Raw genomic sequence first — 55,919 nt, 5'->3', positions numbered from 1 at the left:
GTCCTCATCGAGAACCTCGCCGCCGGCGAGGCCGTCACGATCCCCGGCTTCCTGGCCGTGGCCCGCGCCGAGCGCGGTGCCCGCACCGGCATCAACCCCCAGACGGGTGAGAAGCTCGAGATCCCCGCGGGCTACCGCGTCAAGCTCACGGCCGGCAGCGCCCTCAAGCGCGCCGTCCAGAGCTGACCTCAGCACTGCCGACAGAGCCCTCGGTCCTTCGGGACCGGGGGCTCTGTCGCGTTATAGTGGGAACCACTCTCAGGAAGGCGAGGTCCCGGCATGGTGGTGGTCCCGCGGCAGACGCGACAGCGCGCCGAGATCCTGGACCTCCTCGAGGACGTCGACGAGTTCCGCAGCGCCCAGCAGCTGCACGAGATGCTCCGCGCCCGCGGGTCGAGCGTGGGCCTGGCCACCGTCTACCGCGCCGTCCAGAGCCTGTCCGAGCACGGTGACGTGGACGTGCTGCGCACCGAGGACGGCGAGTCGGTCTACCGCCGGTGCGAGCAGCGGAGTCATCACCACCACCTCGTGTGCCGGTCCTGCGGCCGGACGGTCGAGATCGAGGCCGGGCAGGCCGAGGCGTGGGCGGCCCAGGTGGGCGCCGCGCACGGGTTCGACGACGTCGACCACACCATCGAGCTCGTCGGCACCTGCGCCGCCTGCCGGGCGGCCGCCTCGTCCTGACCGTCAGACCCGCTCGCGCCGCGCGATGACTCGCGGGACCACCCACCACGACACGAACAGCAGCACCAGCGACGAGATCCCGATGGCCCGGCCCGCGTCGCGGGACACGACGACGTCGAAGATCAGTGCGGCGCTTCCCGCCATGACGAGGGCGAGCACCACCAGACCGGCGCGGGCGAACCCGGCCCCCGCCGTGACCAGCTCGGGCTTGAGCTTCCGGCCGAACAGGATGCGGTGCAGGCTGACGGGCGCCACGAACAAGGCAGTCGCCAGCACGGCCAGGACCACGAGCACCAGGTAGAGGTCCTTCTGGTAGTCGTCGAGATCCGCGAACCGTTGCTGGAACGGGATCGTCAGCAGGAAGCCCGTGAGGATCTGCGTGCCCGTCTGCGTGACGCGCAGCTCCTGGAGCAGCTCGTTCCAGTTGCGGTCCGCGCGCTCGTTGTCGGTCTCGGTCCGGCCGTCGTCGGGATCGGCGTCGATCTCGGGCAAGGTCAGCCTCCTCGGTGAATCCACGGATCATCCCGCATGGCACGCCGGGCACGCATGTGCAGCGGCCTCGTCCGTCGGGGGAGACTGCTCCCCGTGACCCGACTGCATGATGCCGACCGCCGCGACTTCGCCTCCGACAACTACGCGGGGGTGCACCCCGAGGTGCTCGCCGCGATCGCCGAGGCCAACGGAGGCCACCAGACCGCGTACGGCGAGGACGTCTACACCGCCCGGCTGCAGGAGGTCGTCCAGAACCATTTCGGCAGCGCGGCGTCCGCGTTCCCGGTGTTCAACGGGACGGGCGCCAACGTGCTGTCGCTGCAGTCCGTGCTGCCGCGCTGGGGAGCCGTCGTCTGCGCGGAGACCGCGCACATCCACACCGACGAGAACGGCGCGCCCGAGCGGGTCGGCGGCCTCAAGCTGCTCACGGTCCCGACGCCGGACGGGAAGCTGACGCCCGAGCTCGTCGCCACGCAGGCGTGGGGATTCGGCGACGAGCACCGCGCGCAGCCAGGCGTCGTCTCGATCACCCAGGCCACCGAGCTGGGCACGGTCTACACGCCCGACGAGGTCCGCGCCCTGGCCGACCAGGCGCACGGGCTCGGCCTCAAGCTGCACCTGGACGGCGCCCGGATCTCCAACGCCGCGGCGAGCCTGGGCGTGCCGCTGCGGGCATTCACCACGGACGCCGGCGTCGACCTGCTCTCGCTGGGCGGCACCAAGAACGGGCTCCTGTTCGGCGAGGCGGTCGTGGTGCTGGATCCCGCCGCGGACGGCGGGCTCACCTACCTGCGCAAGATGGACATGCAGCTGGCGTCGAAGATGCGCTTCGTCTCCGCCCAGCTCGTCGCGCTGTTCGAGGGCGACCTGTGGCTGCGGTCCGCGGGGCACGCGAACGCCATGGCGGCGCGGCTGCGCACGGGCATCGAGCACCTGCCCGGCGTCCGGGTGACGCGCCCGACGCAGGCCAACGGCATCTTCGTGATCTTCCCGCCGGGCGTCGCCGACGTGCTCCGCCGCCGCTGGAGGTTCTACGACTGGATCGTGGAGACCGGCGAGGTCCGGCTCATGTGCTCGTTCGACACCACCGAGGCGGACGTCGACGAGCTCGTCGCCGCCGTGAAGGACGCCGTCTCCTGACAGCCGAACGGGGGCCCTCCCGTGGGAGGACCCCCGCTCGGTCGTGCTGCCGCTAGCTCACGCGACGACGGTGCAGGGCGCACCGTTCAGCGTGAAGGCGGTGGGCGCGTTGTTCGTGCCCGTGTGCGAGCCGTTGAACCCGATGTCGGTCGAGGCTCCGGGCGCCAGCGTGGAGTTCCACGACAGGCCCTTCGCGGTGACCGCTGCACCGGACTGCGCCCAGTCGGCGCTCCAGCCCTGCGTGACGGCCTGACCGTTGGCGAAGGAGAAGCCGAGGGTCCAGCCGTTGATCGCGGAGCTGCCGGTGTTCGTCAGCTTGATCGACCCGGTGAAGCCGGTGTTCCAGCTGTTGGCCGTGTACTTGACCGAGCAGCTGCTGGTCGTCGTGGCCGACTTGGTGGTGGCCGAGGCCGCCGCCGAGGCTGCCGACACGTTGCCGGCCGCGTCCTTGGCCTTGACCGTGAACGAGTACGTCGTGGCGGCCGCGAGGCCGGTCACGGTGTAGCTCGGCGAGGTCGAGGAGCCCACCAGCGTGCTGCCGTTGTAGACGTCGTAGCCGGTCACGGCCACGTTGTCGGTCGAGGCGGTCCATGCCAGCGGGACCGTGGACGTCGTCGTCGTGCCGGCCGCGAGCGCGGTCGGGGCCGAGGGCGCCGTGGTGTCCGTCGTGGTGGCCGTCTGCGTGGTGGCCGAGACCGCGGCCGAGGCCGCCGAGACGTTGCCCGCCAGGTCCTTGGCCTTGACCGTGAACGAGTACGCGGTGGCGGCGGACAGGCCCGTCACGGTGTAGCTCGTCGACGTGGTGGTCGCCACGAGCGTGGTGCCGCGGTAGACCTCGTAGCCGGCGACGCCCGTGCCGCCGGTGTTGTCCGTCGACGCGTTCCACGTCAGCGGGACGGTCGTGGTCGTCGTCGAGCCGGCCGCCAGGCCCGTCGGCACCGAGGGTGCCGTCGTGTCGGTGACCGTGCCGGACGCCGTGATGGCCGAGACGGCTGCCGACGATGCCGACACGTTGCCGGCGGCGTCCTTGGCCTTGACCGTGAACGAGTACGCGGTCGCGGCGGACAGGCCGGTCACGGTGTAGCTCGTCGAGGTGGACGTGCCGACCAGCGTGGTGCCGCGGTAGACGTCGTAGCCGGCGACGGCCACGTTGTCCGTCGAGGCCGTCCACGACAGCGGGATGCTCGTCGAGGTCGGCGTGCCCGCGGCCAGGCCCGTCGGCGCCGACGGCGCCGTGGTGTCGGCCGGGGGAGTGGAGCCGCCCGCGATGACCGGGTAGGCGTTGGTGACCAGCGTCTTGAACTGGGTCTCGAACCACTGGCCTGCGAGCGGGGCGCCCGGCGTGGCGCCGGTCAGCTGGTTCTTGAGCTTGGGCGAGACGAAGGTCGGGTCGCACATGCGGTCGAACCGCTTGCCCTGGTCGTTCGCGATGTCCGTCGACGCACCGTCGGACTCACCCGGGGGCTTGATCCAGACGAAGGCGTCGAGGTGCGAGCTGGCGTAGCCGGCCGGCGACGACTGCGGGAGCTCGCCGATGCCGGCGCCCTCCGGGTTGCACCAGGCGCCGCGGTGGACGCGACGGTCGACGCGCGACTGGTCCACGTAGGTGTTGAGGTCGGTGCTCGTCGAGACGGCGGTGGGCCGGTTCGGGCCGCCCCAGCCGTTGCGCGACGTGTCGACGACCATGCCCAGCGTGGACGGGAACCCGGCCGCCGTGAGCAGTCGGTACATGTGGGCGGTGAAGTCGACCTCGTCGAAGTCGTAGTTCCACTCGTAGAAGCCGCTCGAGCGGATCGGGGTGTTGTTGAGGGACGCGGACCCGTCCGTGAGGAACGGCTCGTTGAGCGGGGTCGTGTTGGCGACGTCGCTGATGAAGCCGTCGACCGAGGCGAAGCCGGCGGTCGTGGACTTCGCCACGTCGGCGAACAGTGTCGCGGCGGGACCGGCGTTGCTGTCCCAGCCGAGCCACCCCGAGTGGCCGATGTCGATGTACGTGTAGACGTTGGGGATCGCGTGCAGCTTGTCGAGCGCGTACTTCACGCCGGCCCGGTAGTAGGGCGCCGCCTGCTGGCAGAGCGCCTCGGAGCTGTTGGTCACCAGGTTGGGCAGCGAGTCGGGCTCGATGGTGGCCGAGATCCGGATGTTGGCGTACTTCGGGTCGCTGAGCAGCGCCGCGATGGCGTCGATGTACTCGGTCTTGTAGCGCGCGAGCCCGGCGTCGGTGGCGGGGAGCTCACCGTTGGACGCCAGGGCGTAGCAGTCGCGGCCGGGCAGGTCGTAGATGACCAGGTTGAGGACGAGGGGTGCGGAGCCCTTCTGCGCCACGGCGTTGTCGAGGTGGAACTTCAGTCCCTGACCGTCGGCGTTGCCGGTGATCGCCGTGATCCGGTCCATCCAGACCGCGGTGGGCTGCTTGGCGACGGTGTGCATCTTCGCGGCGAGGGTGGCGTCGCCGGCGCGTGTGGCAGCGCTCTCAACCGACGCCGCCCACGTGGGGTTCACGTACTGCGTGGCGCCGGCGTAGGGGTTGTCGACGTGCGCCTCGGCGGCGCTCGCACTCGTGGTGATGCACAGGGGTGCTGCGACCAGCGCCATCGCTGCCGCTGCGGTAGCGGCCGCGCGAAGACGCTGCCTCACCGCTMTCTTGCCGTGTGTGGACACGTAGTCCTCCGGGAGTCGTTCGGCGTGCCCGGCCGGCCATCCCGCCCGGGCGCAAGTCGCCCGGGGAAGTCCACGGCGACTGGTTCGCTAGACCACCACGAGGATTTTCCGGACGGCACGGGGCGAAACGTTTAGGCCCTTCGCGTTATCAAACTGTGACTCGCATGAGAGCGTTCTCATCTTGACCGCGGGCCGGTGCTGCCCCGCACCGCGAGGCCGCCGATCTGGAGCTCCCGGCGCGCGCGCGGGTCGCCGTCGAGCACCGCCAGCACGGCCTCGCCGGTGGCCGTCCCGAGGTCCCGCTGGGCCGACGGGAGGGTCGTGATGGAGGGGGTCGCGAGGCGGCAGAGGGCCGAGTCGGAGCCGGCGACGATGGACAGGTCCCACGGCACGGCGAGCCCCGTCCGGCGCGCGACGTCGAGCGCGGCGACGGCCATCTGGTCGGAGTCGTAGACGATCGCGGTCGGCACCCGACCTCCCGTGAGGAGTCGTCTGGTCGCCACCGCGGCCTCCTCCGCGGCGCCTCCCGTGGCCTCGTGCGCGAGCACGCCACCGGCCGCGTCGAGGGCCGTGGAGAGCGCGCCGACGCGCGCTCGCGTGCGCAGCAGCGCCTTCGGACCGCTCACCAGCGCCACGTGCCGGTGCCCCAGCTCGAGCAGGTAGCGGCCCACGCGCCGGAACGCCTCGCCGTCGTCCAGGGTCACCGCGGCGAGGTCGACATCGCTCTGACCTGCACCGACGACCACCGCGGGGGCGCGCAGGCGGCGGAGCGCGTCGATCCGCGGGTCCTCGGCGAGGACGTCGGTGACGACCATGACGTCGAACCGGCGCTCCGCCCACCACTCGCCGTAGAGCGCGACGGCGGCCTCGGGTCCGTCGACGATCTGGAGCACGAGCGCGAGGTTGCGGGTGGCGAGCACCTCCTGCAGGGAGACGACGAACTCGAGCACGCCGGTGGCTTGAGCGACGGGCCCCGCGGCGCCGCCCCGGTCGACGACGAGACCGATGGCACGGGGGCCCGCCCGCATCGACCGCGCGGCCGCGCTCGGGCGCCACCCGAACTCGTCGGCGACCCGCAGGACGCGTTCGCGCGTCGCTGCCGAGACCCCCGGCCGACCGTTGAGGGCGTACGAGACGACGGCGATCGAGACGCCGGCCGCGCGGGCCACGTCGGTGATCGTCGGGCGGCGCGCCGGGGCCGGCGAAGGGCTGGGGGAGGACGGCCCGGATGTCGGCGTCGACCGTGACGGGGAAGAGGCGGGCGCTCCGGAGTCATATGCAGGTGTGACCACGATCACCTAGTGTGTCGCCCGATGCGGGTGAAATGCATCATCTCGGCTCCGACGACGTGGGCGAGGGATGTGGGGTCATGGGAACAGTGCGACGCGGGCCGGTCTCTCCGACGGCGCGACGAACGATCGGTGTCCTGTCGCCGGTGGTCGGTGGGTTCTACTTCGGGGCGCTGATCGCCGGGGTCGCGCGGGCCGCGCGGGCCGCCGGGCACCGCGTGGTCGCGGTGCAGACGTACCCGGCGGGGCTCGACCGCGAGCGGTACCCCGACGAGTCCATCCTCGACGCGCCCGTCGCGCTGGGGGCGGTGGACGGCCTCGTCGTCGTCGGCAAGGCGCTGCGCAGCGACCGGCTGGCCTCGGTCCAACAATGGGGGCTGCCGGTGGTGCTGGTGAGCGAGGAGCCGCAGTCCGCCGAGGACGCCGTGGTCCTCCCCGACAACCCCGGCGGGGTGAAGGCCGCCGTCGAGCACCTGCTCGGGCACGGCCACACCGCGATCGGCTTCGTCGGCTGCCTCACGCAGCGCGACATGCGCGAGCGCTTCGCCGCGTACCGCGCGACGCTCGCCGAGCACGGCATCGAGGCCCCCGACGCCTGGATCTTCGAGGCGTCCGACAACCACGAGCAGGGCGGCGCCGACGCGGCCGCACGCATGCTGACCGCCGGTACCCCGACCACGGCGGTCGTCGCCGCCACGGACCGGAACGCGATCGGCTTCCAGCGCGCGCTGCGGGCCGCCGGCCTCGTCCTGCCGCGCGACCAGGCCGTCATCGGGTTCGACCACGCCGACTCGGGCGCCCGGGTGACGCCCCGGCTCTCGACGGTCGACGCGCACTACGACCGGGTGGGCGAGACGGCCGTCTCGCTGCTGCTGTCCCGCATGCGTGGCGAGGAGGTGCCCGGCGGGGAGTACCGGGCGCCGTCCTCTCTTGTCCTGCGCGAGTCCTGCGGCTGCACGGAGGCCACCCGGTCGGCGTCCACCCCGGCGGACGCGACCGGCGGGCGCAGCGGCTACCAGTCGCTCCGGGCGCTCGCCGAGACCGCCTTCGTGGGACCGTCCGGCGTCGGAGGAGCGCGGCGCCCTGGTGCCGCGCCGCGGGAGGCGTGGTGGCACGCCGTGATCGAGCCCATCGAAGCGGCGGCCGAGCGCGGGTCGCTGCCCGGCGCGCCGACCCTGGCGCGTCTCGCCGATCTGACGGTCGCGATGCAGCCGCACCCCGAGGCGCTCGAGCAGCTGGTGACCTGCCTCCGCGAGGTCGAGAACGACGTCGTGGAAGCGCTCTCGCACCCGCAGCACGACACGGCGGTGCGGCGCGCGGTCACCGAGGTGCTGCTGGCGGTGACCAAGGGTTGCACCAGGTCGATGCTGGCGCGCAGCGGGCAGCTCGAACGGACGATCGTCGACCAGTACGAGGTCGACATGGACCTGCTGCGCGGCGACGGAGCCAGCCCGCGGGCGCTCGGCTGGTTGCCGCGCGGCGTGCGGGGGCACGCCTGCCTGGGGCTGTGGCTCGGCGCGGACCGGGGGCCCGGCGACCGCGAGATGGAGATCGTCGGCGTCCACGACACGTCGGGCACCCTGTCGCGCCTGGTGGGCGTGCGCACGACCGCGAGCCAGTTCCCGCCCGCCGCCCTCACGCGCGCCGGGACCGTCGGGTCGAACGAGCTGACGTTCGTCGTGCCGGTGACGTTCGGCGGCAGCGACTGGGGGCTGCTCGCGATCGACGGCACGGTGGAGACCCGCGCCACGAGCGCGCGCGACCGGTTCAACCACTGGGCGGCCCTGCTCGCGGTGGCGCTCGACCAGGAGCGGCTGCTCGCCAACCTGCGCGAGCAGCGCCGGGCCCTGGAGCAGGCCGCCGCGCGGGAGCGGTCGCTGGCGGACACCGTCCGCGCCAGCGAGGAGCGGTACGCGCTCGCGTCGATGGCGGCGCACGACGGCACCTGGGACTGGGACGTGTCGGCCGGCACGGTCTACTACTCGCCGCGCTGGAAGCAGACGCTCGGCTATGCCGACGACGTCATCGGCGACTCGCCGGGGGAGTGGCTCGAGCGCGTGCACCCCGCCGACCGCGACGAGCTCTCGGCGTCGATCGCCTCGCAGCTGGCCGGCGCCGGGTCGCCGCTCGAGCTCGAGCACCGCGTGCGGACGTCGTCGGGCGACTACCGCTGGATGCTCTGCCGCGCCGTGACGGTGCTGGACGACGCCGGCTGTCCCGCCCGGCTGGTCGGCGCCCTGGTCGACGTCACCGAGCGCAAGGAGGCCGAGCTCGCGCTCCAGCGGGACGCGCTGCGCGACCCGGAGACCGGCCTGGTCAACCGGCTGCTGTTCCTCGACCGCCTCGGGGCGGCCGTGCTGCGGACCCGCCGGGCCCCCGGGTACGACTGCGCTCTCGCGCTCGTGCGGGTCCTCGACGGGCCGACCGTCCCGACCCAGGGTCGCCTCGACGGCGTCGGCGACGCGCGTCTCGACCTGCACCGCGAGCTGGTCCGCCGGCTGCGACGCTCGTTGCGCGAGGGAGACACGCCCGCGCGCATCGCGGAGGACGACTTCGTCGTGCTGCTCGACGACGTGGGCCCGGGTGGCATGCCGGCGCGGCTGTCGCTGCTCCTGGACCAGCTACGGCAGGAGCTGGGCTCGCGCGTCGCCATCGGGGTGCTCGGCAGCATCCGCGGCTTCCGCGACGTCGGCGAGGTGCTCCGCGAGGCGGACATCACCGTGCTGCGCGGGGCGTCGCGCCCAGGACGCCCTGCCCCCGGGTCGGTCCTCCGGTAGCACGACGCCCCTGCCTCCCGGAGGGGAGACAGGGGCGAAGGGTGTGCGATCAGCTGCGGCCGCGGGCCGGGCCGTGCGTCGGGCGCGAGGCGCCGTGGCCCGGGCGCGGGCCCGAGTCGAGACGGATCCGCAGGGGACGACCGGCGACGCGGGTGCGCGCCAGGCGGTCGATGACGTCGGCCGAGAGACCGGCCGGGATGTCCACCAGCGCGAAGCTGCCGAAGATGTCGATCTTGCCGACGTCCTTGCCGGTCAGGCCACCCTCACCGGTGAGCGCACCTACGAGGGCGCCCGGCTGGAGGCCGTCCCGGTGCCCGACGGCGACGCGCCAGCGCGGCGAGCCCCCGGCGATGTGCGTGTCGGCGCGGCGACGCTCGCCCCGCTCGGGACGGTCGTAGCTGCGCTCGGCGTCGCGCTCGCGACCGCCACCGGTGAGGTGGGCGCGGGAGAGCGCGTCGTCGAGGTCGTCGCCCTGGACGGCCACGGGGCCCTCGTCGCCGACCGCGAGGGCGGTGACGACAGCGAGCAGGTCGACCGGGTCGACGTCGGGGTTCTGGGCCAGGTGCACAGCGATGGCCTCGCGGTACAGGTCCAGGCGACCGAGCTCGGCGCGGGCGCCCGTGCGGGCGAGCAGGGCCTGCACGCGGTGCGCGGAGACCTCGGCCGGCGACGGGATGTCGACCTGCAGCAGCGACTGGCGCGTGGTCCGCTCGATCTGGCGCAGCCGCGACTGCTCGGCGGGCGTGACGAACGACAGCGCCTCGCCCTCGCGACCGGCACGGCCGGTGCGGCCGATGCGGTGCACGTAGGTCTCGGGCTCGCGCGGCACGTCGAAGTTGACGACGAGGCCGATGCGGTCGACGTCGAGACCACGCGCGGCCACGTCGGTGGCGACGAGCACGTCGAGGGCACCGGTGCGCAGGCGGTCGACGATCTTCTCGCGCTCGGTCTGGGCGACGTCACCGGAGATGTAGGCGGCGGAGATGCCGCGCTCGATCAGCGCGCTGCCGACCTCCTCGGCGGCACCGCGGGTGCGGACGAAGACGATGGCGGCGTCGGCCTCGGACACGGCGAGCACGCGGGCGAGCGCGCCGGTCTTGTGGCGGTGCGGGACGACGGCGTACGTCTGGCGGACGCTCGTCACGGTGGACGCCTGGCGCGAGACGGTGATCTCGACCGGGTGGTTGAGGTGCTGCTCGGCGACCCGGCGGATCTGCGGCGGCATCGTCGCGGAGAACAGGGCGACCTGACGCTCGCGGGGCGCGGCGGACAGGACCTTGTCGACGTCCTCGGCGAAGCCCATGCGGAGCATCTCGTCGGCCTCGTCGAGCACGAGGAAGCGGACCTGGTCCATCTTCAGCGTGCGGCGGTCGAGGTGGTCGAGCACACGACCGGGGGTGCCGACGACGACCTGCGCGCCGCGGGACAGCGCGCGCTGCTGCGGCAGGAACGGCGAGCCGCCGTACACCGCGAGCACGTTGAGGCCGGGCAGGTGCGTCGCGAACGACTGGATGGCGTCGGCCACCTGCATCGCGAGCTCACGCGTCGGGGTCAGGACGACCGCCTGGACCGCGGGCAGGTCGTAGTCGATCGCGGCGAGCAGCGGCAGGCCGAACGCGGCGGTCTTGCCGGTGCCGGTCTGGGCGACGCCGACGATGTCCCGGCCGGTCAGCAGGGCGGGGATGGCCTGCGCCTGGATGGCGGAGGGAGTGGTGAAACCGAGATCCGCGATCGCGGACTGGAGTGCCGGGGGGAGACCCAGCGCGTCGAAGGTGCCGTTCTCGGGCATGGACGAGGGCGCAACAGAGCTCATGAAATGCGGGAACCGATCATCGCGGGGCGGAGCCCTGAACCGTGCACCAGGTCGGCGAACAGCGGGTCGCAGCCCCGGACCACCCAGTGGCAACCGCTCACGCGATGCCTAGACCACACGACGCGAGGCGGGCCCCGACCGACACAGCGGTGGTGGCGACGCCTCGAAGGGGGACGCGACGAACTCCAGATTCATCGAGGAGTCTACCGGGCGGAGCTCGTCGGCGGCTGGCCGACCACGCGTGACGTCGCGCACAGCCCCCGTGCGCGCCGTCACAGGCCGCGGCGCGGACCCTCGATCGCCGGGCAGGCGTCCATCACGACGTCGAGCCCGGCTGCCCGCGCACGCTCCGCGGCGTCCTCGTCGACGACCCCGAGCTGGAGCCAGACCGCACGGGCGCCCACGGCGATCGCCTGGTCGACCACCTCGCCCGCGAGGTGGCTGTTGACGAAGACGTCGACGACGTCGATCGGGCCGCCGACGTCGGCGAGCGTGGGCACACCAGGGACGCCGTGCACCGTCTCCGCCTTCGGGTGGACCGGGACGATCGTGTGGCCGAGCGACTGGACGTACCGCGCCACGCCGTACGCGGCGCGCGCGCTGTTGCTCGACAGCCCGACCACGGCCCAACGGCCGGGCGTGGTCAGGAGCCGGGTGATCACGTCCGGGTCGTTACTGTGCGCCATTCTCGAACTCTGGCACCCCGACGGGGGATGTGCGCGCCGTCGTCCTGGGCGGTCCCGCGGTCCGCATAGGATCGACGCCGCACGGACGGGACGGTGACGGGGGAGGCAGTGACGAGCAACGACATCGTCTCCACGCGCGTGCTGACCGTCCCGAACCTCATCAGCTTCGTGCGGCTGCTGCTGGTCCCGGTCTTCGCGGTGCTCCTCGTGCAGGGGCACGACGGCTGGGCCGTCGTGGTGCTCGCCGTCTCCGGCGCCAGCGACTGGCTCGACGGTGTCCTCGCCCGCCGGCTCGGTCAGGTGTCGCGCCTCGGCCAGCTCCTCGACCCCGCAGCCGACCGGCTCTTCATCATCGTGACGCTCGTCGCCCTCGCGTGGCGCGACGTCGTGCCGTGGTGGCTGCTGGGCGTCCTGGTGCTGCGCGACGTGGTCCTCGCGGTGATGCTCGTCGTGCTTGCCCGGGTCGGGTACGCGCCGCTCCCGGTGCACCTGGCGGGCAAGGCCGGCACCTTCGCCCTCCTCTACGCGTTCCCGCTGCTGCTGCTCGCGCAGTGGGACTCCTGGGTCGGCACGGTCGCCGGCGTGGTCGGGTGGGCCTTCGCGCTGTGGGGCGTCGCGCTCTACTGGTTCTCCGCGGGGCTCTATCTCGCGCAGGCCCGCCACCTCCTGCGCGACACCGCCGAGCCGGCATGAGCACCCGACACGGCTCCGGTGGCCCGCGTCCGGCGGCGGGCCCGCCGGACGCGTCGATGACCTTGATCACCGAGTTCTACCGTCGCCCGCTCGACCCGGGCTACGCGCAGGCCGCGGCCCGGCGTGCGGCCGGGACGGGTCCGCGCCAGACCGTCCGGTCGACCGCCGGGCTCGTCGCGCTCGCCATCGCGCTCGGTCTGGGGGCCACGGCCGCCACGATCGCCCTGCGCCAGCCGGCCGGCTCCGTGCAAGCCGCGCGCTCGCTGCTGGAGAAGCAGATCGAGCAGCGCAGCGCGGAGGCGGACGCCACGCAGGTCGAGATCACCGCGATGACCACCCAGATCGCCACGCTCCAGGCGCAGCTGCTCGGCGACGAGGGTCAGGCCGTCCGCGACGAGATCACCGCGGACGCGGTGGAGTCCGGGGTCCAGGCCGTGACGGGTCCTGGCCTGCGGCTCGTGCTCACCGACGCGCCGTCCGACGATCCCGACGCCGAGGACCCCGAGCTGCGCGTGCAGGACGTCGACCTGCAGGTCGTGGTCAACGGGCTGTGGGCAGCCGGGGCCGAGGCGGTCGCGGTCAACGGTCAGCGCCTCACCGCGATGACCGCGATCCGCAGCGCAGGCGATGCCGTCCTGGTGGACCTGGTGGCGCTGAGCAGCCCGTACACGGTCGACGCGATCGGCGACGCGGTCGACATGCAGACGTCGCTGGCGCGCGGGAGCGCCGGCCAGCACCTGGCCACCTTGCGGAGCAACTTCGGCATCGGCGTCCAGCTCTCGTCGCAGAGCTCGTTGGAGCTGCCGGGCACCGGGCAGGTCACCCTGCACTCCGCGAGCGTCCCGGAGGCGAGCCCGCAGCCCGAGGGTGCGCCGGACGAGACGGGTGTGACAGAGTCCGCAGTTCCGACAGGGGAGGACGGCACGTGATCGCGGTCATCGGTCTGCTCATCGGCGTCGTCGGTGGACTGCTGCTGCAGCCCACGGTCCCCACCGAGCTCCAGCCGTACCTTCCTATCGCGGTCGTCGCCGCGCTGGACGCCCTGTTCGGCGGCCTGCGCGCGATGCTCGACGGCATCTTCGACGACCGGGTCTTCCTCATCTCCTTCCTCTCCAACGTCGTGGTCGCGGCTCTGATCGTGTTCCTCGGCGACCAGCTCGGGGTGGGCACGCAGCTGTCGACGGCCGTCGTCGTCGTCCTGGGCATCCGGATCTTCTCCAACGCCGCCTCGATCCGCCGGCACCTCTTCAAGGCGTGAGCGTGACCCCGATGCACGACGAGCGAGACGAGGCGGACGTGCGGCGGCCCGCGCCCGACGACGACGCGTCGAGCGTGCAACCGCCCGTGCGGGACGACGACGCACCGTCGCCCGACCACGACGAGCTCGCGCCCGCCGACGACGCGTCCGACCTGCGCGACCCCGAACGCGGTCCGAAGGTGTTCGTGCCCGACCTGGATCCGGCCGTCGACGACGAGCCCGACCGGCCGGTGGCGAAGGAGGCACCCTCTGCGACCTCGCCGCTGAGCGAGACCGGAACCGTCGAGCCGGAGAGCCCCGAGCGTGCAGGCGAGCCGCAGCCCGCTCCCTCGGATCCGCCGAGCGGCTGGGTCGTGCTCGGCCGCGCCCTGCGACCCCGCATGAACCGGGCGCAGGTGCTGGCCGGCGTCCTCTGCGCGGTGCTGGGTTTCGCGCTCGTCGCGCAGGTGCGACAGTCCAGCGGCGCGGACCTCGCGGGCATGCGCCAGGGCGACCTGGTGCGCATCCTCGACGAGACCACCAACCGGGGCGACGCCCTCGCGCGTGAGTCGGCCGACCTGGCGCGCGAGCGGGACGACCTGCTGTCGGGCTCGGACCGTCGCCAGGCCGCGCTCGACGCCCTGCGCCGCAGCGCGGAGACCCAGGGCATCCTCACGGGCCGGCTGCCGGCGGAGGGCCCCGGCGTGACCGTCACACTGACCGAGCCCGACGGGCTGATCAAGCCGATCACCATGCTCAACATGCTGGAGGAGCTGCGCAACGCGGGAGCGGAGGCCGTGCAGCTCAACGACCGGCGCGTCACCGCGAGCAGCTCGTTCACCGGCACCGGTGGGGCCGTAGTCCTCGACGGCGTCGCGCTCACCGCCCCCTACAGGTGGATCGCGATCGGCGACCCCGACATCATCGCGCCCGCTCTGCAGATCCCCGGCGGCGCCATGGCGCAGGTGCGCAACAACGGCGGCCGGGGCACGGTCGACAGCGCGGACAAGGTCGTGGTCGACGCGATCCGGGACGTGCCGGACCCGCGGTACGCCACCCCGGTGCCGCCCGAGGGCGATTGATCCTGGTCTGTTCCTTCTGACGGTCGCCCGCACGACTTTTCGGCCCCGACCTGGGGCGAGGACGTGCTGCGCCGACCCGCCCGGTCCGCATAGGGTGTGCCTGACCCCGAGGAACGCCGGTGGTCGACGCGAGGAACGGGCCCGGGAGGTGGCATGAGCGGCGAGGATCCGCAGGTCGGACGTCCCGCCAACGGACCCGACACGACGATGAGCTTCGGAGCGGTAGAGCCGGTCGAGATCGAGGCGGCGGCTCCTGTCGGGCTCACCCCGGACGAGGTCGCGGCGGTGCACGCGCTGCCGCCCACGTCGGCGCTCCTGGTGATGCAGCGCGGCCCCAGCGCCGGGGCCCGGTTCCTGCTCGACGCCGAGCGGACCGTCGCGGGCCGCTCGACGGGTGCGGACATCTTCCTGGACGACGTCACGGTCTCCCGCAAGCACGCGGAGTTCGTCCGCGACGGGCAGACGTTCGTCGTCCGGGACATCGGCTCGCTGAACGGGACGTACGTCAACCGCACGCGGATCGACCAGTCGGTGCTCCGGGCGGGCGACGAAGTGCAGATCGGCAAGTACCGGATGACGTTCCACCCCAGCCCGCACCGCGACACGGCCGGCGCGTGACCGGCCGGCACCTGACGCAGACCCCCGATCCGAGGGGGAGCGCGACGTGACGAGTGCCCGTGCGCAGCGCGTGCAGCCCGAGCCCTCCGAGGCCGCCGTCGCCCCCGCAGGCGAGCACGAGCCGTGGCCCCGCGGGATCTCGCGGCGCGCCTCGATGCGCATCTCCGACGTGCTGGCCTCGCTCCAGATCGAGTTCCCGGCGGTCACCACCTCCAAGCTCCGGTTCCTCGAGGAGCAGGGCCTGGTCGAGCCCGTGCGCACGGCCGCCGGCTACCGGCAGTACTCGCCGGCGGACATCGAGCGGCTGCGCTTCGTGCTGCGCCAGCAGCGGGACCGGTACATGCCGCTGAAGGTCATCGGCGACCGCCTCGCGGCGCTGKACGCCGGCGAGGAGGACGAGCCCGGGCCGCGCGCTCGGCTCGCCACCCGTGACGGCGTCCGCGAGGCGACCGGTACCCGATGGACCGTGGACGCGCTGGCCCGCGAGGCCGGCGTCGAGCCCGCGTTCGTCGACGACCTCGTCGCCGCGGGCGTGCTGCGCCCGCACGGCGCCGCGTCGTCGTTCGACCCGTGGGCGCGAGACATCGTGATCGCTGCTGCGGCGCTCGCCGAGCACGGCATCGACGCGCGACACCTGCGGCAGTTCCGCACCTCGGCCGAACGGCAGGCGGACCTGGTCGAGCAGGTGGTGGCCCCGTGGCGCGGCCAGCGCAGCGCCTCGTCGCGGGCGCGGGCCGGCACGCTCGCGGCGGAGGTGGGCGAGCTCTGCAACCAGATGCACACGGCCCTCGTTCGCGCGGCGGTCGCCGACCTCGCACCGTAACGAGGTCGAGACACCCGTAGGGGCGCCGGATCGGCGTCGGCGTCGTAGCGTGGGCGGCATGGGGGAGGACGCCGAGCTCGTGCCGGTCGAGATCGTCGGGGTGCGTCAGCACCTGGCCGACGACGAGATCGTCGTGCTCCTGCTCGACCCGGACTCCGAGCTGCTGGTCCCCATCCTCATCGGCCCGGCGGAGGCGAGCGCGATCGCGTCCGCCCAGGCAGGCATCGTGCCGCCGCGGCCCATGACGCACGACCTGCTGCGCGACGTCCTGGTCGCCACCGGCTCGGGCCTGACCCGGGTCGAGATCACCCGGCTCGAGGACGGGGTGTTCCACGCGGAGCTCGTGCTGCGGACCGGGCCGCGCGTCGACTCGCGAGCATCCGACGCCATCGCCCTGGCGCTGCGGTTCGGCTGCCCGGTCCTGTGCTCGGCGGAGGTCGTCGCGATCGCCGGGGTCGAGGTGCGGACGACGACGTCGGAGCAGGACCTCGAGCGCTTCCGCAGGTTCCTCGACCTGGTCACTCCCGAGGACTTCAGCACGGGCGCCGAACCCGACGACGAGCAGGGCACGTGAGAGTTGCCCGGGACAAACCTTCGCCCTCAGGTCGAAGGTGAGACTCGCCGGTCGCGACACGCCCGGCGGGCGTCATGGCGTCCGTCGCGCCACGGGCCTAGTCTGACAAGCAGCCGGGGGAGCTGTCCGCCGACCGGCTCGCGACGAGTGGAGGATTCGTGACCAGCACCGAGAGTGCCGAGAGCGTCAGCGGGGCGGTCCCGCAGCGCGCTCAGGGCATGCTGTTCGACGACGACCTCCCCGACCTCGACACCGCGACCGGCTACCGCGGCCCGACCGCCTGCCGCGCCGCCGGGATCACGTACCGCCAGCTCGACTACTGGGCCCGCACCGGCCTGGTCGAGCCGTCGATCCGTCCGGCCACCGGGTCGGGCACGCAGCGCCTGTACAGCTTCCGGGACATCCTCGTGCTCAAGGTGGTCAAGCGGCTGCTCGACACGGGCGTGTCGCTGCAGCAGATCCGCACCGCCGTCAGCCACCTGCGCGAGCGCGGGGTCGACGACCTGGCGCAGATCACCCTCATGTCCGACGGCGCCAGCGTGTACGAGTGCACGTCGGCCGACGAGGTCATCGACCTCGTGCAGGGCGGTCAGGGCGTCTTCGGCATCGCCGTCGGGCGCGTCTGGCGCGAGGTCGAGGGAACCCTCGCCGAGCTTCCCTCCGAGCGTGCCGACGAGGAGGACGACGTCACGCACGAGCCGTCCCCGCAGGACGAGCTCGCGGTGCGGCGTCAGGCGCGCACTGCCGGCTGAGCCCACAGCATCTGGACGAGAGCGGCTGCCCGATCGGGTGGCCGCTCTCGTCGCGTCAGTGGCGCGGTGCGCGCAGGGCGCGGTCGAGCAGCGCGTCGAACGTCCGCGCGAGCTCGGCCGCCGCGGCACCGGGCCACGCGTGCACGGGCTGGGCGGCTCCCTGCGCCTGCTGCAGCGCCGCGCGCTCGGGCACGGGCGGGGTGAGCACCAGGGGGCCGTACAGCGTCTGCAGCTCCTCCTGCCGGAACGCCTGCTCGATCGAGCGGGCGCGGACACGGTTGACGACGATGCCGAGCGGCTGGAGCGCCGGGGCGGGACCGCGGCGCAGCTCGTCGATGGTGCGCATGGCGCGACCGACGGCCATGACGGCGAACAGACCGGGCTCGGTGACGACGAGCGCCCGGTCGCACGCGGTGAGGCCGGTGCGCGTCAGCCCGCCCAGCGACGGGGGGCAGTCGATGAGCACGAGGTCGTAGCCGTGCACCCAGGACAGGGCGTAGTGCAGCCGGTCGACGTCGTCGTCGTCGAGGCGGTCGTGCGCTGCGGACCTCTCGGACCCGGCGAGCACGTCCAGGCCCTCGTCGGCCCACGACGACAGCACGGTCGCGGCCTCCATCGTCGCCGCGCTCGGGGCGTCGAGGACGGACGCGACGTCCCCGGCCTGCGGGCGCGCGCCCAGAGCCATGGTGCTGTCGCCCTGCGGGTCGAGGTCGATGACCAGGGTGTGCAGGCCGCGCTCGAGGGCAGCCGACGCCAGGCCGAGAGTGATCGACGTCTTGCCCACGCCACCCTTGAGACTGCACACCCCGAGCACCAGCACGAGCGACACCGTATCCGGGGGACGTCTCCACGACGAAAACCGGGACGCCGATCCACCCGCACGGCGGTTCCCTGGGCACCGGTGCGCAGGTCAGGACAGACTGGACCGATGAGCGTCCGACTGACTCGCTGGGGGCACGCCTGCATCCGTCTCGACCGGGGCGAGGACCGTCTGGTCATCGACCCGGGCGTCTTCTCCGAGCTCCCGGGAGCGCTCGACGGTGTCTCGGCGGTGCTGATCACCCACGAGCACGGTGACCACGTGGCCACCGAACCCGTCGTCGAGGCGGTCCTGGCGGGCCTCGAGGTCTGGGCACCGCAGTCGGTCGTCGACGTCCTGGTCGGCGCGGGCGCCCCGGCCCACCGCGTGCACGCGGTCCGCGCGGGCGACACCGTCACCGCGGGCGGGTTCGAGGTCGCGGTGCAGGGGGAGTGGCACGAGCTGGTCCACCAGGACGTCCCCCGCGTGCACAACGTCGGCTACCTCGTCGCCGGCGTCCTGCACCCGGGCGACGCGTACGTCGACCCGTCGGGCGCCCAGGTCGACGTCCTCTGCACGCCGGTCGGCGCGCCGTGGCTCAAGCTCGGCGACGTGGTCGACTACGTGCGCAGCGTGAACCCCGGCAGGCTCGTGGTGATCCACGACGCGCTCCTCAGCGCGGCCGGCCGGGGGATGGCCACCAGCCTCCTGGGCCGTCTCGGCGGCGCGGGTGACCCGATCGCCCTCGACCCTGGTGAGGGGGTCGACCTCTGAGCCCTCCGGCCCGCGCACCGCGCGGGCCGCTCGTAGTGTGGACGCGTCGGAAGGAGATCACCGTGACGGAGCCCGTGGGGCATGAGGTGCCCGCGCTGGAGTACGACGAGACCGTGGCGCCGCGGCCGGAGGAGGAGATCGCCGACGCCGCGCGGTCGGTGCCCGACCCCGAGGGCCATGGCGGCACGCCGGAGGGTCGGACGGCGCGCGAGGAACCCTGACCGCGACTTCGCCGGTCGTGAGGCATCCTGTGCAGGTGATTGTCCAACAGGTGGGGGAGAGCGACTGGCGACTCGTCCAGGAGGTGCGGCTTCGCGCCCTGCGGGAGGACCCGGACGTGTTCGGGGCCTCGCTGGCCCGGGAGGAACGCTTCGTCGAGTCGCACTGGCGCATGCGCCTGCGGACGTCGACCACCTGGATCGCCGTGGACGACGGGGGAGTCGGCCGCGGCATCGTCACCATGATGCAGGAGCCCGGGTCACCCGTGGACGACCGGCACGTCGTCTCGCTGTGGGTGGCGGCGGAGTCGCGTCGGCACGGCATCGGGTGGGCGCTCCTGGACGCCGTCCGCGCGGCGGCCACCGCGCAGGACGCGCGGACCGTCTCGTTGTGGCTGCTCGACGGCAACAACGCGGCAGGCGACCTGTACGTGCGCGCGGGCTTCACGCGGACGGGGGAGCGTCAGGTGCTCCCGCGGGACCCGTCGCAGACCGAGGAGCGGTACGTGCTCACGCTCCGAGCGGCCGAGGCCTCCTAGCCCAGGCGCGCGAGCAGGTCCGCCGCGTCGTACGCACCCGGCTTCGAGCCCGCGGCCGCCGCCTGGCGGGCGAGCTGCTGGAGCATCGCGTTCACCGGTGTCGGCACGCCGTGCAGGCGTCCGAGCAGCACGATCTCCCCGTTGAGGTAGTCGGCCTCGACCGAGCCGGTCCCGCGGGCGAGCGACTGCCACGACGACCCGCCGCCGCCCTCGCCGGGAAGGCGTCCCATGTGGAACTCCGCGCGGGCGGCGTCGTGCTCGGCGTCGGGCACCAGGTGCACGCCCGCCGCGGCCAGGGCTGCCCGGCCCTCCGCGTCCGCACGGGCGCCCAGCTCGCGGGCGGCATCGTCCCGGTCGGTCCCGCACAGGGCCTCGATGGCGTTGCCCAGGTTGGTCACGAGCTTGTAGGCCTTCCACGCCATGACGTCGTCGACCACCGGCGCCCGGAAGCCCGCCGCGACGAGGTCCGTCGCGATCTGCGTCGGGGCGGGACCGCCGATCGGCACGGGTCCGAGCCAGAGGACCCCGGGGACCGGCGTGCTGCCGGCCGTGACGCGCCCGGGTTCGAGGTGGGTCGCCGGCAGCCAGACGCACATGCCGACGACGTGCGCGAACCTGCGCAGGGCGGCCCGCTCGTTGTCGACGCCGTTCTGGGCGCACACCAGGGGGAGATCCGTCGCCGCGGTGCCGCCGCCTCGGACGGGACGATCCGCCCAGGAGTCCAGGGCGTCGGCGGTGTCCTGGCTCTTCACCGCGAGGACCAGCACGTCGTCCGGGCGCAGGTCCACGTCGTCGGGGCCGGCTGCCGTCGGAGGATGCACGTGCAGGACGCGGTCGGCGGTCGCCACCTCGAGGCCGTCGGCGGTCAGCGCGTCCAGCTGACGGTGTCGAGCGACGAGCACGACGTCCCGGCCGGCGGCCGCCAGCAGCCCGCCGATCACTCCGCCGACGGCTCCGGTCCCGATGATGAGATAGCGCACCGGCCGCACGCTACGCGGCCCGAGCGGCGACGGCCCGCTGTGGTCGCGGGAGAGGGTGAACGCGGTCGCCTCTCGGCGACATGTCATAATGTGCATTATCGGCGTAGCGCCGACGCGCTCACGTGGGTGTGCGGACCGCACTCGTCGGAACGGTGAACACCGACTCGAACGCCTCCGACGCCGCTGATCCATTCTCGTGCGGGTCGAGAGCTACTCGACGTCCGGATCGGATCGGATCGGCTCCGTGTGACGTCGATCGGCCGCTCGACAGTCACCGCGGTCAGCTGGTTTCCCTCGCCCACCCCGCGCGATCCCGGCCGGCGGCACCTGACATCATCGTCAGATGTCCTCGACCCGCACCCCGGACGCCCTGGAGACCGATCGCCTCGTCCTTCGGCACCGCCGAGTCGACGAGGCGGACATCTATCGCCTGCTGTGGACCGAGCGCGACGCGCGGGTGCCGGAGCACCGGCGCATCGATGCCGAGGGTCGGCCGACCGTGGAGGACATCGCGGCGCAGCTCCGCGCCGAGAATGACGGCCCCGGGCCGCGGCTGCTGGCCGTGGAGCGGAAGGGTCCCGGTGACGTCATCGGTTACTGCGGACTGACCGTCGGGAGCGGATCGCCGGACGAGCCCCAGCTGGCGTACGAGCTGCTGCGCGCGGTCCATGGGTCCGGCTACGCGACGGAGGCCGGTCGCGCGGTCATCGCCTGGGCGAGCGAGGCGGGCTACCCGCGGTTGTGGGCCGAGGTCTGGGACTGGAACGTCGCGTCGCGGCGCGTCCTGGAGAAGCTCGGGTTCCGCGAGACGGGGCGGGTGGAGCGCACGTCCGTGCACGGCCGGAGCCTGCTGACCGTACGGGAGTCATGAACCGGCGCCCGGCGAGGACGTCCGTCGTCGCCTAGCCGCGCTGGAGACGGTCGTTGTACTCGTGGCTCAGGAGCGACCACACGGACTTGTCGTGGAACGTGCCGTCCACCAGCCATGCCTCACGCAGTTCACCCTCGTGCACCATGCCGAGCCGTCGGGCGACCGCGAGGCTGCGTACGTTGTCGCTGCGGCAGCGCCACTCCACGCGGTGGAGCCCCCGCACCTCGAACGCGTAGCGGACGAGCTGTGTGACGGCAGCGGTGATGTGCCCGTGGCCTTCTCCGGCGGGCTCCGACCAGCAGCCCACCTCGCACACGCCGGAGGTCGCGGAGAACTCCACGAACATCACCCCGCCCACCAGCAGGCCGTCCACCCAGATGCCGTAGATGCGTGGCCCGTCGTGCGCGAGCTGTTCGGCGTACCGGGTCAGCGTGGCGCGCGCGCCGACGACGTCGTCGCTGAGGAACGACGGCCCGACCCACGGACGGATGTGCTCACGGGCGCGGGCCATGTGGGCAGCGAACTCGGCCGCGCGCCACGGCTCCAGCGCATCGAGGTGCGCGCCTGTCTCCAGCTCGATCGGGTTCATCGTCCTCGCCGTCTGTGTCGTGCGGCCGGAGCGCCTGCCCGGACCTGCGGCTGGTCGACCATATGCTCCCGGCATGGCCGTCGGTGGGAGTCGCAGAGCCCGCGCGGCGCGCCGTCGGAAGCGTCGCATGGACGGCGTCGAGCACGACCTGACCCCGGACCAGTGGGACGCGCTGCAGGAGGCCTGGGCCGGCTGCGCGTACTGCGGCGCGGCCGACGGACCGATGCAGCGCGACTGCGTCCTGCCGATCTCCCGCGGCGGCCGGTACACGCTGGAGAACGTGGTCCCGGCATGCCGGTCGTGCAACACGAGCAAGTGCAACGACGAGGTCACCGGCTGGATCCGGCGGAAGCGTCTCGACGAGCGCGCGTTCCTCGCGCGCTACGTGGAGCTCCGCGCCGAGCTCGGCCTCCGTTTCCCGGCGACTCCCGAGCCCGAGGCGGTCAGCTCACGGCCTTCGTGACCAGCGCGGCGATCCGCTTCTCGTCGGCGGTCGTGAGTGAGGTCAGGGCGAACGCGGTCGGCCACATGGTGCCRTCGTCGATCTTGGCCGCATCGTTGAAGCCCAGCGTCGCGTACCGCGTCTTGAACTTCGAGGCGGCCTGGAAGAACAGGACGACCTTGCCGTCCTTGGCGTAGGCCGGCTGCCCGTACCAGGTCTTCGGCTCGAGCTTCGGTGCGGCGGCCGTGACGACGGCGTGGATCCGCTCCGCCATCTCCCGGTCGGGGGCGTCCATCTCGGCAATCTTCTCGAGCAGGTCCGCCTCGCCGTTTCCCGACTTCTTTCCGCGCGTCTCCTTGGCGCGCTCCTTCATCGCCGCGCGCTCCTCGGCCGAGAACCCCTCGGACGTCGCGGTGGTCTTCTTCGTCTCCGCCATGGCAGTGCCTCTCTGTGTGGATCAGTGAGAACGGTCGTCAAGAACTGCGGKCCACTCCCCCGGCGTCAGGCGCCGACGTACGTCGCCAGGTGCTCGCCCGTGAGCGTGGCGCGCCGGGCGACGAGGTCCGCGGGGGTGCCCTCGAAGACGATCGAGCCGCCGTCGTGGCCGGCGCCCGGACCGAGGTCGACGATCCAGTCGGCGTGCGCCATGACCGCCTGGTGGTGCTCCACGACGATCACGGACTTGCCGGAGTCGACCAGGCGGTCGAGGAGGCCGAGCAGGCGCTCGACGTCGGCGAGGTGCAGGCCGCTGGTCGGCTCGTCGAGGACGTAGATGCCGCCCTTCTCCCCCATGTGCGTCGCGAGCTTGAGCCGCTGGCGCTCGCCGCCGGACAGCGTCGGCAACGGCTGCCCGAGACTCACGTAGCCGAGCCCGACATCGGCGAGCCGGTCGAGGACGGCGTGCGCGGCCGGCGTGCGGGCCTCCCCCGCGCCGAAGAACTCCTCGGCCTCGACCACGGACATCGCCAGGACCTCGCTGATGTCGCGGCCGCCCAGCTTGTACTCCAGGACCGACGCTTGGAAACGCTTTCCCTCGCACTCCTCGCAGGTGGTGGCCACGCCCGCCATCATCGCGAGGTCCGTGTAGATGACGCCCGCGCCGTTGCAGGTGGGGCAGGCACCCGCGGAGTTGGCGCTGAACAGGGCCGGCTTGACGCCGTTGGCCTTGGCGAACGCCTTGCGGATGGGCTCGAGCAGGCCCGTGTACGTCGCCGGGTTGCTCCGGCGGGACCCCTTGATGGCGCCCTGGTCGATCGACACGACGCCCGCACCGGCCGGGATCGACCCGTGCACGAGCGAGCTCTTGCCCGAGCCGGCGACGCCGGTGACAACGACGAGCACGCCCAGAGGGATGTCGACGTCGACGTCCTGCAGGTTGTTGGCCGTGGCCCCCCGGATCTCCAGCGCGCCGGTGGGCGTCCGCACGGTGTCCTTGAGCCGGGCCCGGTCGTCGAAGTGCCGGCCCGTGAGGGTCCCGCTGGTCCTCAGCTCCTCGACGCTGCCCTCGAAGCAGATGGTGCCGCCCGCGGTACCCGCACCGGGACCCAGGTCGACCACATGGTCAGCGATGACGATGGTCTCGGGCTTGTGCTCGACCACCAGCACGGTGTTGCCCTTGTCGCGCAGCCGCAGCAACAGGGCGTTCATGCGCTGGATGTCGTGCGGGTGCAGCCCCACGGTGGGCTCGTCGAAGACGTACGTGACGTCGGTGAGCGAAGAGCCGAGGTGCCGGATCATCTTGATGCGCTGCGCCTCGCCGCCCGAGAGCGTGCCGGACGGCCGCTCCAGCGAGAGGTAGCCGAGGCCGATGTTCACGAACGAGTCGAGGGTCTCCTGCAGCGAGACGAGCAGCGGCGCCACGGATGGCTCGTTGAGCCCGCGCACCCACTCGGCCAGGTCGCTGATCTGCATCGCACACGCGTCGGCGATGTTGACGTCGCCGATGCGGGACGACCGGGCACCCTCGTTGAGGCGGGTGCCACCGCAGTCCGGGCACGTGCCGAACACGACGGTGCGCTCCACGAACGCGCGGATGTGCGGCTGCATCGCCTCGACGTCCTTGGACAGGAACGACTTCTGGATCTTCGGGACCAGGCCCTCGTAGGTGAGGTTGATGCCCTCGACCTTGATCTTGGTCGGCTCCTTGTAGACGAGGTCGTGCAGCTCCCGCTTGGTGAAGTCCCGGATCGGCTTGTCCGGGTCGAAGAAGCCGCTGCCGGCGAAGATCCGGCCGTACCAGCCGTCCATGCTGTAGCCGGGGATCGTCAGCGCGCCCTCGTTGAGCGACTTGGAGTCGTCGTAGAGCTGGCTCAGGTCGATGTCGCTGACCTTGCCCGTGCCCTCGCACCGCGCGCACATGCCGCCGGTGATCGTGAAGCTCCGCCGCTCCTTGGTGGTGGTGCCCCCGCGCTCGATGGTCACCGCACCGGCGCCCGAGATCGACGCGACGTTGAAGGAGAACGCCTGGGGCGAGCCGATGTGCGGCTGACCGAGCCGGCTGAACAGGATGCGGAGCATCGCGTTGGCGTCGGTGGCCGTGCCGACCGTCGAGCGGATGTTCGCGCCCATCCGCTCCTGGTCGACGATGATCGCGGTGGTCAGTCCGTCCAGGACATCGACGTCCGGCCGCGCCAGCGTCGGCATGAAGCCCTGCACGAAGGCGCTGTACGTCTCGTTGATCATCCGCTGCGAGTCCGCGGCGATCGTGCCGAACACCAGCGAGCTCTTGCCCGACCCGGAGACGCCGGTGAACACCGTCAGGCGCCGCTTCGGGAGCTCGACGCTCACGTCCTTGAGGTTGTTGACGCGCGCGCCCTGGACGCGGATCAGGTCGTGGCTGTCAGCGGGGTGCCGCGCCGGCGCCGTCGCGTCCGTCCGGGTGTCCGTGCTCATCGTGTCTCCGTCTGTCGGGCGGGGGCGAGGTCGTCGTCGGCGTCGTCTGGCTCGATCTTGCCAAGCATCGCGCGGGAGGCGCGCCTCTCAGCCCACGGCGTTGATGCGGACGAGGTTGCCCGCCGGGTCGCGGAAGGCGCAGTCGCGGACGCCGTACGGCTGGTCGGTGGGCTCCTGGACGACCTCGGCGTCGCTGGCCTGGAGCCGGTCGAAGACGCCGTCCAGGTCGTCGGTCGCCAGGGTGATGGCCCCGTAGCTGCCCTTGGCGATGAGCTCGAGGATGGTGCGGCGCTCGTCGTCGGTGAGGCCCGGCTCCGCGGCCGGCGGGTGCAGCACGATGGACGTGCCGGGCTGGTTGACGGGACCGACCGTGATCCAGCGCATCCCCTCGTACCCGACGTCGTTGCGGACCTCGAAGCCGAGAGCGTCGCGGTAGAAGGCGAGCGCGGCCTCGGGGTCGGTCTGCGGCAGGAACGTGTAGTGGATGCTGATGTCCATGTCGGTCACGCTAGCTGTGGCTCCGCGGGCCGTGCTTCTCGATTCCTGACCGGTCGAGTCACCGTCTTGGCGATGCACGCGGGCAGCTCCGGCCTCGGCGGTGCGGTCCGCGCGCGGTAAGTGCTGGGCGGGATGCCGACCAGCTCGGTGAACCGCGTGCTGAAGGTGCCCAGCGACGAGCAGCCGACCGCGAAGCAGACCTCGGTGACACTGAGGTCCCCGCGGCGCAGCAGCGCCATGGCGCGCTCGATCCGCCGTGTCATGAGGTACGCGTACGGCGACTCGCCGTACGCGAGCCGGAACTCCCGGCTGAGGTGCCCCGCCGACATGTGCGCGCCGCGCGCGAGCGCCTCGACGTTCAGCGGCTGCGCGTACTCCCGGTCGATCCGGTCGCGGACCCGACGCAGCCGCGCGAGATCGCGCAGGTGCTGCTCGAAGGCGGGATCGTGGGTCATCTCCACGATCGTGCCACGCCCGACCGACACACGGCCGGGTGGCGTTATAGTTGAAGCATCAATCAGTTGTCCGGAGGGAACCCCGCATGCCCGACTACGGCCACGAGCTCCTCCTCGGCACCTTCCTGACGCCGTCCGCGAAGGACCCGCAGCAGGTGGTCGCCCTCGCCCAGGCGAGCGAGCGGGCGGGGTTGGACCTGGTGACGTTCCAGGACCACCCGTACCAGCCGGCGTTCCTCGACACGTGGACGCTCCTGTCCTGGGTCGCGGCCTCCACGGAGCGCGTGCACGTCGCGGGGAACGTGCTCAACCTGCCCCTGCGGCCGCCCGCGGTCCTGGCCCGCGCGGCGGCGAGCCTCGACCTGCTGTCCGGCGGCCGGTTCGCGCTCGGGCTCGGCTCCGGGGCGTTCTGGGACGCGATCGTCGCGATGGGCTCGCCGCGGCTCACGCCCGGGCAGGGCGTCGACGCCCTCGACGAGGCGATCGACATCATCCGGGGCATCTGGGACGCCGACGAGCGACGACCGCTGCGGGTGGACGGGACGCACCACCAGGTGCAGGGCGCGAAGCGCGGACCGGCGCCGGCCCACGACGTGCCGATCTGGCTCGGCGCGTACAAGCCGCGCATGCTCGGCCTCGTGGGGCGCAAGGCGGACGGGTGGCTCCCGAGCCTGGGCTACCTCCAGCCCGGCGACCTCGCGGCCGGGAACGCGCGGATCGACGACGCCGCGCAGGCCGTAGGGCGCGACCCGCGGGAGATCCGTCGGCTGCTGAACCTCGGCGGCGGCTCGTTCTCCGGCTCCGGGTTCCTGCAGGGGCCGCCGGAGCGCTGGGTCGACGACCTGCTCCCCCTCGTCCTCGACGACGGCATCGGCACCTTCATCCTGGGCAGCGACGATCCCGCGGTCATCGCGGTGTTCGGCGCGGAGGTCGCGCCGGCGCTGCGGGCCGCGGTCGCCGCCGAGCGTGCGTCGGCCGGCACCGCGACCGGATCGGTCCGCCCGGCGATCGCCCTGGCCAAGCGGCGCCCCGGGATCGACTACGACGCCGTGCCCGCCTCCCTCGTCGCGACCGCCGTGGAACCCGGCGACCGCGAGTACGGGCGCGTCCGCTCGTCGTACGTCTACGCCGGCTCCCCCGGCCTCGTGCTGCGCCCGCGGGACGCGCAGGGCGTCAGCGACGCGCTGGTGTTCGCGCGCGCCCAGGACGTGCCCTTCGCGGTGCGCAGCGGCGGGCACGGGATCAGCGGCAGGTCGACCAACGACGGCGGGATCGTCATCGACCTCGGCGCGCTGGACACGGTCGAGGTGCTCGACCGCGAGCGGCGGATCGTGCGTCTCGGCGCCGGGGCGCGCTGGGGGGACGTCGCGGCTGCCCTCTCGCCGCACGGCCTGGCCATCAGCTCCGGCGACTACGGTGACGTCGGCGTGGGCGGCCTCGTGACCGCCGGCGGTCAGGGCTTCCTGGGCCGCTCGTACGGCCTCACGCTCGACCACGTGGTCGCCGCGGAGCTCGTGCTGGCCGACGGTCGGGTCGTGCGCGCGGACGCCGATCACGAGCCCGACCTGCTCTGGGCCGTGCGTGGCGCGGGCGCCAACTTCGGCATCCTCACGGCGGTCGAGATCGAGGCCGCCGAGGTGGGCAACGKYGTCTACGCGACGATCGTCTACGACGCGACGGACACCGCGCCGTTCGTCGAGGCCTGGGCGGCGCTGGTCGAGGCATCGCCGCGCCGGCTCACCAGCTTCCTCACGCTGGCGTCGGCGCGCGGGCAGAACCCCGCGGTCGGCTACGCGATCATCGTCTGGGCCGACGACGACACCGAGGCGGCGATCGTCGCCCTCGAGCGGTTCCTCGACCTCGCCCCCGTGCTCCAGCAGCAGGCCCAGCTGGTCCCGTACGCGGCCACCGTCGCCGCCCACCACGGCGAGCACACGGGCGGCGCGGACTCGGCCGCACGGGGCGGGCTTGTCGAGCACGTGACGCCCGAGCTCGCCGAGCTGCTCGGGGATCTCGTCGCCGCGGGTGACGCCGACATGGTCCAGCTCCGGGCGGTGGGCGGCGCCGTGAACGACGTGGCTCCGGATGCCACCGCCTACGCACACCGGACCCAGAACTTCTCGCTGCTCGCGTCGGTGGGTGGGCGTCGGCGCGCCCAGATCGACGCGTGGTGGGAGCGCCTCGCGCCGCACCTGGACGGCGTCTACCTCAGCTTCGAGACGAACCAGTCCCCCGAGCGGATCGCCGAGGCGTTCCCGCCGCCGACGTTGGCCCGCATCGGCCGCCTCAAGGCGATCTATGACCCCGAGCACGTGTTCGACGGCAACTTCGGCGTCGCTCCCCTGGTGGCCGATCCCGTGCCACGATGACCGGATGAGCACGCAGGACGACGTCGCCGGCACGATCGCCCAGGTCGAGCAGCAGGAGCACGACCTGGTCTTCACCACCTTCACGCACGACGACGCGTGGCGCCTCGGCTGCCTGCTCGTCGAGCTCGCCCAGGAGCGCGACCTGCCCGTGACCGTCGACATCCGGCGCGGCACGCAGCAGCTGTTCCACGCCGCGCGCCCGGGCACCACGCCGGACAACGACAGCTGGGTCGAGCGCAAGGTCCGGGTGGTCGAGCGCTTCGGCGCGTCGTCGTTCCTCGTCGGGCTGCGCGCCAAGGCCAAGGGCACCACCTTCGCCGCCCAGCACGACCTGCCGCTCCAGGAGTTCGCCGCCCACGGAGGGGCGTTCCCCGTCCGGGTCCGCGACGTCGGCATCGTCGGCGTGGTGACCGTGTCCGGCCTCCCCCAGGCCGACGACCACGCCCTCGTCGTCGAGGCCGTGGCCGCGCACCTGGCCTGAGCCGCCCGCAGCCCCGGCCGCCCGCCGCCCTTTCCCCAGACCGCGGCGCCGGGCCGTCCACGAGGCCGATCCCGAGCCAGGGTTCCTCGCATGACGGAGCTCGGGGACGACAGATGGTTCGACGATGACGACGAGGACGACGACGCCTGGGCCGACGAGCCCTGGGGCGTGGACGACGGCGGGCCGGACCACGACCTGCCGGACCCCCCGGGCGCGCGGCTGGGCTCGGCGGGTGACGCCCTGGCCGTCGTGCTCGACCTCGTCGGCCCCGAGCGAGCCGGTCCGCCCGCGCTGTGGTTCGTCCTGCTCGACGCGGAGGACCGCACGCTCCCGGTGGTCCTGCCGATCATCGACGTCCCGCTGCGCGCCGACCGGGTCGTGACCCGTCAGCTCATGCGGGTGCTCGCCTCGGTCCTGCGGTCCGCGGGCGAGGGCGGGTCGGTGGTCGTCGGGCTCGTCCGCGCGGCCGGCGGGGACCGCGGGGCGTTCGAGACCTCCTGGCTGCCGGCCCTGCGGCAGGCCGCCGACGACGCCGGCGTCCGCGTGTGGGCCGTCGTCGCGCTGGGCGCGAGCCGCGCCCGGGTCCTCGAGTGGTGAGCGTTCAGGGCGTGGGGCCGGGCGCCGCCTCGTCGATCGCCGCGAGCTGCTCGAGGTCCGGCTCCCACGCGATCGCCGCGACGTTGGCACGCAGCTGCTCGGGGGTGCGTGCGCCGGCGATGACCGTGGAGACGGCCGGCTGCGCGGCCAGGCCGCCGAGCGCCACAGTCGGCAGGTCGACATCCCACTGCGCGGCCAGCGCCGCCAGTGCGTCGATGCGGTCGAAGTCCGCCCGCGCCAGCCGGTCGGGCATGCGCGTGAGCCGGGTGCCCTCGGGCGCCGCCTCGTCGCGCCGGTACTTGCCGGTCAGCAGTCCGGAGGCCAGCGGGACGTACGGGATGAGCCCGACCCCGACCTGCTCCAGCGCGGGCACCAGCTCCGCCTCCGCGCGACGGTCGAGCAGGTTGTACCGGTTCTGCGCGGACACGAACGGCGACGTGCCGGCGGTGCGGGCGCTCCAGTCGGCGTCCACCACCTGCCACGCCGCGAAGTTCGACGAGCCCAGGTACCGGACCTTGCCCTCGGTCACCAGCTCCTGCAGCGCGGCGAGGGTCTCCTCGATCGGCGTCACGGGATCCGGGGCGTGCATCTGGAGCAGGTCGATGTGGTCGGTGCCCAGCCGCGCCAACGAGCTCTCGACGGCCCGGCGCACGTACCGGCGCGAACCGCGGACGCCCCAGTCGGGGCCGTTGAGCCCGCCGGTGTCCATGCCGAACTTGGTGGCGACGACCACGTCCTGGCGGTCCCTGCCCAGGGCGGCGCCCAGGAGCTCCTCGCTCTGGCCCGGGGTCCCGCCGTAGACGTCCGCCGTGTCGAAGAAGGTGATGCCGGCGTCCAGGGCGGCCGCGACCAGGGCCGGGACGCCGTCGGGCGGCAGCGTGGCCCCGAAGGTGTTGCACCCGAGACCCGCCACGGAGACGACGAGGCCGCTGTCCCCGAGCTGTCGGAAGGACATCTCGCCGCCGGTGCGGGAGGCTGGAGTGGTGGACGTGGGGACCGGCGCGGAAGGATTGCTCACCCGGGCAACCCTAAGCCTCTCCCCCGCACACCACCGGCGTTCACCAGACCTTCACGTGGACCTGGAACACTAGAGGGGCGACCACCGTTGACATCGGTGGAAGTTCTCACTCTCGACGGCCGTACAACGGCACGGAGGTTCCCCAAGATGGCAAACCGGTCCCTGCGCGGCATGCGCATCGGGTCCCACAGCATGGAGACCGAGGACGGCGTTGAGTTCGCCCCCCGGCTCCAGGCTCACTACGACTGCCCCAACGGGCACACCATCATCCTGCCGTTCTCGGTCGAGGCCGACGTCCCGGTGGTGTGGGAGTGCCGGTGCGGCGAGGAGGCGCTCCTGCGTGACGCGTCCAAGCCCGAGGTGAAGGCCGGCAAGCCGCCGCGCACCCACTGGGACATGCTGCTCGAGCGCCGCACCGTAGGCGAGCTCCAGGAGCTGCTCGACGAGCGCCTGGACCTGCTCCGCTCGGGCAAGCTGCGCCGCAGCGCCTAAGGCTCTCAGCCCTTAGTACGACGGAACGCTCCCGCCACACGGCGGGAGCGTTCTGCTATCCCCCACCGGGTCACGCTGATCAGGGCCTCGACCACGATGGCGCGGCTCATCTTCGAGTGGCCCAGCTCGCGCTCGACGAAGGTGATGGGCACCTCGACCACGCGGGCGCCCGACTTCACGGCACGCCAGGCCATGTCGACCTGGAAGCAGTAGCCCTGCGAGGCGATGTCGCCGTGCGTGAGCTCTTCCAGCAGCTCGGCGCGGTAGGCGCGGAAGCCGCCGGTCGCGTCCTTGAGCGGGATGCCGAGCACGAGCCGGGTGTACGTGTTCGCCCCGCGGGACAGCACGTGGCGGCTGAACGGCCAGTTCACGACGCTGCCGCCCGGGACCCAGCGCGAACCCAGCACGAGGTCGGCGTCGGCGATCCGGTCCAGCAGCAGCGGGAGATCCTGCGCCCGGTGCGAGCCGTCCGCGTCCATCTCGACGACGACGTCGTAACCGCGCTGCAGCGCCCACCCGAAGCCCGCGACGTAGGCGGTCCCGAGGCCGAGCTTGCCCGACCGGTGCAGGACGTGGATGCGGCGGGTGCCGTCGTCGTCGGCCTCGCGCTCGGCGATCTTCTCCGCGAGCTCCCCGGTGCCGTCGGGCGAGCCGTCGTCGACCACCAGGACGTCCGCCCACGGCACGTGCGTGCGCAGGCGCGCGAGAGCACCGGGCAGGTTCTCGCGCTCGTCGTACGTGGGGACGACCACCAGCACGCGCTGCGGGGTCTCGGTCATGCGGCAGTCCCGTTCCGGTCGTCTCGACGCATGCGGCGTGCGCCGGCCACACCGGCGAGCACCACGCACACCGCGAGGGCATCGATGATCCATGCGGGCCACGCGCCCAGCCTCGTCGCGGGCGTCAGCGTGTCGCGCAGAGGAAGGGTAGCCACCATCTGCTCGGCGGTGAAGAGACCGGTCTGCTGGCTGACCACGCCGTTGGGCTCGATGACCGCACTGACCCCGACCGTGGAGATCTGCACGGTCGCGCGGCCGTGCTCGATCGCGCGGATGCGGGACATCGCGAGCTGCTGGGTCGACTCGTCGGACACCCCGAACGAGGCGTTGTTCGTCTGCACGACCAGCACCTCCCCCCCGGCGCGCACGGTCTCGCGCACGATGTCGTCGTAGGCGACCTCGAAGCAGATGACGTCGCCGATGCCCACGGTCCGCCCGAGGCGCTCCGAGTCGAGCGGGACGTAACCGGGCTTGTCGCCGGGGATCATGTCGCGCGTCACCAGGTCCACGGCGGACGAGAAGTGCCGGACGAACGAGCGGATCGGGATGTACTCCGCGAACGGCGCCGGGTGCTGCTTGGTGTACGTGGCGGTGATGCCGACGCCAGGCTCCCAGAGCACCGCGGTGTTGTAGCGGCCGCCGCTGGGCGGGTACTGGACCGTGCCGACGAGCATGGGCGCGTCGACGGCCTGGGCGGCGCCGTCGATGAGACCGGCGGCCTTCTGGTCCACCTGCGGGTCGATGTCGGTGCCGTTCTCCGGCCACAGCACCAGGTCGAGGTCGCCGGGTTCCACCTGGTCGAGCAGCGCCAGCGTGCCCTCCACGTGGTTGTCCAGCACGGCCTCGCGCTGCCCGAACGCGTCGAGGCCGGTGCCGGGGACGTTGCCCTGCACGGCGCCCACCTTCAGCGACCCGTTCTCCGCCTGCGTGTCGAGCGGGACGAGGAGCCCCACGAGCAGGACGGCGGCCACGACGGCCAGGGACGCCACCAGGCGGCCGACGCGCAGGCGGCGGGCGGCCAGCAGGATCTGGGCGAGCAGCACGCCGATGACGACGACGGCAGCGGTCAGGAGGGGCGAGCCGCCGAGCGAGGCCAACGCCGCGAGCGGAGAGTCGGCCTGGGAGAACGCCAGGCGCCCCCACGGGAACCCGCCGAACGGCCACGCCGCGGCCAGCTCCTCGGTCGCGACGAAGAGGATCGTGAAGACGACGACCTGCAGGCCGACGCTGCGCCACACGGCGTTGCCGCGGCGTGCCCAGGCCCACGCGGCGCCGAACAGGGCGAAGTAGAGGGCCTCGAGGGTGCTGAGCGCGATCCAGGGCACCTGGCCGACGGCGTCGTTGGCCCAGGTGATCAGGGGGCCGACGAACGACAGTCCCCAGAGGAGGCCGACGAGGGCGTTCCAGCGCGCGCTGTCGCGACGCAGGGCCAGGAAGAGGAGGGCCACGCCGACGAAGGCCGCGCCCCACCATCCCGGTGCAGGGAACGCGAGGCGGGTGAGCACGCCACCCGTGACGGCGAGGACGAGAGTCCACCAGCGGGCGGGTTCACGGGCGGGCACCCCAGGAGGGTACGACAGCCGGCTGTGCTCCGACCGACCGGCCCGCGTGTCCTTCGTACCGGTCGGCGTGCAGGCGCACGGACCGTTGTCTACTGAACACGCGGGCCCGGTCGGAGCCCTACCCCCTACCGCGTTCCCCAGGCCCGACGTCGTCGTGGGCATGTCGCCGCGGTGGATCTCCTGAGGAACCTACCGAGATCCAGAGGCGTGTCAAGGCGGCGTCGGCGCAGGTGAGAGCCGTACCTGCAGGTCACCCGCGCACCATCGGTCCTGTCTGTACCGTTCGGCTCGGCGTGTCGTCGCGCGTGTCGTCGGATCCGGTGGAAAGGGACGGTTCCGATCGACCGCGCGCGCCGCAGAATTCACCCGCTCGGCCCGATCCGCTCGGGTGGCGGGTCAGAACGTGTCGTGCAATACGACGCCACCGCGGACCGTCCGCAGGCACGTCGGCGGCGTCGCGTCCGGCGACATGTCGGGCAGGAGCGGGATCCCCGCACGCGCGTCGGTGCTCCACGCCGAGAACCGTCCCTCCGCCGCCTGGACGGTCAGGTGCTCGGCGCGCCACACGGCGAGGTGGGCCGGGGAGCCCACGCGAAGCTCGCCGGCGCCCGTGTGGTCGAGGCCGGCGACGCGCCACCCGCCGCGGGTGGACGCGCGGAAGGCCGCGCGCGCMGAGATCCGCTGGTCCGCGGCGTGGTGCTGCACCGCGGCGCGCACGCCGGCCCAGGGGTCGACGGCGGTGACGGGTGAGTCCGAGCCGAACGCGAGCGGGACGCCGGCGGCCGCCAGGTCCGCGAACGGGTTCAGCGCCGCCGCCCGACCGGCGCCGAGGCGGGTGGCGTACATGCCGTCGGGACCGCCCCACGCCGCGTCGAAGGCCGGCTGCACGCTGAGCCGCACCCCGAGGAGCACCAGGGCGGCGAGCGTCGGGGCGTCGACCATCTCGGCGTGCTCGAGGCGGTGGCCCATCCGGGCGATCGCGTCCGGACCCTCCACGTCCACGGCTGCGCGCAGGCCGAGCAACAGCTCGTCCATCGCGCGATCGCCGATGACGTGGAAGCCCGCCTGGACGCCCGCACGCGTGACGGCCGTGAGGTGGTTGCAGATCTGCTCGGCGGTCAGGTACAGCACGCCCTGGTCGCCGGCGGCGTCGGTGTACGGCGCCCGCACGGCGGCGGTGTGCGATCCCAGTGAGCCGTCCACGTTGAGGTCGCCGCCGATCCCGGTGAGGCCGGGGATGGCCGCGAGGATCTCGCGGGCGTCGTCGACGGTCACGCACACCTCCCCGCGGTAGGCGACGAGGTGTGGCAGCCCGTCGCGCGGGTCCGCCGTGAGCTCGAGCAGCTCGACCAGGCCGGCGCGGGTGTCGATCGAGGGGGCGCTGTGCTCGTGCACGGAGACGACCCCCCGCGCCGCGGCGTGCTCGAGGGCCTTGCGGTACAGCGCCGTGCGACGCTCCGGGGAGACGGCGCGGGCGGCGTCGCGGGCGGCGTGGTGCGCGTCCCGCTCGACGCGGCCGTCGAAGCTCCAGCCGGGGAGCAGGTCGAGGCCGGCGTCGCGGGACAGGGCGCTCGAGACGACCGCGGAGTGGACGTCCACGCGGGCGAGGTAGACGGGGGCACCGCCCGCGGCCGCGTCGAGCTCCTCGCGCGTGGGCGGGCGGCCCTCCGGCCAGCGCAGCTCGTCCCAGCCGAAGCCCAGCACCGGCGAGCCTGTCGGGGTGATGGCGGCCGCGCGGTGCACGGCGTCGAGCGCGTCGGCCAGCGTGTGCACGCCCGCCTCCGGTGACAGGTCGACGCTCTCGAGCGCGAGGCCCGTCTCGAGCACGTGGACGTGGGCGTCGACGAACCCCGGGGCGACCAGCGCGCCATCGAGGTCGATCACCTCGTCCGCGCGGGACACCATGCCGTCCGCCGTGTCGTCGGCGCCGAGCCAGACGACCGTGCCGTCCTCGACGAGCAGGGCTTCGGCGAACGGGTCGGCGGACGTATGGACGGCGCCGTGGCGGTAGAGGGTCGAGCTCACATCGGCACACGATAGGGCAGGTCAGACCCCTCCACCCGAGCGCGTGCCCCGGCTACACCGACGAGTACGCCACGACCCCGTGCCGGAGCGCCTCGACGGCCTGCCGCGCAGTGTCCCGGACGCGCTGGTGCGGGGCGGCCTGGGACACCTGGTCGAGCACGTCGATGACCTGCTTGCACCAGCGCACGAAGTCGCCGGCGGACAGCTCGCTGCCCTTGAGCACCGCGTCGAGGCTCCGGCCGGCCGCCCAGCGGTGCACGGCCTCGACCAGCCCGGCGTCGAGCGGCTGGATCGTCTCCACCTTGTGCGCGGTCTCGAGGTCGTCGAGCTCCGACCACGCCCGCACCGTGGCGTCGAGGGCGACGCCGAGCCTGCTGTTCGGGCCGCCGGGGATGCGCGGCTCGCCCTGGTCGTCGCGACGCGAGCGGTACACCAGCGTGGAGATCGCGGCCGCCAGGCCGGGCGCGTCGAGCTCGTCGAACACGCCGCGCCGCAGGCACTCGGCCAGCAGCAGGTCGTTCTCCGCGTAGATCCGGCGCAGCCAGCGCCCGTCGTCGGTGACCTGGAGTGCGCCGCGGCCGGCGTCGTCTGAGGTCTGCGCGAGGTAGCCCAACCGCTGCAGCACGTCGCAGATGCGGTCGAACACCGCCGCGATCGACCCGGTGCGACCGGCGATCCGGGCGACGAGGGCGTCGTGCTCCCCCGCCAGCCGGGCCCAGCGTTCCGCCCAGCGGGCGTGCTCCTCGCGGTCCGGGCAGCTGTGGCAGGGATGGGCTCGCAGGCGGCGCCGCAGCGCGGCGATCTCGGCGTCGTCGGCCGCGGCGCGCTGGCCGCCCTTGGGCCGGTCCTTGCGGGTGGGCCCCTTGTCGGCGCCGACCGACGACCGCAGGGAGGCGGCGAGATCCCGTCGCGCCGCAGGGACCCGCGCGGTGAAGCCCTTGGGCACGCGGAGGAACCCGACGGTGCGCACGCCGGTGCCGACGTCGGCGACCGTGAGCTTGCGCACCTGACGGTCGACGGTGAGCACGGTGGGGCGCGGACCGTCGAAGCCTGCGTCGCCGCCGGGGTCGATGACGACCGCATGACCGGACCGGCGGCCCACCGGGATCTCGAGGACGTCACCGACGCGCAGGCCCTCCAGCGTGCGCGCCACCTCGGCCCGGCGCGCCTGCGCCTCGGCACGGGTCAGGTCCTTCTCGCGCGCCGTGATCTCGCGCCGCAGCGCCGCGTACTCCGCGAAGTCCCCCTGGTGGCAGACCATCGCGCGGGCGTACCCCTCCAGGGCCTCTGCGTGCCCCTGTGCCTGCCGCGCGAGGCCGACCACGCCCCGGTCGGCCTGGAACTGCGCGAAGGACGTCTCCAGGACCTCACGCGCCCGGTCGCGGCCCACCTGCGCCACGAGGTTGACCGCCATGTTGTAGGTGGGTCGGAAGCTCGAGCGCAGCGGGTAGAGGCGCTTGGACGCCAGCCCGGCCAGCTGCACCGGGTCGAGCCCCGGGTGGGCGACGACGACGGCGTGCCCCTCCGTGTCGATGCCGCGGCGGCCCGCCCGGCCGGTCAGCTGGGTGTACTCCCCCGGGGTGACGTCCACGTGGTTGGAGCCGTCCCACTTGACCAGCTTCTCCATGACGACGGACCGCGCCGGCATGTTGATGCCGAGCGCCAGCGTCTCCGTCGCGAACACGACCTTGACCAGTCCCCGCGAGAACAGGTCCTCGACGGTCTCCTTGAACAGCGGCAGCATCCCCGCGTGGTGCGCGGCCACCCCGCGCGACAGGGCGTCGGCGAACTCCCAGTAGCCGAGCACGTCGAGGTCCTCGGGCGGCACCGCGGCGCAGCGCTCCTCGACGATGCGGCGGATCTCGCTCTGCTCCGCCGGCGTGGTGAGACGGACGCCGGCCGCGAGGCACTGCTGGACGGCCCCCTGGCACCCCGCGCGGGAGAAGATGAAGACGATCGCCGGCAGCAGACCGTCCCGGTCGAGGGCGTCGACGACGGCGAACCGCGGCGTCGGTCGGCCACCGCCGGGGCGAGCTCCACCACCCGGTCGTGGGCGCCCGCTCCGGTCGCGCGGACCTCGGCGCGGCTGTCCCACCTCCTCGCGGTTGCTCCGGCGCAGCAGGTGCGTGAGGTCGGGGTTGATCGGCGGGTCGACGCCGGGGTCGGTGGGGTCCACGTGACCGGCGTACAGGTCGAGGAGGTCCCCGCGTACCAGGACGTGCTGGCCCAGCGGGACCGGCCGGTGCTCGCTCACGACCACCGTCGTGTCGCCGCGCACGGTGGCCAGCCAGTCGCCGAACTCCTCCGCGTTGGACACGGTCGCGGAGAGGGAGACCAGCTGCACGTCGTCGGTGAGGTGGATGATCACCTCTTCCCACACGGGTCCGCGGAACCGGTCCGCGAGGTAGTGCACCTCGTCCATGACGACGAACCCGAGCCCCTGGAGAGTCGGCGAGCCCGCGTAGAGCATGTTGCGGAGCACCTCGGTCGTCATGACGACCACGGGCGCCTCGCCGTTGATCGTCGTGTCGCCGGTGAGCAGGCCGACGCGCTCGGGGCCGTAGCGGCGGACCAGGTCCGAGTACTTCTGGTTGGAGAGCGCCTTGATGGGCGTGGTGTAGAACGCCTTGCGGCCCGAGGTGAGCGCCAGGTGGACCGCGAACTCCCCGACGACGGTCTTGCCCGCGCCGGTCGGTGCCGCGACGAGGACGCCGCTGCCGCGCTCGAGCGCCTGGCACGCGTCGACCTGGAACTCGTCGAGCGGGAAGCCCAGCAGCTCCCGGAACTGGCCGAGCTCGCTGCGGTCGACCTCGGCCCGGCGGCGGGCGGCGGCGAACCTCTCGGCCGGTGAGGGCTCCGCCTGCGACGACGACGGGGACGGCGGGCCTGTCTTGCGGGAGCGGGACACCACAGGCACACCCTAGGCACACGCCGCGCGCGGTGGCCCGTACGCCGCGCTCAGCCCGCTCAGCAGAGGACCGACAGCGCCCCGGGGTCGACCGTCACGCGCAACGGGAGCGGGCCGATGCGCTCGCCGTCGGCGAAGGCGGCGGGCGGGAGCGCGCCGAGGTCGGTGAGCGGCTCGATGAGCACCGACCGGCTGCGCATGACCTCGACCGCCGGGTGGCCCACGTGCCGGCCCCGGTAGATGCCGGGGAAGATCTTCACGACGCCCGGCTTGCTGAACGGTCCCGCGACGACGACGTCGAGCAGGCCGTCGTCGACCACGGCGTCGGGCGCGATCTTGAGCCCACCCCCGATCCAGGGCACGTTGGCGACCGCCACGAGGGTGCCGGCCGACTCCCACACCGCGTCGTCCAGCGTCACGCGGTACCCGTACGGCCGGAACCGGCCCAGCTCGGCGGCGAGCGCCCGGACGTAGCGGCCCGACCCCTTGGGCCAGGTCATCTCGTTGGCACGCGCGTTGATCGCGGCGTCGAACCCGCAGGACAGCACGCCGAGGTACCACTCGTGCGCCGCGTGCTCCGGCGACCCCACGCGCACGGCGTCGATGCGGCGCGGCCCGTCCAGGAGGCCGTGCTCGATCGCGGCCACCGACGCCTCGACGTCCCCGCGCGGCAGCGCGAGCGTGCGGGCGATGTCGTTGCCGGTGCCCGCGGCGACGATGCCCAGCGGCAGGCCGGTGCCGGCCACCACGTTGACGCCGAGGTGCACCATGCCGTCGCCGCCGACGACGACGAGGGCGTCGAGCCCTTGCACCGCGGCCGCCCGCGCGCGGTCGGTGGCCTGCGCGAGCGTCGCGGCCGACAGGTCCTCGACCTTGTGCCCATGCGCCCGCAGGAGCTCGTGCGCGCGCCGGCCCGCCTGCGTGCCGCGTCCCTTGCCGGCGGTCGGGTTGACGACCACGCCGAGGTGGATCACGCGGCCGCTCCCGCGCCGCCGGGCTCGTCGTCCATCGTCCCGTCGAGGCGTGGGAGGCCCGCGGCGACGCGGCGCCGGTCCACGCGGCGGTCGTGGAGCACGCAGATGCCGAGCGCCACGAAGTAGAGGCCGCAGATGGGCAGGGCCACCGCGAGCATCGTCATCGCATCGGGCGTCGGCGTCATCACGGCCGCGAACACGAACGCGATCATCACGGCCCACCGCCAGCCCTTGCGCCACGTGGCGGCCGTGCCGATGCCGGCGAAGTTCAGGGCGACCATGACGACGGGCAGCAGGAACGCGATGCCGAACGCCAGCATGAGCCGCATGACGAAGCCGAGGTAGGTCTGCGCGTCGATGAGGTTGGTGGCCCCCGTCGGCGTGAACTCGGTGAGGAGCTTGACCGCGTTGGGCAGCGCCCACCACGCCACGAACGCCCCCGCCAGGAACAGCGGCACGGCCACGCCGAGGAAGCCGAACGCGTACACGCGCTCCTTGTGGTTCAGGCCGGGCGTGACGAACGCCCAGAACTGGTAGAGCCACYAGGGGCTGGAGATGATCACGCCGAGGAAGAACGAGATCTTCACGCGCATGTCGAACGACGTGGCGATGCCGGAGAAGTTCAGCGCGATGAGGCTGTCGCGCTCCTCCGCGACCCGCACCAGCGGCTGCTGCAGCGCGGTGAAGACGGGGTCGTAGAGGAACCAGCCGATCACGGCCCCGATGACGACGCCGATGGCGGCGAGGAAGAGGCGGCGGCGAAGCTCGACCAGATGTGCTCGCAGCGGCATCCGGCCGCCGGGTTCACCCCCGCGGCGGGCGTTCACGTGCGGGTCAGACCTTCGGCGGGGTGGTGCCCTCGGACGGCGCCTCGACGGGCCGGACGGGGGTGACGTACTGCGGCTCCACGGGAGCCGGCGCGACGGGCGGTGTCGCAGCGGCGGCCGGGGGTACGGGCGCCGCGGGGGGCACGGGGGTCGTGGCCGGGGCGTCGTCGGACTTGAGGTCCTGGACCTCGCTCTTGAAGATCTTCATCGACTGGCCCACGCTCTTGGCCAGGTCGGGCAGCCGCTTCGCGCCGAACAGCAGGACGACCACGAGCAGCACGATGATCACGTGCCATGCGCTCAGGTTTCGGAACACGTCGGATCCTCCGTCGGTATGTCGATGACCGAGTGATACTACCCGCGCCACCTGGGGATCAGGCGAGAACCGGTCAGCGCCAGTACGCGGCCCAGCGCTTGCGGGTGGCGATCCGTCGCTCCTCGCGCTCGGCACGCCGCCCCGCGGCCGCGGCCCGCAGCTCGGCCAGCCGGGCACGCAACGGCTCGGGGTCGGCGAAGAGCGTCGGCCCGGTGTCGACGGCCCCGCGCGCCGCCTGCAGCTCGTCGACCCRGTCGGCCAGCTGCGCAGCGACGTCCGCCGCGCGCGACAGCTCGCGGCCGAGCGCGATGCCCGACCGCCACAGGCGCCGCCCCAGGAAGAACGCGCCGGCCAGCGTCGCCAGCACGAGAAGCGTCCAGATCGAGAACCACAGCACGGTCAGCCCACCTCCCCGTAGGCCCGCAGGGCGGCCCGAGCGGCCGCCGCGACCTCCTGCGCCACGCGGGCCGGACGCACCTCGATCACGTCGTCCGCGACCTGCAGCACCAGGTGCCGCAACCACGCGTGCTGCACCACCCGGACGTCGACCTCGAACGAGCCGTCCTCGAGGTTGCGGACGGCGTCGACCGGCGTCGTCTCGGCCACCCAGCGCGCCCGGCTGGTGAGGTGGAGGGTCACCAGCTCACCCTCGGCGCTGGGCGAGAACACGTCGGCCCCGGCGCGCACCTTGTGGTCCACGCTCGGCGTGTCGAGCACGTCCGCATGGAGCACGCGGTCCACCCGGAACAGCCGCTCGCCGTCGACCAGCAGGCACCAGGCGAGCAGGTAGGAGCGCTCGTCGTCGGTGACCAGCCGGATCGGGTCGACGCCGCGCTCGGTGGTGACGTCGGACGCGTTGACGTACCGCAGGTGGAGCCGGCGCCCGTGGCGCAGCGCCGTCGCCACCGCAGCGGCGACCTCGGGTGCGGCGTCGACGGCGAGCTGGACGTCCACGGCCGCGGCCGCGTCTCCCGTGGCCGCGCTGAGCTTGGCCAGTGCCGACCGCAGGACGGCGGCGTTCTCGGGCTCCAGCGCGTCCCCGAGGGCGGAGTCGATCGCGCGCAGGGCGGCGACGAGCACGACGGCCTCGCGGGCACCGAGCCGCAGCGGCCGCGTCATCCCCCGCGACTCCGTCAGCCGGACCACACCCTGCTCGTAGGAGGCCGCGTCGAAGTCGATGAGGTCGTGCGGGTAGTACCCCGGGGTGCCGGTGACCCAGAGCGTGTCGATGTCGTCCATCACCTGCCGGTTGCTCACGCCGAACTGCGACCCGATCGCCTCCACCGAGACCTCGTCGTGGCGGTCCAGGTACGTGATCATGCCGAGCAGGCGCAGGAGCCTGTCGCTCGCGCGCTCAGCCATCGGTGGGCACCTCCTGGTCGAGCGTCGCCGCCGTGCGCAGCAGGTGCAGCACCGAGCTCCGCAGGCCGGCGGGGGCGAGCACGACGACCGCGTCGCCGTAGCCGACGAGCTCCTCGGCGAGCTCCCACTGGGCGCGGAACGGCACGTGGACGATGTCGCGGCCCGCGACGGGCTGCTCGGGCTCGTCGGGCGGGGCGGGTACCGCCCGCGCCCGTGCGGCGCTCGCGCGCTCCGGGAGGATGGCGAGCGTCGCGATGCGCTCCGGCCCGCTCCCCCAGGTCTGCAGCGCCTCCGCCAGCTCCTCGGCCGTCGGTGCCGTGAACGAGCCGGGCTCGCCGACCGTCCGGACCACTCCCTCCAACCGGCTCAACCGGAAGGATCGGCTGGCGCCCCGGTCGCGGTCGCGGCCCACGAGCACCCAGCCGCCGCGCCGCGCCAGCAGCTTCCACGGCTCGACGGTGCGCTCGCGCACCTCGCCCGTCGTCGCGGCGCGGTACGTGAACCGGACCGCCTGCCGCGCCTGGACGGCGTCGACCAGGGGCCCGAACGCCCCGCCGCCCGCCCGGACGCGCGGCGCGAGCCCGGCGACCAGGTCGGTCGACTCGGGGGCGTCGCCGACCGCGCGGAGCTTGGTCAGGGCGCGCGTGGTGTCCGCGCGGACGGACTGGTCCTGCCACACCTGCGCCGCCATGGCGAGCACCCCGAGCTCCGCCGCGGTGAGGTCCAGCGGCGGCAGGGCGTAGGCGTCGAGGTCGACCCGGTAGCCGATGTCGTCGCCGTGGCCCGCGTCGGTGACGGTGAGGATCGGGATGCCGAGGTCGCGCAGCGTGTCCTTGTCGCGCTCGAACATCCGCTCGAAGGCGTCGTCCGACGGTGCCTCCTGGTACCCGGCGACGCTGGTGCGCACCTGCTCCTTGGTCATCCGCCCGGCGGTGTTGACCAGGGCGATGACGAGGTTGAGCAGGCGTTCGGCGGGGGCGATCTGGGCGGCCATCGGGGACCACCGTAGTGGCCGGTAGCGTGGGCGTGTGATCACGTGGCGTGCGGGTGTCGTGGTGTCGCTCGGGTCCACGTGGCCGGGTGCGGCCGAGGTCAGGGTCGAGCTCGAGGCTCCCGTGGGCACCGCGACGGCCGGCGACACGGTTCGCGCCCTGGCGTTCCCCGCCCTGGTCGGCAGCCCCGAGATCGGCGACCGCGTGCTGCTCAACGTCTCGGCGCTGGCCCGCGGGCTGGGGACCGGGGGCTACGCGCTGGTCATCGCCCTGCCGGACCGCCCGCCGGTCGACCCGCCCGACGGGCCGGGTCACCTGGTCAAGGCCCGCTACACGCCCCTGCAGGCCATGGTGCTGGGGGTCGACGACCAGGAGTCGCCGCACCACGAGCTCCTGCGGGACGCCGACGACCTCGACGGCCTGCCGGTGGTGGTCGCCGACCTGCACTCAGCCCTGCCGGCGGTCGTCGCCGGCGCGCGGTTCGCCGCATCGCGGGCGGGCCGGACGCCGCCGCGGGTCGCGTACGTGATGACCGACGGAGGGGCGCTGCCGGCCTGGTTCTCCCGCACGATCGCGGGACTGCGGTCCGCGGGATGGATCGAGGCCTGCGTCACGACCGGTCAGGCGTTCGGCGGCGACCTCGAGGCGGTCACCGTGCACACGGGCCTGCTCGCCGCGAGGCACGTCGTCGGCGCCGACCTCGTGGTCGTCGCGCAGGGCCCCGGCAACCTCGGCACGGGCACGCGGTGGGGCTTCTCCGGGGTCGCGGCGGGCGAGGCGGTCAACGCGACCGCCGCGCTCGGCGGGMGACCGGTCGCGTCGCTGCGCGTGTCCGGCGCGGACGCGCGGGAGCGGCACCTCGGGGTGTCGCACCACTCGCTCACCGCCTACGGCCGGGTGGCGCTCGCGCCCGCCGACGTCGTCGTGCCGGTCCTCGACGGCGAGCTCGGACGACGGGTCAGCGAGCAGGCAGCGACGCTCGGCGGCCGGCACCGGCTGGTCGAGGTGGCCGCCGGTGACGATCTGCTCGCGGCGCTCGCGGACACCCCGGTCCGGCTCTCGACCATGGGCCGCGGCCTCGAACAGGATCCCGCGGCGTTCCTCGCCGCGGCGGCCGCGGGAGTGCACGCCGTCGGTCTCTAGTCGTCCCGCTGCGTCGTCGTGTGCATCGCGACGAGCGTCGCCAGGCGGCGCGCCTCGGACTCGGCGAACGGGCCGTCGGCCCGCTGGATGCCCATGACCGCGAGCGTGTCTCCGTCGGCGAGGTCGAGCTGCACCCACGGCCGCCCGGACCCGAACCGCACGGACACGATCTCGGCCCACTCGAGCCGGCGCGTGAAGACGAGGTTCCGGACGGTCAGCCCCTCGTCGTCGACGCGGGCGACGACCGACGCCTGGCGCCACAAGAACCAGGCGATGAGACCCCCGACGATCGCGAAGCCGAGCCGGTCGCCGGCCGTGAGGATGGGCAGGGCCAGCATGATCGCGATGGTGAGGGCGATCACGACGAGCGCCATGACCAGGGTGACGACGCGAGCGAACCGCGGCCGAAACGGTGCCGTCAGGTCGTCCACGGCTGGACCGCTCAGAGTCGGCACGCGTGGATCGACGTCACGAGGATCGCGCGCGCACCGATGTCGTACAGGGAGTCCATCACCCGGTTGGTCTGGTCGCGACGGACCATCGCCCGCACGGCCGCCCAGTCGCGGTTGTGCAGCGGTGACACCGTCGGCGACTCGAGGCCGGGCGTGATCGCGACGGCCCGGTCGACCAGGTCGAGCGGCACGTCGTAGTCCATGAGCACGTACTCGCGGGCCGTGAGCACGCCCTGCAGCCGCCGCGTCAGCACGTCGAGGCCGGCCGGCTCGGCACCGTCGGAACGGCGCACCAGCACGGCCTCCGAGCGCAGGATCGGGTCGGCGAAGATCTCCAGCCCGGCAGCGCGCAGCGTGGTGCCCGTCTCGACGACGTCCGCGATCACGTCGGCGACGCCGAGCTTGATCGCCGACTCGACCGCACCGTCGAGGCGCACGACACCCGAGGGGTGGATGCCGAGCGACTTCAGGTACGACGCGACCAGCACCGGGTAGGACGTCGCGACCCGGCGACCGCCCACCTGCGCGACGTCGCTCCACTCCCCCGCCGTCCCGGCGAACCGGAACGTCGAGCGAGCGAACCCGAGCGGCAGGTGCTCGACGGCCTCGGACTCCGAGTCGAGCATGAGGTCGCGGCCGGTGATACCGACGTCGACCGTGCCCGCCCCCACATACACGGCGATGTCCCGCGGGCGCAGGAAGAAGAACTCGACGTCGTTGTCCGGGTCGGGCAGCACGAGCTCGCGGGAGTCGCGACGCTGGCGGTACCCGGCCTCCTTGAGCATCTCGACGGCGGGCTCGGACAGGGAGCCCTTGTTCGGGACGGCGATCCTCAGCACGGTCGTTCTCCTCAGAGGTGGGTGTAGACGTCGGCGAGCGTCAGGCCGCGCGCGATCATCAGCACCTGCAGGTGGTAGAGGAGCTGCGAGATCTCCTCGGCCGCCCGCTCGTCCGACTCGTGCTCGGCCGCCATCCAGACCTCGGCGGCCTCCTCGACGACCTTCTTGCCGATGCCGTGCACGCCGGTGTCCAGCTCCGCGACCGTGCCGGAGCCCGCGGGGCGGGTGGCAGCCTTCTCCGAGAGCTCGGCGAACAGGGTGTCGAAGGTCTTCACGCGGGCACTCTAGACGGCACCGGACGAAGGGCGCGCAGGGCGACCACGGTCGCGACGGCGGCCTCCGCGGCCTCGGCGCCCTTGTCCTCGTGCGACCCCTCGAGACCGGCGCGGTCCAGTGCCTGCTCCTCGTTGTCGCAGGTGAGCACGCCGAACCCGACGGGGACGCCCGTGCGGATCCCGACGTCCGTGAGGCCGAGCGTCGCGCCCTGGCAGACGTACTCGAAGTGCGGCGTGCCGCCGCGGATGACGACGCCGAGCGCGACGACGGCGTCGGCACCGCCGGCGGCGGCGACCTGCGCCGCGACCGGGAGCTCGAAGGTGCCCGGCACGCGGACGATCGTGACGTCCTCGACGTGCGCGGCCTCCAGCGCCCGCTGCGCGCCCGCGAGCAGGCCGTCCATGACGACGGTGTGCCAGCTCGCCGCGATGACGACGACCTTCAGGCCGGTCCCGTCGACGGTCAGGGTGGGTGCTCCAGCACCGCTCATGCCAGGTCCTCCAGGTTCTCGAACGCGTGGTCGTCGTGGTCCGCGCCGGGCGTCGCCGGCGTGGCGTGCACGGGCGAGACCGCGATGGGCTCCCGCTCCGTGCCGGGCGGCAGGTGGAGCAGGTGCCCCATCGATGTCGCCTTGGTGCGCAGGTAGGCCTCGTTCTGCGGCGTGCGGCCCACCTCGAGGCTGTGGATCTCCGCGACGTCGATCCCGTGGGCGCGCAGCCCGGCCACCTTCGCCGGGTTGTTGGTGAGGAGGGTGATGCGCTGCACGCCGAGGTCGGTGAGGATCGCCGCCGCGGCGCCGTACTCGCGCCGGTCCGCGGGCCAGCCGAGGTCGAGGTTGGCCTCGACCGTGTCCCGACCCTCGTCCTGCAACGCGTAGGCCGCCACCTTGGCGAGCAGCCCGATGCCCCGGCCCTCGTGCCCCCGCAGGTAGATGACGGCGCCGCCCTGCTCGGCGGCCAGCTCGAGCGCGGCGTCCAGCTGGGGGCCGCAGTCGCACCGGGCGGAGCCGAAGGCGTCTCCGGTCAGGCACTCGGAGTGCACGCGGACCACCGGCGCCTCGGCCAGCCCGGCGGTCGGCACGAGAGCCACGTGCTCGGCGCCCGTGCGCAGGTCGCGGTAGCCGTGGATGCGGAAGTCGCCGTGCTTCGTCGGCAGGTACGCCGTGTGGGTCGCGTGCACGCGGTCCTTGGGCGGCGCGGCGACGGCCGCCTCGGCCGTGACGTCGTCCCCGTGCTGCGTGCGCCACGCGACGATGTCCTCGATGGTCAGCAGGACTAGGCCCTCGGCCTCCGCCAGCTGCGATGCCACGTCCAGCCGGGTCATCGTGCCGTCGTCGTTCACCAGCTCGGCGATGGCGCCGACGGGCTCCAGGCCGGCGAGCCGGCACAGGTCGACGGCCGCCTCGGTGTGGCCCGCCCGGTGCAGCACGCCACCGGGCACGGCCCGCAGCGGGAGCACGTGGCCGGGCCGGATGAGGTCCTCGCGGCCCGACGCGGGGTCGGCCAGCACGCGCAGGGTGCGCGCGCGGTCGGACGCCGAGATGCCGGTGGTCACCCCGGTCGCCGCGTCCACCGTCACCGTGTACGCCGTGCGCCGCGGGTCCTGGCTGTGCGGCACCATCAGCGGCAGGTCGAGCGCGTCAGCCCGCGACGCCGGCATGGGCGCGCACAGGTAGCCCGACGAGTGCCGGATGGTCCACGCGATCCACTCGGGCGTCGCCGACTGGGCGGCGAGGATGACGTCCGCCTCGTTCTCGCGGTCGGGCGAGTCCGCCACGAGCACCGGACGCCCCGCGCGCAGCGCCTCGAGCGCCTCCTCGACGGTGCCGGTCCGCACGCCGGTCGGGGCGGTCATCGCAGGATCCCCGCCGACGAGAGCAGCCGCTCGGTGTACTTGGCCAGCACGTCGACCTCCAGGTTGACCCGCGCGCCGGGCGCGAGCGTGCCGAGGGTCGTCGCCTCGAGCGTGGTCGGGATGAGGGAGACTCCGAACGACTCGTCGGTGACGTGGGTGACCGTGAGCGAGATGCCCGAGACGGCGATCGACCCCTTCTCGGCGACGTACCGCGCGAGCTCCGGCGCGAGGCCGATCTCGATGTCGTCCCACCGCGGCCCGGGCGACCGGCTCAGGATGGTGCCGACGCCGTCGACGTGACCCTGCACGACGTGCCCGCCATACCGGCCGCCGACCGGCAGCGCGCGCTCGAGGTTGACCGGGCTCGACACGCCGACGTCCTCCAGCGCGCTGCGGCGCAGGGTCTCGGGCATGACGTCCGCGAAGAACGTGCCGTCACCCGGGAGCTCCGTCACCGTGAGACAGACGCCGGAGACGCTGATCGAGTCGCCCAGGTGGGCGTCGGACACGACGAGCGGGCCGCGGACCCGCAGACGGGCGTCTGACCCGTTGGGGTCATGCTCGATGGCCTCGACGGTGCCGATCTCCTCGACGATTCCGGTGAACATCAGTGCTCCTCCGTGGGGCTGTGCGGGGCGTGGTGCGAGTCGACGGTCGCGACGACAAGGACATCGGGACCGAGCGGGATGACGGATCGGGTGGTCAGGCGCAGGGCGCCGCCGATGCTGGTGACGCCGAGGTCGGCCATGGCGGACGGTCCGGAGCCGAGCAGGACGGGTGCGACGTAGGCGTGCACCTCGTCGACGAGCCCCGCCCGCAGGAATGCGGCGGCGAGCGTGGGGCCGCCTTCGACGAGCAGGTGCCGGACCTCGCGCGCGGAGAGCACGCCCAGCACCTCCGCGGGGTCGTGCGTCCGGACGTGGACCAGCTCGCCGCCCGGGCCGCGCACGCGGGCGTCCGGCGGGAGGTCGCGGTGGCCGACGACCACCCGCAGCGGCTGGTCTCCGTGCAGCTCCCCGGCCGCGTTGCGTGCGGTCAGCGACGGGTCGTCGGCCAGGGCGGTGCCGGTCCCGACCGCGATGGCGTCGACCTCGGCGCGCAGGTCGTGCGCGTGGTGCCGCGAGACCTCCGAGGTGATCCACCGGCTCGAGCCGTCCGCGGCGGCGATGCGCCCGTCCAGCGAGGTGGCGATCTTCAGGGTGACGAACGGGCGACCGCGCTCGACGGAGGGCAGCCAGGCGCCCAGGAGTGCCCGTCCCTCGTCGGCCAGCAGCCCGGTCTCGACCTCGACGCCCGCGGCACGCAGCCGCTCGGCTCCCCCGGCGGCGACCGGGTTGGGGTCGGGCACCGAGACGACCACGCGTGCGACCCCGGCGTCGAGCAGTGCCACGGAGCACGGGCCCGTGCGGCCGGTGTGGTTGCACGGTTCGAGGGTGACGACGGCGGTCGCCCCGCGCGTCGACATCCCCCGCTCGGCCGCGTCCGTCAGCGCCGCGACCTCGGCGTGCGGCGTGCCGGCTCCGCGGTGCCAGCCCTCGCCGATCAGCTCGCCGGACGGGCTCAGGAGCACGGCACCGACGCGGGGGTTGGGGCCGTTCGCGGGCCCGCGCCGCGCGATCTCGAGCGCCCGCCGCATGGCGTCGGTCTCGGAGGGTGCGCGCACACCGGTCTCGGTGCGGGCCATGTGTCACCTCCGGGCGCGATCGCTCCGGGGTCTGGGCGGCAGGAGTGATCCCGCAACCACGGCGCACAGAGCGCCGCCACGTGATCCTCCCATCCGGACTTTCACCGTCGGTCCTGGAGTTCCACCAGGTCAACCGCCTGATCCTTGCGGACCGTGCGGGTCGCGGACTGTCACCGCCGGCTCGGAATTACACCGACCCCGGAGCACGTGTTGTGTGTTCGTACTGCGCCAACGATCATGCCACACGGGACATTCCCGCCGGTCAGGCGTCCGCGTCCGCCAGCGCCCGCAGGGCCGCGATCTCGACCGCGATGTCGGGCGCACCGTAGACCGCGGAGCCCGCGACGAACACGTTCGCGCCGGCGGCGGCGATCCGGCCGATGGTGTCGCGCGCGACTCCGCCGTCGACCTGGATCCACGTGTCCCCGCCGGAGGCGTCCAGGACGGCACGGGCGCGGCGGATCTTCGGCAGCATCCCCTCGATGAACGACTGGCCGCCGAAGCCGGGCTCGACCGTCATCACCAGCACCATGTCGAACTCCGGCAGGAGGTCGAGCAGCGGCTCGACCGGCGAGGCGGGCCGCAGCGCGATCCCCGCCCGGACGCCGCGCGACCGCAGCTCCCGGGCCAGCCGCACGGGTGCCTGCGTCGCCTCGGCGTGGAACGTCACGGAGGCCGCGCCGGCCGCGGCGTACTCGGGTGCCCACCGGTCGGCGTCCTCGATCATGAGGTGCACGTCGAGCGGGACGGGCGAGACCTCGGCGATCCGCGTCACCACGGGCAGGCCGAGGGTCAGGTTCGGCACGAAGTGGTTGTCCATGACGTCGACGTGCACGAAGTCGGCGGTCGAGATCGCCTGGAGGTCGCGCTCGAGGTTGGCGAAGTCGGCGGACAGGATGCTCGGGTTGATCAGCGCAGGCACCCGGCCAGCCTAGAGGGGGTCAGGACGTCCGGCGCAGGAGCGTCAGGTGCATCGCGTCGGTCCCGTGCACGTGCGGCCACAGCTGCACGTCCGTCCGCGCGTCGTCCAGCTCGACGACTCCCCCGGGGGCGATCCCGCGCACGACCGCGCGCGCGTCCACCGGCTCGACCTCGATCCCTGCCCGGCCCGCGGCGCGGAGCGCGTCCTTGACGACGAGCTGCGTCTCGACGAGGTGCGGCGAGCAGGTGACGTAGGCGACGACGCCACCGGGCCGCACCGCCCGCAGCGCCGAGACCAACAGGTCGCGCTGCAGCGCGCTCAGGCCCGCGAGGTCGGCCGGCGACCGGCGCCACCGCGCCTCCGGACGCCGGCGGAGGGCGCCGAGACCGGTGCACGGCGCATCGACCATCACGCGGTCGAACGAGCCCGGCTCGTCGGTGCCGACCGTCCGGCCGTCGCCCGTCCGCACGTCCTCGACCGCGTCCGCGGGCACCGCGCGCAGCGCCTGCTCCACCAGGCGGGTGCGGTGCGGCTGCACCTCGTTGGCGACGATGCGGGCGCCGCGCTCCCCGGCGACGGCCGCGAGCAGCGCCGCCTTGCCCCCGGGGCCGGCGCACAGGTCGAGCCAGCGCTCGTCCGGGCCGTCCAGCGGCGCCTCCGTGAGCGCGAGCGCGACCAGCTGGCTGCCCTCGTCCTGCACCCCGGCGCGACCGTCGCGGACGCTGGGAAGGGCCGCCGGGTCGCCCCCGGACAGGACGACCGCCGTCGGTGCGAGGGCGCCGACCGTGCCCACGCCGTCGCCGGCGTCGTCGACGACCTCGTCGGTCCCCGCCAGGCCCGGCCGGGCGACTATCGTCACGCGCGGAGCGACGTTGTCGGCCGCGAGGAGCGCGCCGACCTCGTCGGCCGAGCGACCGTTGCCCACCAGGGCCTCGCGCAGCGCGCGGACGGCCCACAGCGGGTGGCTCTCGACGACCGAGAGCCGAGCGAGCTCGTCGTCGCCGGCGGCGTCGGCGATCCGCTCCTCCCAGACCTCCGGCGTCTCGCGCCCGACCGCGCGCAGGACGGCGTTGACGAACTGCGAAGGTCCGGTGCCCAGCTGCTCGCGGGCCAGCCCGACGGTCTCCGAGACCGCGGCGTGGGCGGGCACGCGCATGCCGAGCAGCTGGTGGACGCCGAGCCGCAGCACGTCGAGGGCGGGGGCGTCGATGGTGTCGACCGCGCGGGACGACGCCTGCGCGATGATCGCGTCGTACCGACCCTGGAGACGCAGCGTGCCGTACGCGAGCTCGGTGGCGAACGCGGCGTCGCGCCCGGTGATCCGGCGCTCCCGCAGCAGCGGCGGGAGCACGAGGTTGGCGTACGAGTCGGTGCCCGCGACGGCGCGCAGGACGTCGTACGCGGCCGTGCGGGCCGGGTCGCTGCCCCGGCGGCGCTGCGAGGGAGCGGCGGCGGACCGCTGCGTGCGCCCCTGCGACCTGGCCGCTCCGCGCTGGCGGCCCTGCGGGTCGCGCCGGTCGTCGGTGGGGCTCATGCGGCACCCCCGAGCACGACGTCCGCGTCGAGCCGGGCGCCGCGCGCCCAGTCGGCCGCCGCCATCGCGCGCTTGCCCTGCGGGGTCACCTCGGTCAGCCGTACCGCGTGCCCGCCGGTCCCGACGAGCACCTCCTTCTTGCCGACGAGCAGCTGCCCCGGCGCGAGGTCCGCCACCTCCGGGACGAGGCGGACCGGTGCCAGACCCAGCCGGGAGCCGTCGGGCAGCGTCGTCCACGCGCCCGGCGCCGGCGTGCAGCCGCGGATCCGCCGGTCGACGGCGTGCGCCGGGTGCGACCAGCGCACCCGGGCGTCGTCGACCTCGATCTTCGGCGCGAGGCTGACCCCGTCGGTGGTCTGGTCGACGGGGCTGAGGATGCCGTCCTCCAGCGCGTCGAGGGTCTGCACCAGCAGACCGGCGCCGGCCACGGCGAGGCGCCCGAGCAGGTCGCCCGACGTGTCGCGCGGGCGGATCGTCTCCGTGAGGAACCCGAAGACCGGCCCGGTGTCCAGGCCCGCCTCGAGTCGGAACGTCGACGCGCCCGTGACCTCGTCGCCCGCGATGATCGCGTGCTGCACCGGCGCCGCACCCCGCCAGGCGGGCAGGACCGAGAAGTGCAGGTTCACCCAGCCGTGCACGGGCACGTCGAGCAGGGCGGGCGGGATCAGCGCGCCGTAGGCGACGACCGGTGCCGCGTCGACCTCGAGCTCCGCCAGCCTCGCCTGGAAGTCCTCGTCGCGTGGTCGCTGCGGCGTCAGCACCTCGAGCCCAGCCTCCAGGGCGCGCGCCTTCACCTCGCTCGGCGCCGACGAGCGGCCACGCCCGGAGCGGGCGTCGGGGCGCGTGAGGACGGCGACCACCTCGTGACGGGAGGCGAGGAGCGCCTCGAGCGACGGCACCGCGGCCGCGGGGGTTCCGGCGAAGAGCAGTCGCATGGCGTCGATCCTAGGTGCGCGGCAGCGCGAGCCCGCGCGCGACCAGGTCCGCGCGCAGGGCGTCCGCCGACGTGAACAGCAGCGCGTCGAACCCGGACGCGGCCGCCGCGGCGACGTTGGTGGCGGAGTCGTCGACGAACACAGTCCGCCGCGGGTCCAGGCCGTAGCGCTGCGTCAGCAGCCCGAACATCCGCGGGTCGGGCTTTGCCACGCCGACCTCACCCGAGACCAGCACGTCCTCGAGCAGCCCGATCGCCGGTGCCGCCGGCTCGGCGAGGTGGAACGTCTCGGCCGACCAGTTGGTCAGCCCGAGGAGGCGGACCCCGAGCGCCGCCAGGTCCCGCACCAGCCGCTCCGAGCCCGGCACCGGACCGACCAGCGTGTCCGCGAAGTGCGCGACGTACAGGTCCAGCGCGGGCAGGTGCTCGGGGGCGCTGGCCGCAAGCGCCTGGCGCGCGTCGGCCCAGGATCGGCCCGCGTCCTGGTGGTGGTTGAAGGCCATGAAGTCGAGGTCCGTGAAGAAGGCCTCGACCTCGCGCGCCGGCAGGCGACCGACGAACGGCCGGTACGGGTCCCAGCCCACCAGCACGTTGCCGAGGTCGAACACCACGGCGTCGATCATCCGGTCGCTCACCCCAGCTCCGTCGGGTCCAGGACCACGCGGACCGATCCGCCCTCGCGACGGGCGCTGCGCACCGCCAGCGACGCCGCGACGGCCTTCGCGAGTGCGGCGCCCCGGGACCGCGGCACGCGCACGATCGCCCGGACGTCCGGTTCCAGCGCGCCGGCCTCGGCCTCCCGGACGGGGACCGGACCGAGGACCTCGGCGTCCGGCAGGTCGAGCCGCGCCAGCAGGGTGTCGACGGCGTCCCGAGGCCCGGTGACGGCCGCCATGCGGACCGACGGGGGCAGCGCGAGCTCGACCCGCTCCGCGAGCTCCCGGGAAGCGTACCCGGCCGGGTCCCACCGTACGAGCGCCTGCGTCGCACGCTCCTCGGCGTCGCCGACCAGCACGACGACCCCACCCTCGGAGGAGGGGCGCACGAGGGCCGCGGCCGCCAGCCAGCGGCGCAGGGCGTCCTCGCCGGTGCGCAGCGACACCCCGGCGGTGCTCACCGCGGCGTCGAGCAGGAGGGCTGCCGCATAGCCGCCCGGTGCGACCGGCTCGGCGCCCGGCGTCGAGACGACGACGGCCGGGACGTCCGGAACGGTCGCCAGCACGCCCGCGGAGGCGCGCGCACCGGACACGCGGACGGGGACGCCCGGGAAGGCGCGACCGAGCTCCTCGGCCGTCCGTTCCGAGCCGACCCGCACCGAGCGCAGCGCCCCGGCGCCGCACTCGGTGCACCGCCAGTCGGTGGCCAGCCGGCCGCACCAGCCGCAGGTCGGGATCCCGCCGGCGCTGGTCAGGCCGAGCGGGCCGTGGCAGACGCCGCACAGGGCGGCCGTGCGGCAGCGGCCGCAGGCGACAACGGGCACGTACCCGGCGCGCGGCACCTGGACAAGAACAGGCCCGTCCGCGAGCCGGTCCCGGAGCGTCTTCCACGCGGGCGCGGGCAGCCGAGCGGCGGCCGCCGGACCCTCACGGGCGAGCTCGACGGACGTGAGCGCGAGCACGCGGGCCGCCCGGGCGCGCGTCGTCGCCCGGTCCGCCGTGACCTCCCGCGCCCAGCCGGACTCCACGAGCGCCTGCGCCTCGACGCTGCGACCGTGCGCCGCCACGAGCAGCGCACACCCCTCGAGCTCCGAGCGCAGGGCCAGAACCTCGCGCACGTGCGGGTAGGGCGCGCGTGGCTCGGCGTGCAGCGGGTCGCCGTCGTCCCAGACGACGGCGAGCCCGAGGTTCTGGACGGGGGCGAACGCCGACGCGCGCGTCCCGACGACGACCGACGCCTGCCCGCGCAGCGCGGCGAGGAACGACCGGTAGCGGGCGGCGGGGCCGTCGTCGGCCGCCAGCCGGACGGCTCCGCCGGACGAGCCGGGGGTCCACCGCGGGATCCCGACATCCTCGAGCGCCGTCAGGACGCGGTCGATGTCCCGGGCGTCGGGGACGACGACCAGCGCGCCCCGGCCACCCAGCACGCACGCCGCGACGGCCTGGGCGATCGCGTCGGGCCACCGCTCCCCCGCCGCGCCGGGCAGCGCCGACCAGACCGCACGCGGCGCACCGCCGGCGGTCACGTGCTGGAGCAGGGCGGCGCCACCGCGGTACGGCGCCCACGCGGTGGCCGACGGCGAGGGAGCCGGCGGCTCGGCCGCGGGCGTCGGCACCTCAGCCTCGACCCGGGCGTGCCGCGCGGGGATCGCGAGGCGCAGCACGTCGTTGAGCGTGCCCGCCCAGCGGTCGGCCACCGCGCGGGCGAGGCGGGCGACCTGCGGGGTGAGGACCGGCTCCGCGGAGACGACCTTGCGCACGGGTACGAGCGCCCCGTCGTGCTCCGCCTCGTCCACGCGCTCGAGGACGTAGCCGTTGACGTCCCCCTGCGCGCCGAACCGCACCTTGACCCGGGCGCCCGGCACGGCGGTGTCCGCCAGGGCCGCGGGCACCAGGTACTCGTAGACGCGGTCCAGGTGGGCGGGCACCAGGTCCACGCACACCCGCGCCACCGGCTGGTGCTCGGCCAGGGCCGCACCGCCGGGCAGGGCGCGGGATCGCCGCCGCGGCTGCGGCAGGCCCTCGAGCATCAGCTGCTCGCCGCTCCCGCTCACGTCCACCGGGTCATCACACCATCCGCCGCCCACGGGTGACGGCCCGCGGGAAGGAGCCGGTTCAGCCCACCGCGGACTGCAGGTCCGCCACGCGGTCCGTGCGCTCCCAGGTGAACTCGGGCAGCTCGCGGCCGAAGTGGCCGTAGGCGGCGGTCTTGCGGTAGATCGGGCGCAGCAGGTCGAGGTCGCGCACGATCGCGGCCGGGCGCAGGTCGAAGACCTCGCGGATGGCGGCCGTCAGCCGGGCGACCGGCACGGTCTCCGTGCCGAACGTCTCGACGTAGAGGCCGACGGGGTTCGCCTTGCCGATGGCGTAGGCGACCTGCACCTCGCAGCGGCGCGCGAGACCCGCGGCGACGATGTTCTTGGCCACCCACCGCATCGCGTACGCGGCCGAGCGGTCCACCTTCGACGGGTCCTTGCCGGAGAACGCGCCGCCGCCGTGCCGCGCGATGCCGCCGTACGAGTCGACGATGATCTTGCGACCCGTG

The 55,919-nt window shown here is 73.7% G+C and carries 58 protein-coding genes and 1 riboswitch (2 of these 59 cut by a window edge); of the genes, 22 read left to right on the top strand and 36 right to left on the bottom strand.

The window, feature by feature from the left end:
- Together ACXJKA_RS08350 and ACXJKA_RS08345 are read left to right on the top strand one after the other, a co-directional pair.
- Positions 1-186 carry the 3' portion of an HU family DNA-binding protein gene (locus ACXJKA_RS08350; protein WP_456824723.1) on the top strand. It extends 96 nt beyond the left edge of the window, so only the last 186 of its 282 coding nucleotides appear in the window; its start codon lies off the left edge, out of view; the stop codon is at positions 184-186.
- A gap of 93 nt (positions 187-279) precedes the next feature.
- Positions 280-684, top strand: a complete 405-nt coding sequence (locus tag ACXJKA_RS08345; protein ID WP_456824722.1) for a Fur family transcriptional regulator — start codon at positions 280-282, stop codon at positions 682-684.
- Positions 685-687: 3 nt separating this feature from the next.
- Here the strand turns inward: ACXJKA_RS08345 and ACXJKA_RS08340 are convergent, their stop codons facing one another.
- The gene (locus tag ACXJKA_RS08340; RefSeq protein ID WP_456824721.1) at positions 688-1,176 is read right to left on the bottom strand and encodes a DUF6328 family protein; all 489 of its coding nucleotides are present in this window, start codon (positions 1,174-1,176) and stop codon (positions 688-690) included.
- Between the two features lie 54 nt (positions 1,177-1,230).
- On the opposite strand from ACXJKA_RS08340, the gene ACXJKA_RS08335 reads away from it, so the two are divergent.
- Positions 1,231-2,316, top strand: coding sequence for a threonine aldolase family protein (locus tag ACXJKA_RS08335; protein WP_456824794.1), 1,086 nt, complete (start codon positions 1,231-1,233; stop codon positions 2,314-2,316).
- 57 nt (positions 2,317-2,373) lie between these two features.
- Here the strand turns inward: ACXJKA_RS08335 and ACXJKA_RS08330 are convergent, their stop codons facing one another.
- Both ACXJKA_RS08330 and ACXJKA_RS08325 read right to left on the bottom strand, forming a co-directional pair.
- Positions 2,374-4,977, bottom strand: coding sequence for a glycoside hydrolase family 6 protein (locus ACXJKA_RS08330; protein WP_456824720.1), 2,604 nt, complete (start codon positions 4,975-4,977; stop codon positions 2,374-2,376).
- Positions 4,978-5,153: 176 nt separating this feature from the next.
- Positions 5,154-6,146 (bottom strand): LacI family DNA-binding transcriptional regulator, encoded by a 993-nt coding sequence (locus ACXJKA_RS08325; protein WP_456824719.1) that lies wholly within the window; start codon positions 6,144-6,146, stop codon positions 5,154-5,156.
- A 200-nt stretch (positions 6,147-6,346) separates the two neighbouring features.
- Between ACXJKA_RS08325 and ACXJKA_RS08320 the strand changes: the two genes are divergently transcribed.
- Entirely contained in the window at positions 6,347-9,043 is a 2,697-nt protein-coding gene (locus tag ACXJKA_RS08320) for a substrate-binding domain-containing protein (RefSeq protein WP_456824718.1), read from the top strand.
- A gap of 49 nt (positions 9,044-9,092) precedes the next feature.
- Here the strand turns inward: ACXJKA_RS08320 and ACXJKA_RS08315 are convergent, their stop codons facing one another.
- Both ACXJKA_RS08315 and ACXJKA_RS08310 read right to left on the bottom strand, forming a co-directional pair.
- Positions 9,093-10,832, bottom strand: coding sequence for a DEAD/DEAH box helicase (locus ACXJKA_RS08315; protein WP_456824717.1), 1,740 nt, complete (start codon positions 10,830-10,832; stop codon positions 9,093-9,095).
- 296 nt (positions 10,833-11,128) lie between these two features.
- On the bottom strand, positions 11,129-11,542 hold the full coding sequence (locus ACXJKA_RS08310) for a CoA-binding protein (RefSeq protein WP_456824716.1): 414 nt from the start codon (positions 11,540-11,542) through the stop codon (positions 11,129-11,131).
- A gap of 108 nt (positions 11,543-11,650) precedes the next feature.
- Here ACXJKA_RS08310 and ACXJKA_RS08305 point away from each other — a divergent pair, with 108 nt between their 5' ends.
- The 8 genes from ACXJKA_RS08305 (at position 11,651) to ACXJKA_RS08270 (ending at position 17,321) form a co-directional block, all read left to right on the top strand.
- Positions 11,651-12,235, top strand: coding sequence for a CDP-alcohol phosphatidyltransferase family protein (locus ACXJKA_RS08305; protein WP_456824793.1), 585 nt, complete (start codon positions 11,651-11,653; stop codon positions 12,233-12,235).
- Positions 12,232-13,164 carry a DUF881 domain-containing protein gene (locus ACXJKA_RS08300; RefSeq protein WP_456824715.1) on the top strand — a complete coding sequence of 311 codons (933 nt, stop codon included), beginning with the start codon at positions 12,232-12,234 and terminating at the stop codon, positions 13,162-13,164. Before ACXJKA_RS08305 ends, ACXJKA_RS08300 begins: the two co-directional genes overlap by 4 nt.
- Positions 13,161-13,493: a small basic family protein gene (locus ACXJKA_RS08295; protein ID WP_456824714.1), complete on the top strand. Its 333-nt coding sequence runs from the start codon at positions 13,161-13,163 to the stop codon at positions 13,491-13,493. Before ACXJKA_RS08300 ends, ACXJKA_RS08295 begins: the two co-directional genes overlap by 4 nt.
- An 11-nt stretch (positions 13,494-13,504) precedes the next feature.
- On the top strand, positions 13,505-14,554 hold the full coding sequence (locus tag ACXJKA_RS08290) for a DUF881 domain-containing protein (protein WP_456824713.1): 1,050 nt from the start codon (positions 13,505-13,507) through the stop codon (positions 14,552-14,554).
- A gap of 153 nt (positions 14,555-14,707) precedes the next feature.
- Positions 14,708-15,172 carry an FHA domain-containing protein gene (locus ACXJKA_RS08285; RefSeq protein ID WP_456824712.1) on the top strand — a complete coding sequence of 155 codons (465 nt, stop codon included), beginning with the start codon at positions 14,708-14,710 and terminating at the stop codon, positions 15,170-15,172.
- A gap of 46 nt (positions 15,173-15,218) precedes the next feature.
- Complete coding sequence (gene ftsR / locus ACXJKA_RS08280) at positions 15,219-15,995, top strand: transcriptional regulator FtsR (RefSeq protein WP_456824711.1); 777 nt, start codon at positions 15,219-15,221, stop codon at positions 15,993-15,995.
- A 58-nt stretch (positions 15,996-16,053) separates the two neighbouring features.
- On the top strand, positions 16,054-16,569 hold the full coding sequence (locus ACXJKA_RS08275) for a bifunctional nuclease family protein (protein ID WP_456824710.1): 516 nt from the start codon (positions 16,054-16,056) through the stop codon (positions 16,567-16,569).
- Positions 16,570-16,727: 158 nt separating this feature from the next.
- Positions 16,728-17,321 carry a MerR family transcriptional regulator gene (locus tag ACXJKA_RS08270; RefSeq protein WP_456824709.1) on the top strand — a complete coding sequence of 198 codons (594 nt, stop codon included), beginning with the start codon at positions 16,728-16,730 and terminating at the stop codon, positions 17,319-17,321.
- Positions 17,322-17,376: 55 nt separating this feature from the next.
- Here the strand turns inward: ACXJKA_RS08270 and ACXJKA_RS08265 are convergent, their stop codons facing one another.
- Positions 17,377-18,150: a ParA family protein gene (locus ACXJKA_RS08265; RefSeq protein ID WP_456824708.1), complete on the bottom strand. Its 774-nt coding sequence runs from the start codon at positions 18,148-18,150 to the stop codon at positions 17,377-17,379.
- 99 nt (positions 18,151-18,249) lie between these two features.
- On the opposite strand from ACXJKA_RS08265, the gene ACXJKA_RS08260 reads away from it, so the two are divergent.
- From ACXJKA_RS08260 to ACXJKA_RS08250, 3 genes are all read left to right on the top strand, one after another.
- Positions 18,250-18,894, top strand: coding sequence for an MBL fold metallo-hydrolase (locus tag ACXJKA_RS08260; protein ID WP_456824707.1), 645 nt, complete (start codon positions 18,250-18,252; stop codon positions 18,892-18,894).
- Between the two features lie 62 nt (positions 18,895-18,956).
- The gene (locus tag ACXJKA_RS08255; RefSeq protein WP_456824706.1) at positions 18,957-19,115 is read left to right on the top strand and encodes a hypothetical protein; all 159 of its coding nucleotides are present in this window, start codon (positions 18,957-18,959) and stop codon (positions 19,113-19,115) included.
- Positions 19,116-19,150: 35 nt separating this feature from the next.
- Positions 19,151-19,651 carry an N-acetyltransferase family protein gene (locus ACXJKA_RS08250; protein WP_456824705.1) on the top strand — a complete coding sequence of 167 codons (501 nt, stop codon included), beginning with the start codon at positions 19,151-19,153 and terminating at the stop codon, positions 19,649-19,651.
- Here ACXJKA_RS08250 and ACXJKA_RS08245 read toward each other — a convergent pair.
- Positions 19,648-20,631, bottom strand: coding sequence for a ketopantoate reductase family protein (locus ACXJKA_RS08245; RefSeq protein ID WP_456824704.1), 984 nt, complete (start codon positions 20,629-20,631; stop codon positions 19,648-19,650). The two genes, ACXJKA_RS08250 and ACXJKA_RS08245, sit on opposite strands and share 4 nt — an antisense overlap.
- Positions 20,632-20,974: 343 nt before the next feature.
- On the opposite strand from ACXJKA_RS08245, the gene ACXJKA_RS08240 reads away from it, so the two are divergent.
- The gene (locus tag ACXJKA_RS08240) at positions 20,975-21,502 is read left to right on the top strand and encodes a GNAT family N-acetyltransferase (RefSeq protein ID WP_456824703.1); all 528 of its coding nucleotides are present in this window, start codon (positions 20,975-20,977) and stop codon (positions 21,500-21,502) included.
- A gap of 31 nt (positions 21,503-21,533) precedes the next feature.
- Here ACXJKA_RS08240 and ACXJKA_RS08235 read toward each other — a convergent pair whose 3' ends face one another.
- Positions 21,534-22,091 (bottom strand): GNAT family N-acetyltransferase, encoded by a 558-nt coding sequence (locus ACXJKA_RS08235; RefSeq protein ID WP_456824702.1) that lies wholly within the window; start codon positions 22,089-22,091, stop codon positions 21,534-21,536.
- 127 nt (positions 22,092-22,218) lie between these two features.
- Here ACXJKA_RS08235 and ACXJKA_RS08230 point away from each other — a divergent pair, with 127 nt between their 5' ends.
- Positions 22,219-22,554, top strand: coding sequence for an HNH endonuclease (locus ACXJKA_RS08230; RefSeq protein WP_456824701.1), 336 nt, complete (start codon positions 22,219-22,221; stop codon positions 22,552-22,554).
- Here ACXJKA_RS08230 and ACXJKA_RS08225 read toward each other — a convergent pair.
- The 4 genes from ACXJKA_RS08225 to ACXJKA_RS08210 all read right to left on the bottom strand — a co-directional run bounded on the left by ACXJKA_RS08225 (position 22,535) and on the right by ACXJKA_RS08210 (position 26,378).
- Positions 22,535-22,969 carry an iron chaperone gene (locus ACXJKA_RS08225; protein ID WP_456824700.1) on the bottom strand — a complete coding sequence of 145 codons (435 nt, stop codon included), beginning with the start codon at positions 22,967-22,969 and terminating at the stop codon, positions 22,535-22,537. The two genes, ACXJKA_RS08230 and ACXJKA_RS08225, sit on opposite strands and share 20 nt — an antisense overlap.
- Before the next feature lie 65 nt (positions 22,970-23,034).
- Positions 23,035-25,425: an ATP-binding cassette domain-containing protein gene (locus ACXJKA_RS08220; protein ID WP_456824699.1), complete on the bottom strand. Its 2,391-nt coding sequence runs from the start codon at positions 25,423-25,425 to the stop codon at positions 23,035-23,037.
- Positions 25,426-25,512: 87 nt separating this feature from the next.
- Entirely contained in the window at positions 25,513-25,923 is a 411-nt protein-coding gene (locus tag ACXJKA_RS08215) for a VOC family protein (protein ID WP_456824698.1), read from the bottom strand.
- Positions 25,924-25,928: 5 nt separating this feature from the next.
- On the bottom strand, positions 25,929-26,378 hold the full coding sequence (locus ACXJKA_RS08210; protein ID WP_456824697.1) for a helix-turn-helix transcriptional regulator: 450 nt from the start codon (positions 26,376-26,378) through the stop codon (positions 25,929-25,931).
- Between the two features lie 86 nt (positions 26,379-26,464).
- Here ACXJKA_RS08210 and ACXJKA_RS08205 point away from each other — a divergent pair, with 86 nt between their 5' ends.
- From ACXJKA_RS08205 to ACXJKA_RS08195, 3 genes are all read left to right on the top strand, one after another.
- Entirely contained in the window at positions 26,465-28,747 is a 2,283-nt protein-coding gene (locus tag ACXJKA_RS08205) for an LLM class flavin-dependent oxidoreductase (protein WP_456824696.1), read from the top strand.
- Between the two features lie 4 nt (positions 28,748-28,751).
- The gene (locus ACXJKA_RS08200; RefSeq protein ID WP_456824695.1) at positions 28,752-29,228 is read left to right on the top strand and encodes a heme-degrading domain-containing protein; all 477 of its coding nucleotides are present in this window, start codon (positions 28,752-28,754) and stop codon (positions 29,226-29,228) included.
- A gap of 90 nt (positions 29,229-29,318) precedes the next feature.
- Positions 29,319-29,825 (top strand): hypothetical protein, encoded by a 507-nt coding sequence (locus tag ACXJKA_RS08195; protein WP_456824694.1) that lies wholly within the window; start codon positions 29,319-29,321, stop codon positions 29,823-29,825.
- 4 nt (positions 29,826-29,829) lie between these two features.
- Here ACXJKA_RS08195 and ACXJKA_RS08190 read toward each other — a convergent pair whose 3' ends face one another.
- Positions 29,830-30,780 carry an aldo/keto reductase gene (locus tag ACXJKA_RS08190; protein WP_456824792.1) on the bottom strand — a complete coding sequence of 317 codons (951 nt, stop codon included), beginning with the start codon at positions 30,778-30,780 and terminating at the stop codon, positions 29,830-29,832.
- Between the two features lie 210 nt (positions 30,781-30,990).
- On the opposite strand from ACXJKA_RS08190, the gene ACXJKA_RS08185 reads away from it, so the two are divergent.
- Positions 30,991-31,335 (top strand): RNA polymerase-binding protein RbpA, encoded by a 345-nt coding sequence (locus ACXJKA_RS08185; protein ID WP_055914529.1) that lies wholly within the window; start codon positions 30,991-30,993, stop codon positions 31,333-31,335.
- Between the two features lie 5 nt (positions 31,336-31,340).
- Here the strand turns inward: ACXJKA_RS08185 and ACXJKA_RS08180 are convergent, their stop codons facing one another.
- The 10 genes from ACXJKA_RS08180 to ACXJKA_RS08135 all read right to left on the bottom strand — a co-directional run bounded on the left by ACXJKA_RS08180 (position 31,341) and on the right by ACXJKA_RS08135 (position 43,082).
- Complete coding sequence (locus ACXJKA_RS08180) at positions 31,341-32,114, bottom strand: polyprenol monophosphomannose synthase (RefSeq protein WP_456824693.1); 774 nt, start codon at positions 32,112-32,114, stop codon at positions 31,341-31,343.
- Entirely contained in the window at positions 32,111-33,676 is a 1,566-nt protein-coding gene (gene lnt / locus ACXJKA_RS08175; protein ID WP_456824692.1) for an apolipoprotein N-acyltransferase, read from the bottom strand. The genes ACXJKA_RS08180 and lnt overlap by 4 nt, the downstream gene beginning before the upstream one ends.
- A gap of 396 nt (positions 33,677-34,072) precedes the next feature.
- A complete protein-coding gene (locus tag ACXJKA_RS08170) occupies positions 34,073-35,701 on the bottom strand; it encodes an amidohydrolase (protein WP_456824691.1) in 1,629 nt (542 codons plus the stop codon).
- 52 nt (positions 35,702-35,753) lie between these two features.
- Positions 35,754-38,612: a DEAD/DEAH box helicase gene (locus ACXJKA_RS08165; protein WP_456824690.1), complete on the bottom strand. Its 2,859-nt coding sequence runs from the start codon at positions 38,610-38,612 to the stop codon at positions 35,754-35,756.
- 56 nt (positions 38,613-38,668) lie between these two features.
- A complete protein-coding gene (locus tag ACXJKA_RS08160) occupies positions 38,669-39,583 on the bottom strand; it encodes a diacylglycerol/lipid kinase family protein (protein ID WP_456824689.1) in 915 nt (304 codons plus the stop codon).
- Positions 39,580-40,374, bottom strand: coding sequence for a twin-arginine translocase subunit TatC (tatC, locus tag ACXJKA_RS08155; protein WP_456824791.1), 795 nt, complete (start codon positions 40,372-40,374; stop codon positions 39,580-39,582). The genes ACXJKA_RS08160 and tatC overlap by 4 nt, the downstream gene beginning before the upstream one ends.
- Positions 40,375-40,417: 43 nt before the next feature.
- On the bottom strand, positions 40,418-40,726 hold the full coding sequence (tatA, locus tag ACXJKA_RS08150; protein ID WP_456824688.1) for a Sec-independent protein translocase subunit TatA: 309 nt from the start codon (positions 40,724-40,726) through the stop codon (positions 40,418-40,420).
- Between the two features lie 73 nt (positions 40,727-40,799).
- Entirely contained in the window at positions 40,800-41,123 is a 324-nt protein-coding gene (locus tag ACXJKA_RS08145) for a hypothetical protein (RefSeq protein ID WP_456824687.1), read from the bottom strand.
- 2 nt (positions 41,124-41,125) lie between these two features.
- Positions 41,126-42,088, bottom strand: a complete 963-nt coding sequence (locus ACXJKA_RS08140; RefSeq protein WP_456824686.1) for a helix-turn-helix transcriptional regulator — start codon at positions 42,086-42,088, stop codon at positions 41,126-41,128.
- Positions 42,081-43,082 carry a helix-turn-helix transcriptional regulator gene (locus ACXJKA_RS08135; protein ID WP_456824685.1) on the bottom strand — a complete coding sequence of 334 codons (1,002 nt, stop codon included), beginning with the start codon at positions 43,080-43,082 and terminating at the stop codon, positions 42,081-42,083. Before ACXJKA_RS08135 ends, ACXJKA_RS08140 begins: the two co-directional genes overlap by 8 nt.
- A gap of 34 nt (positions 43,083-43,116) precedes the next feature.
- On the opposite strand from ACXJKA_RS08135, the gene ACXJKA_RS08130 reads away from it, so the two are divergent.
- Positions 43,117-44,223, top strand: a complete 1,107-nt coding sequence (locus ACXJKA_RS08130) for a DUF3866 family protein (RefSeq protein WP_456824684.1) — start codon at positions 43,117-43,119, stop codon at positions 44,221-44,223.
- Here the strand turns inward: ACXJKA_RS08130 and ACXJKA_RS08125 are convergent.
- The 13 genes from ACXJKA_RS08125 to metK form a co-directional block, all read right to left on the bottom strand.
- Entirely contained in the window at positions 44,220-44,654 is a 435-nt protein-coding gene (locus tag ACXJKA_RS08125) for a PH domain-containing protein (RefSeq protein ID WP_456824683.1), read from the bottom strand. The two genes, ACXJKA_RS08130 and ACXJKA_RS08125, sit on opposite strands and share 4 nt — an antisense overlap.
- Positions 44,655-44,665: 11 nt before the next feature.
- Positions 44,666-45,514 (bottom strand): ATP phosphoribosyltransferase, encoded by an 849-nt coding sequence (gene hisG, locus ACXJKA_RS08120; RefSeq protein ID WP_456824682.1) that lies wholly within the window; start codon positions 45,512-45,514, stop codon positions 44,666-44,668.
- An 11-nt stretch (positions 45,515-45,525) separates the two neighbouring features.
- Positions 45,526-45,789: a phosphoribosyl-ATP diphosphatase gene (locus ACXJKA_RS08115; RefSeq protein WP_456824681.1), complete on the bottom strand. Its 264-nt coding sequence runs from the start codon at positions 45,787-45,789 to the stop codon at positions 45,526-45,528.
- Complete coding sequence (gene ribH / locus ACXJKA_RS08110) at positions 45,786-46,280, bottom strand: 6,7-dimethyl-8-ribityllumazine synthase (protein WP_456824680.1); 495 nt, start codon at positions 46,278-46,280, stop codon at positions 45,786-45,788. The genes ACXJKA_RS08115 and ribH overlap by 4 nt, the downstream gene beginning before the upstream one ends.
- Positions 46,277-47,644, bottom strand: coding sequence for a 3,4-dihydroxy-2-butanone-4-phosphate synthase (gene ribB / locus ACXJKA_RS08105; protein WP_456824679.1), 1,368 nt, complete (start codon positions 47,642-47,644; stop codon positions 46,277-46,279). The genes ribH and ribB overlap by 4 nt, the downstream gene beginning before the upstream one ends.
- Positions 47,641-48,252, bottom strand: a complete 612-nt coding sequence (locus ACXJKA_RS08100; protein ID WP_456824678.1) for a riboflavin synthase — start codon at positions 48,250-48,252, stop codon at positions 47,641-47,643. The genes ribB and ACXJKA_RS08100 overlap by 4 nt, the downstream gene beginning before the upstream one ends.
- Positions 48,252-49,328 carry a bifunctional diaminohydroxyphosphoribosylaminopyrimidine deaminase/5-amino-6-(5-phosphoribosylamino)uracil reductase RibD gene (gene ribD / locus ACXJKA_RS08095; RefSeq protein WP_456824677.1) on the bottom strand — a complete coding sequence of 359 codons (1,077 nt, stop codon included), beginning with the start codon at positions 49,326-49,328 and terminating at the stop codon, positions 48,252-48,254. The genes ACXJKA_RS08100 and ribD overlap by 1 nt, the downstream gene beginning before the upstream one ends.
- A gap of 77 nt (positions 49,329-49,405) precedes the next feature.
- Positions 49,406-49,538, bottom strand: a riboswitch (FMN riboswitch).
- 52 nt (positions 49,539-49,590) lie between these two features.
- Entirely contained in the window at positions 49,591-50,250 is a 660-nt protein-coding gene (gene rpe / locus ACXJKA_RS08090) for a ribulose-phosphate 3-epimerase (protein WP_456824676.1), read from the bottom strand.
- 19 nt (positions 50,251-50,269) lie between these two features.
- Positions 50,270-51,784 (bottom strand): RsmB/NOP family class I SAM-dependent RNA methyltransferase, encoded by a 1,515-nt coding sequence (locus ACXJKA_RS08085; protein WP_456824675.1) that lies wholly within the window; start codon positions 51,782-51,784, stop codon positions 50,270-50,272.
- Positions 51,781-52,719 carry a methionyl-tRNA formyltransferase gene (gene fmt, locus ACXJKA_RS08080; protein WP_456824674.1) on the bottom strand — a complete coding sequence of 313 codons (939 nt, stop codon included), beginning with the start codon at positions 52,717-52,719 and terminating at the stop codon, positions 51,781-51,783. The genes ACXJKA_RS08085 and fmt overlap by 4 nt, the downstream gene beginning before the upstream one ends.
- 10 nt (positions 52,720-52,729) lie before the next feature.
- Positions 52,730-53,353 carry an HAD-IA family hydrolase gene (locus ACXJKA_RS08075; protein ID WP_456824673.1) on the bottom strand — a complete coding sequence of 208 codons (624 nt, stop codon included), beginning with the start codon at positions 53,351-53,353 and terminating at the stop codon, positions 52,730-52,732.
- Entirely contained in the window at positions 53,350-55,404 is a 2,055-nt protein-coding gene (locus ACXJKA_RS08070; protein WP_456824790.1) for a primosomal protein N', read from the bottom strand. Before ACXJKA_RS08070 ends, ACXJKA_RS08075 begins: the two co-directional genes overlap by 4 nt.
- Positions 55,405-55,489: 85 nt before the next feature.
- Positions 55,490-55,919, bottom strand: partial view of a methionine adenosyltransferase gene (gene metK / locus ACXJKA_RS08065; RefSeq protein WP_456824672.1) — the 3' end only. The gene runs 773 nt beyond the window's last position; the window shows 430 of its 1,203 coding nt (coding positions 774-1,203); its start codon lies off the right edge, out of view; it ends in the stop codon at positions 55,490-55,492.

The sequence above is a fragment of the Cellulomonas sp. P5_E12 genome, assembly GCF_054049315.1.
Note: the sequence above shows the minus strand (reverse complement) of the source record. Positions and strands in the feature narration are given on the sequence as shown.

Bases quoted from the DNA above. Each gene is read 5' to 3' on its own strand.
- ACXJKA_RS08135 (WP_456824685.1), bottom strand. From the start codon at position 43,082: ATGGCCGCCCAGATCGCCCCCGCCGAACGCCTGCTCAACCTCGTCATC.
- ACXJKA_RS08100 (WP_456824678.1), bottom strand. From the start codon at position 48,252: ATGTTCACCGGAATCGTCGAGGAGATCGGCACCGTCGAGGCCATCGAG.
- ACXJKA_RS08335 (WP_456824794.1), top strand. From the start codon at position 1,231: ATGTGCAGCGGCCTCGTCCGTCGGGGGAGACTGCTCCCCGTGACCCGA.
- ACXJKA_RS08230 (WP_456824701.1), top strand. From the start codon at position 22,219: ATGGACGGCGTCGAGCACGACCTGACCCCGGACCAGTGGGACGCGCTG.
- ACXJKA_RS08215 (WP_456824698.1), bottom strand. From the start codon at position 25,923: ATGGACATCAGCATCCACTACACGTTCCTGCCGCAGACCGACCCCGAG.
- ACXJKA_RS08180 (WP_456824693.1), bottom strand. From the start codon at position 32,114: ATGACCGAGACCCCGCAGCGCGTGCTGGTGGTCGTCCCCACGTACGAC.
- ACXJKA_RS08195 (WP_456824694.1), top strand. From the start codon at position 29,319: ATGACGGAGCTCGGGGACGACAGATGGTTCGACGATGACGACGAGGAC.
- ACXJKA_RS08260 (WP_456824707.1), top strand. From the start codon at position 18,250: ATGAGCGTCCGACTGACTCGCTGGGGGCACGCCTGCATCCGTCTCGAC.
- ACXJKA_RS08200 (WP_456824695.1), top strand. From the start codon at position 28,752: ATGAGCACGCAGGACGACGTCGCCGGCACGATCGCCCAGGTCGAGCAG.
- ribD (WP_456824677.1), bottom strand. From the start codon at position 49,328: ATGGCCCGCACCGAGACCGGTGTGCGCGCACCCTCCGAGACCGACGCC.
- ACXJKA_RS08310 (WP_456824716.1), bottom strand. From the start codon at position 11,542: ATGGCGCACAGTAACGACCCGGACGTGATCACCCGGCTCCTGACCACG.
- ribB (WP_456824679.1), bottom strand. From the start codon at position 47,644: ATGACCGCCCCGACCGGCGTGCGGACCGGCACCGTCGAGGAGGCGCTC.
- ACXJKA_RS08140 (WP_456824686.1), bottom strand. From the start codon at position 42,088: ATGGCTGAGCGCGCGAGCGACAGGCTCCTGCGCCTGCTCGGCATGATC.
- ACXJKA_RS08275 (WP_456824710.1), top strand. From the start codon at position 16,054: ATGGGGGAGGACGCCGAGCTCGTGCCGGTCGAGATCGTCGGGGTGCGT.
- ACXJKA_RS08320 (WP_456824718.1), top strand. From the start codon at position 6,347: ATGGGAACAGTGCGACGCGGGCCGGTCTCTCCGACGGCGCGACGAACG.
- ACXJKA_RS08240 (WP_456824703.1), top strand. From the start codon at position 20,975: ATGTCCTCGACCCGCACCCCGGACGCCCTGGAGACCGATCGCCTCGTC.
- ACXJKA_RS08235 (WP_456824702.1), bottom strand. From the start codon at position 22,091: ATGAACCCGATCGAGCTGGAGACAGGCGCGCACCTCGATGCGCTGGAG.
- ACXJKA_RS08190 (WP_456824792.1), bottom strand. From the start codon at position 30,780: ATGTCCTTCCGACAGCTCGGGGACAGCGGCCTCGTCGTCTCCGTGGCG.
- ACXJKA_RS08210 (WP_456824697.1), bottom strand. From the start codon at position 26,378: ATGACCCACGATCCCGCCTTCGAGCAGCACCTGCGCGATCTCGCGCGG.
- ribH (WP_456824680.1), bottom strand. From the start codon at position 46,280: ATGAGCGGTGCTGGAGCACCCACCCTGACCGTCGACGGGACCGGCCTG.
- ACXJKA_RS08315 (WP_456824717.1), bottom strand. From the start codon at position 10,832: ATGCCCGAGAACGGCACCTTCGACGCGCTGGGTCTCCCCCCGGCACTC.
- ACXJKA_RS08085 (WP_456824675.1), bottom strand. From the start codon at position 51,784: ATGAGCCCCACCGACGACCGGCGCGACCCGCAGGGCCGCCAGCGCGGA.
- fmt (WP_456824674.1), bottom strand. From the start codon at position 52,719: ATGCGACTGCTCTTCGCCGGAACCCCCGCGGCCGCGGTGCCGTCGCTC.
- ACXJKA_RS08220 (WP_456824699.1), bottom strand. From the start codon at position 25,425: ATGAGCACGGACACCCGGACGGACGCGACGGCGCCGGCGCGGCACCCC.
- ACXJKA_RS08070 (WP_456824790.1), bottom strand. From the start codon at position 55,404: ATGCTCGAGGGCCTGCCGCAGCCGCGGCGGCGATCCCGCGCCCTGCCC.
- ACXJKA_RS08345 (WP_456824722.1), top strand. From the start codon at position 280: ATGGTGGTGGTCCCGCGGCAGACGCGACAGCGCGCCGAGATCCTGGAC.
- ACXJKA_RS08290 (WP_456824713.1), top strand. From the start codon at position 13,505: ATGCACGACGAGCGAGACGAGGCGGACGTGCGGCGGCCCGCGCCCGAC.
- ACXJKA_RS08285 (WP_456824712.1), top strand. From the start codon at position 14,708: ATGAGCGGCGAGGATCCGCAGGTCGGACGTCCCGCCAACGGACCCGAC.
- ACXJKA_RS08300 (WP_456824715.1), top strand. From the start codon at position 12,232: ATGAGCACCCGACACGGCTCCGGTGGCCCGCGTCCGGCGGCGGGCCCG.
- ACXJKA_RS08185 (WP_055914529.1), top strand. From the start codon at position 30,991: ATGGCAAACCGGTCCCTGCGCGGCATGCGCATCGGGTCCCACAGCATG.